The 55,899-nt window shown below is 62.8% G+C and carries 54 protein-coding genes; 19 read left to right on the forward strand and 35 right to left on the reverse strand.

The window, feature by feature from the left end; translation table 11 throughout:
- Positions 1–64: 64 nt before the first annotated feature.
- The 4 genes from AC3WLM_RS03075 to AC3WLM_RS03090 all read left to right on the forward strand — a co-directional run bounded on the left by AC3WLM_RS03075 (position 65) and on the right by AC3WLM_RS03090 (position 5,399).
- The gene (locus AC3WLM_RS03075) at positions 65–1,582 is read left to right on the forward strand and encodes an acyl-CoA carboxylase subunit beta (protein WP_492476564.1); all 1,518 of its coding nucleotides are present in this window, start codon (positions 65–67) and stop codon (positions 1,580–1,582) included.
- A gap of 114 nt (positions 1,583–1,696) precedes the next feature.
- Positions 1,697–3,040, forward strand: a complete 1,344-nt coding sequence (locus AC3WLM_RS03080; RefSeq protein WP_492476565.1) for an aldehyde dehydrogenase family protein — start codon at positions 1,697–1,699, stop codon at positions 3,038–3,040.
- A gap of 67 nt (positions 3,041–3,107) precedes the next feature.
- Positions 3,108–4,094, forward strand: a complete 987-nt coding sequence (locus AC3WLM_RS03085; RefSeq protein WP_492476566.1) for an MBL fold metallo-hydrolase — start codon at positions 3,108–3,110, stop codon at positions 4,092–4,094.
- A gap of 90 nt (positions 4,095–4,184) precedes the next feature.
- A complete protein-coding gene (locus AC3WLM_RS03090; RefSeq protein ID WP_492476567.1) occupies positions 4,185–5,399 on the forward strand; it encodes an argininosuccinate synthase in 1,215 nt (404 codons plus the stop codon).
- 956 nt (positions 5,400–6,355) lie between these two features.
- Here AC3WLM_RS03090 and AC3WLM_RS03095 read toward each other — a convergent pair.
- From AC3WLM_RS03095 to AC3WLM_RS03125, 7 genes are all read right to left on the reverse strand, one after another.
- Entirely contained in the window at positions 6,356–6,889 is a 534-nt protein-coding gene (locus AC3WLM_RS03095; protein WP_492476568.1) for a hypothetical protein, read from the reverse strand.
- 295 nt (positions 6,890–7,184) lie between these two features.
- Positions 7,185–7,616, reverse strand: coding sequence for a CHRD domain-containing protein (locus AC3WLM_RS03100; protein WP_492476569.1), 432 nt, complete (start codon positions 7,614–7,616; stop codon positions 7,185–7,187).
- Between the two features lie 125 nt (positions 7,617–7,741).
- On the reverse strand, positions 7,742–8,410 hold the full coding sequence (locus tag AC3WLM_RS03105) for a TadE/TadG family type IV pilus assembly protein (protein ID WP_492476570.1): 669 nt from the start codon (positions 8,408–8,410) through the stop codon (positions 7,742–7,744).
- Positions 8,404–8,988 (reverse strand): TadE/TadG family type IV pilus assembly protein, encoded by a 585-nt coding sequence (locus AC3WLM_RS03110; protein WP_062343608.1) that lies wholly within the window; start codon positions 8,986–8,988, stop codon positions 8,404–8,406. The genes AC3WLM_RS03105 and AC3WLM_RS03110 overlap by 7 nt, the downstream gene beginning before the upstream one ends.
- Complete coding sequence (locus tag AC3WLM_RS03115; RefSeq protein ID WP_492476571.1) at positions 8,985–10,934, reverse strand: TadE/TadG family type IV pilus assembly protein; 1,950 nt, start codon at positions 10,932–10,934, stop codon at positions 8,985–8,987. The genes AC3WLM_RS03110 and AC3WLM_RS03115 overlap by 4 nt, the downstream gene beginning before the upstream one ends.
- A gap of 141 nt (positions 10,935–11,075) precedes the next feature.
- Positions 11,076–12,266: a CaiB/BaiF CoA transferase family protein gene (locus AC3WLM_RS03120; RefSeq protein ID WP_492476572.1), complete on the reverse strand. Its 1,191-nt coding sequence runs from the start codon at positions 12,264–12,266 to the stop codon at positions 11,076–11,078.
- 13 nt (positions 12,267–12,279) lie between these two features.
- The gene (locus tag AC3WLM_RS03125; protein WP_492476573.1) at positions 12,280–13,827 is read right to left on the reverse strand and encodes an acetyl-CoA acetyltransferase; all 1,548 of its coding nucleotides are present in this window, start codon (positions 13,825–13,827) and stop codon (positions 12,280–12,282) included.
- Between the two features lie 100 nt (positions 13,828–13,927).
- Between AC3WLM_RS03125 and AC3WLM_RS03130 the strand changes: the two genes are divergently transcribed.
- Positions 13,928–14,896, forward strand: a complete 969-nt coding sequence (locus tag AC3WLM_RS03130; protein ID WP_062343604.1) for a LysR family transcriptional regulator — start codon at positions 13,928–13,930, stop codon at positions 14,894–14,896.
- Here the strand turns inward: AC3WLM_RS03130 and AC3WLM_RS03135 are convergent.
- Together AC3WLM_RS03135 and AC3WLM_RS03140 are read right to left on the reverse strand one after the other, a co-directional pair.
- The gene (locus AC3WLM_RS03135; protein ID WP_052242470.1) at positions 14,878–15,927 is read right to left on the reverse strand and encodes an AraC family transcriptional regulator ligand-binding domain-containing protein; all 1,050 of its coding nucleotides are present in this window, start codon (positions 15,925–15,927) and stop codon (positions 14,878–14,880) included. The genes AC3WLM_RS03130 and AC3WLM_RS03135 overlap by 19 nt on opposite strands.
- Before the next feature lie 113 nt (positions 15,928–16,040).
- Positions 16,041–16,436, reverse strand: a complete 396-nt coding sequence (locus AC3WLM_RS03140) for a hypothetical protein (RefSeq protein ID WP_492476574.1) — start codon at positions 16,434–16,436, stop codon at positions 16,041–16,043.
- Between AC3WLM_RS03140 and AC3WLM_RS03145 the strand changes: the two genes are divergently transcribed.
- The 4 genes from AC3WLM_RS03145 to AC3WLM_RS03160 all read left to right on the forward strand — a co-directional run bounded on the left by AC3WLM_RS03145 (position 16,327) and on the right by AC3WLM_RS03160 (position 21,650).
- Complete coding sequence (locus AC3WLM_RS03145) at positions 16,327–18,501, forward strand: TonB-dependent receptor (RefSeq protein WP_492478082.1); 2,175 nt, start codon at positions 16,327–16,329, stop codon at positions 18,499–18,501. The genes AC3WLM_RS03140 and AC3WLM_RS03145 overlap by 110 nt on opposite strands.
- A 119-nt stretch (positions 18,502–18,620) precedes the next feature.
- On the forward strand, positions 18,621–19,358 hold the full coding sequence (locus AC3WLM_RS03150; protein WP_039335182.1) for an SDR family NAD(P)-dependent oxidoreductase: 738 nt from the start codon (positions 18,621–18,623) through the stop codon (positions 19,356–19,358).
- Positions 19,359–19,369: 11 nt separating this feature from the next.
- Complete coding sequence (locus AC3WLM_RS03155) at positions 19,370–20,596, forward strand: acyl-CoA dehydrogenase family protein (protein ID WP_492476575.1); 1,227 nt, start codon at positions 19,370–19,372, stop codon at positions 20,594–20,596.
- A gap of 13 nt (positions 20,597–20,609) precedes the next feature.
- Positions 20,610–21,650 carry an alcohol dehydrogenase family protein gene (locus tag AC3WLM_RS03160; protein WP_492476576.1) on the forward strand — a complete coding sequence of 347 codons (1,041 nt, stop codon included), beginning with the start codon at positions 20,610–20,612 and terminating at the stop codon, positions 21,648–21,650.
- Here the strand turns inward: AC3WLM_RS03160 and AC3WLM_RS03165 are convergent.
- Complete coding sequence (locus AC3WLM_RS03165) at positions 21,647–22,783, reverse strand: aminotransferase class I/II-fold pyridoxal phosphate-dependent enzyme (protein ID WP_492476577.1); 1,137 nt, start codon at positions 22,781–22,783, stop codon at positions 21,647–21,649. The two genes, AC3WLM_RS03160 and AC3WLM_RS03165, sit on opposite strands and share 4 nt — an antisense overlap.
- 66 nt (positions 22,784–22,849) lie before the next feature.
- On the opposite strand from AC3WLM_RS03165, the gene AC3WLM_RS03170 reads away from it, so the two are divergent.
- A complete protein-coding gene (locus AC3WLM_RS03170) occupies positions 22,850–23,230 on the forward strand; it encodes a winged helix-turn-helix domain-containing protein (RefSeq protein WP_492478083.1) in 381 nt (126 codons plus the stop codon).
- Positions 23,227–23,700, forward strand: a complete 474-nt coding sequence (locus AC3WLM_RS03175) for a hypothetical protein (protein ID WP_492476578.1) — start codon at positions 23,227–23,229, stop codon at positions 23,698–23,700. Before AC3WLM_RS03170 ends, AC3WLM_RS03175 begins: the two co-directional genes overlap by 4 nt.
- 7 nt (positions 23,701–23,707) lie before the next feature.
- On the opposite strand, the gene AC3WLM_RS03180 is transcribed toward AC3WLM_RS03175, so the two are convergent.
- From AC3WLM_RS03180 to rpsM, 15 genes are all read right to left on the reverse strand, one after another.
- Entirely contained in the window at positions 23,708–24,994 is a 1,287-nt protein-coding gene (locus tag AC3WLM_RS03180) for a metal-dependent hydrolase family protein (protein WP_492476579.1), read from the reverse strand.
- Positions 24,995–25,078: 84 nt separating this feature from the next.
- Positions 25,079–25,552 carry a hypothetical protein gene (locus AC3WLM_RS03185; RefSeq protein WP_492476580.1) on the reverse strand — a complete coding sequence of 158 codons (474 nt, stop codon included), beginning with the start codon at positions 25,550–25,552 and terminating at the stop codon, positions 25,079–25,081.
- A 23-nt stretch (positions 25,553–25,575) separates the two neighbouring features.
- On the reverse strand, positions 25,576–25,869 hold the full coding sequence (locus tag AC3WLM_RS03190; RefSeq protein ID WP_492476581.1) for a hypothetical protein: 294 nt from the start codon (positions 25,867–25,869) through the stop codon (positions 25,576–25,578).
- A 70-nt stretch (positions 25,870–25,939) separates the two neighbouring features.
- Positions 25,940–26,737, reverse strand: coding sequence for an NUDIX hydrolase (locus tag AC3WLM_RS03195; RefSeq protein WP_052242485.1), 798 nt, complete (start codon positions 26,735–26,737; stop codon positions 25,940–25,942).
- Positions 26,738–27,049: 312 nt separating this feature from the next.
- Positions 27,050–27,373: a Grx4 family monothiol glutaredoxin gene (gene grxD, locus AC3WLM_RS03200; protein WP_039335195.1), complete on the reverse strand. Its 324-nt coding sequence runs from the start codon at positions 27,371–27,373 to the stop codon at positions 27,050–27,052.
- 24 nt (positions 27,374–27,397) lie between these two features.
- Positions 27,398–27,631, reverse strand: a complete 234-nt coding sequence (locus tag AC3WLM_RS03205; protein ID WP_039335197.1) for a BolA family protein — start codon at positions 27,629–27,631, stop codon at positions 27,398–27,400.
- Positions 27,631–27,954 (reverse strand): DUF1476 domain-containing protein, encoded by a 324-nt coding sequence (locus AC3WLM_RS03210; protein ID WP_039335200.1) that lies wholly within the window; start codon positions 27,952–27,954, stop codon positions 27,631–27,633. Before AC3WLM_RS03210 ends, AC3WLM_RS03205 begins: the two co-directional genes overlap by 1 nt.
- A 104-nt stretch (positions 27,955–28,058) precedes the next feature.
- Entirely contained in the window at positions 28,059–28,613 is a 555-nt protein-coding gene (locus AC3WLM_RS03215; protein WP_492476582.1) for a hypothetical protein, read from the reverse strand.
- Between the two features lie 115 nt (positions 28,614–28,728).
- Complete coding sequence (locus tag AC3WLM_RS03220; protein ID WP_039335203.1) at positions 28,729–29,322, reverse strand: hypothetical protein; 594 nt, start codon at positions 29,320–29,322, stop codon at positions 28,729–28,731.
- Between the two features lie 130 nt (positions 29,323–29,452).
- Positions 29,453–31,684, reverse strand: coding sequence for a prolyl oligopeptidase family serine peptidase (locus AC3WLM_RS03225; protein WP_492476583.1), 2,232 nt, complete (start codon positions 31,682–31,684; stop codon positions 29,453–29,455).
- Positions 31,685–31,749: 65 nt separating this feature from the next.
- Entirely contained in the window at positions 31,750–33,879 is a 2,130-nt protein-coding gene (locus tag AC3WLM_RS03230) for a prolyl oligopeptidase family serine peptidase (RefSeq protein ID WP_492476584.1), read from the reverse strand.
- 133 nt (positions 33,880–34,012) lie between these two features.
- The gene (gene rplQ, locus AC3WLM_RS03235) at positions 34,013–34,438 is read right to left on the reverse strand and encodes a 50S ribosomal protein L17 (RefSeq protein WP_039335208.1); all 426 of its coding nucleotides are present in this window, start codon (positions 34,436–34,438) and stop codon (positions 34,013–34,015) included.
- Between the two features lie 118 nt (positions 34,439–34,556).
- Positions 34,557–35,621, reverse strand: a complete 1,065-nt coding sequence (locus tag AC3WLM_RS03240) for a DNA-directed RNA polymerase subunit alpha (RefSeq protein WP_039335210.1) — start codon at positions 35,619–35,621, stop codon at positions 34,557–34,559.
- A gap of 121 nt (positions 35,622–35,742) precedes the next feature.
- A complete protein-coding gene (gene rpsK / locus AC3WLM_RS03245) occupies positions 35,743–36,132 on the reverse strand; it encodes a 30S ribosomal protein S11 (protein ID WP_008065643.1) in 390 nt (129 codons plus the stop codon).
- Positions 36,133–36,181: 49 nt separating this feature from the next.
- Complete coding sequence (rpsM, locus tag AC3WLM_RS03250; RefSeq protein WP_039335281.1) at positions 36,182–36,550, reverse strand: 30S ribosomal protein S13; 369 nt, start codon at positions 36,548–36,550, stop codon at positions 36,182–36,184.
- A gap of 380 nt (positions 36,551–36,930) precedes the next feature.
- Between rpsM and AC3WLM_RS03255 the strand changes: the two genes are divergently transcribed.
- Positions 36,931–37,338: a DoxX family protein gene (locus tag AC3WLM_RS03255; protein ID WP_082734488.1), complete on the forward strand. Its 408-nt coding sequence runs from the start codon at positions 36,931–36,933 to the stop codon at positions 37,336–37,338.
- 95 nt (positions 37,339–37,433) lie between these two features.
- Complete coding sequence (locus AC3WLM_RS03260; protein WP_062343594.1) at positions 37,434–38,174, forward strand: transglutaminase-like domain-containing protein; 741 nt, start codon at positions 37,434–37,436, stop codon at positions 38,172–38,174.
- A 12-nt stretch (positions 38,175–38,186) separates the two neighbouring features.
- Here the strand turns inward: AC3WLM_RS03260 and AC3WLM_RS03265 are convergent, their stop codons facing one another.
- From AC3WLM_RS03265 to hemF, 5 genes are all read right to left on the reverse strand, one after another.
- On the reverse strand, positions 38,187–38,660 hold the full coding sequence (locus AC3WLM_RS03265; RefSeq protein ID WP_492476585.1) for a transposase: 474 nt from the start codon (positions 38,658–38,660) through the stop codon (positions 38,187–38,189).
- A 90-nt stretch (positions 38,661–38,750) separates the two neighbouring features.
- Positions 38,751–39,308, reverse strand: coding sequence for an RNA 2'-phosphotransferase (locus AC3WLM_RS03270; RefSeq protein WP_062343664.1), 558 nt, complete (start codon positions 39,306–39,308; stop codon positions 38,751–38,753).
- Positions 39,309–39,487: 179 nt separating this feature from the next.
- Positions 39,488–41,575 carry a RelA/SpoT family protein gene (locus tag AC3WLM_RS03275; RefSeq protein ID WP_039335221.1) on the reverse strand — a complete coding sequence of 696 codons (2,088 nt, stop codon included), beginning with the start codon at positions 41,573–41,575 and terminating at the stop codon, positions 39,488–39,490.
- A 74-nt stretch (positions 41,576–41,649) separates the two neighbouring features.
- Positions 41,650–42,186: a GNAT family N-acetyltransferase gene (locus tag AC3WLM_RS03280; RefSeq protein ID WP_492478084.1), complete on the reverse strand. Its 537-nt coding sequence runs from the start codon at positions 42,184–42,186 to the stop codon at positions 41,650–41,652.
- An 88-nt stretch (positions 42,187–42,274) separates the two neighbouring features.
- The gene (gene hemF, locus AC3WLM_RS03285) at positions 42,275–43,138 is read right to left on the reverse strand and encodes an oxygen-dependent coproporphyrinogen oxidase (protein WP_039335223.1); all 864 of its coding nucleotides are present in this window, start codon (positions 43,136–43,138) and stop codon (positions 42,275–42,277) included.
- A 64-nt stretch (positions 43,139–43,202) separates the two neighbouring features.
- Between hemF and pdeM the strand changes: the two genes are divergently transcribed.
- From pdeM to AC3WLM_RS03305, 4 genes are all read left to right on the forward strand, one after another.
- A complete protein-coding gene (gene pdeM / locus AC3WLM_RS03290) occupies positions 43,203–43,892 on the forward strand; it encodes a ligase-associated DNA damage response endonuclease PdeM (protein WP_492476586.1) in 690 nt (229 codons plus the stop codon).
- Between the two features lie 146 nt (positions 43,893–44,038).
- Positions 44,039–44,560 carry a translation initiation factor IF-3 gene (gene infC, locus AC3WLM_RS03295; RefSeq protein ID WP_039335224.1) on the forward strand — a complete coding sequence of 174 codons (522 nt, stop codon included), beginning with the start codon at positions 44,039–44,041 and terminating at the stop codon, positions 44,558–44,560.
- A 319-nt stretch (positions 44,561–44,879) separates the two neighbouring features.
- Positions 44,880–45,179: a hypothetical protein gene (locus AC3WLM_RS03300; RefSeq protein ID WP_039335290.1), complete on the forward strand. Its 300-nt coding sequence runs from the start codon at positions 44,880–44,882 to the stop codon at positions 45,177–45,179.
- Positions 45,180–45,333: 154 nt separating this feature from the next.
- The gene (locus tag AC3WLM_RS03305; protein ID WP_492478085.1) at positions 45,334–46,020 is read left to right on the forward strand and encodes a hypothetical protein; all 687 of its coding nucleotides are present in this window, start codon (positions 45,334–45,336) and stop codon (positions 46,018–46,020) included.
- 75 nt (positions 46,021–46,095) lie between these two features.
- Here the strand turns inward: AC3WLM_RS03305 and AC3WLM_RS03310 are convergent, their stop codons facing one another.
- On the reverse strand, positions 46,096–48,786 hold the full coding sequence (locus tag AC3WLM_RS03310) for a TonB-dependent receptor (RefSeq protein ID WP_492476587.1): 2,691 nt from the start codon (positions 48,784–48,786) through the stop codon (positions 46,096–46,098).
- A 410-nt stretch (positions 48,787–49,196) separates the two neighbouring features.
- On the opposite strand from AC3WLM_RS03310, the gene typA reads away from it, so the two are divergent.
- Positions 49,197–51,023, forward strand: a complete 1,827-nt coding sequence (gene typA / locus AC3WLM_RS03315) for a translational GTPase TypA (RefSeq protein WP_193827964.1) — start codon at positions 49,197–49,199, stop codon at positions 51,021–51,023.
- 635 nt (positions 51,024–51,658) lie between these two features.
- Here the strand turns inward: typA and AC3WLM_RS03320 are convergent.
- Together AC3WLM_RS03320 and AC3WLM_RS03325 are read right to left on the reverse strand one after the other, a co-directional pair.
- Positions 51,659–52,552, reverse strand: a complete 894-nt coding sequence (locus AC3WLM_RS03320) for an outer membrane protein (RefSeq protein ID WP_492476588.1) — start codon at positions 52,550–52,552, stop codon at positions 51,659–51,661.
- A gap of 112 nt (positions 52,553–52,664) precedes the next feature.
- Positions 52,665–53,291: a hemerythrin domain-containing protein gene (locus tag AC3WLM_RS03325; protein WP_039335232.1), complete on the reverse strand. Its 627-nt coding sequence runs from the start codon at positions 53,289–53,291 to the stop codon at positions 52,665–52,667.
- Positions 53,292–53,463: 172 nt separating this feature from the next.
- Here AC3WLM_RS03325 and AC3WLM_RS03330 point away from each other — a divergent pair, with 172 nt between their 5' ends.
- Positions 53,464–54,654 carry a glycosyltransferase family 4 protein gene (locus AC3WLM_RS03330; RefSeq protein WP_039335294.1) on the forward strand — a complete coding sequence of 397 codons (1,191 nt, stop codon included), beginning with the start codon at positions 53,464–53,466 and terminating at the stop codon, positions 54,652–54,654.
- A gap of 9 nt (positions 54,655–54,663) precedes the next feature.
- Here AC3WLM_RS03330 and AC3WLM_RS03335 read toward each other — a convergent pair whose 3' ends face one another.
- Positions 54,664–55,116 carry a hypothetical protein gene (locus tag AC3WLM_RS03335; protein ID WP_193827961.1) on the reverse strand — a complete coding sequence of 151 codons (453 nt, stop codon included), beginning with the start codon at positions 55,114–55,116 and terminating at the stop codon, positions 54,664–54,666.
- Positions 55,117–55,202: 86 nt separating this feature from the next.
- A complete protein-coding gene (locus AC3WLM_RS03340; protein ID WP_062343660.1) occupies positions 55,203–55,853 on the reverse strand; it encodes a PadR family transcriptional regulator in 651 nt (216 codons plus the stop codon).
- Between the last annotated feature and the right edge of the window lie 46 nt (positions 55,854–55,899).

The raw sequence follows: 55,899 nt of genomic DNA on the forward strand, positions 1-55,899 counted from the left end.
AATGCCGATTGCGCTGTTGGGGCAAATCGAGTGAACTGCCTCTTATAGACAGAGAGGACATCGCTTGAGCTGGGAACCCGAGGTCGAAGAATTGCGCCGCCGCGCGGCGCTGGCCGAGCAGATGGGCGGCGCCGAAAAGGTCGCCCGCCAGCATGGCCGCGGCAAGCTCGATGCCCGTGCCCGCATCGCCGGTCTTGTCGATGCCGGATCGTTCCGCGAAATCGGCAAGATCGCCGGCAAGGGCGCTTACGGATCGGACGGAGAACTGCTTGACCTTGCTCCGTCCAACCTGATCTTCGGCCGCGCGAACATCGAAGGGCGCCCGGTCGTTGCCTCCGCAGATGACTTCACCGTGCGCGGCGGGGCGGCGGACGCCGCCATCGCGCGCAAGTTCATCCAGTGCGAGCAGATGGCGCACACGCTCAAGATTCCGCTGATCCGCATGATCGACGGCACCGGCGGCGGTGGATCGGTGCGGACGCTGGAAGATATCGGCGCAACCTACGTTCCGGCGACGCCGGGCTGGGGTCATGTCGTCAAGAACCTCGACTCCGTTCCGGTCGTCGCGCTTTCGCTCGGCCCAACTGCAGGCCTCGGTGCGGCGCGCGTTGTTGCCAGCCATTACTCGATCATGGTCAAGGGCCTGTCGCAGCTATTCGCCGCCGGTCCAGCGGTTGTATCGGCCATCGGCGAGGATCGCAGCAAGGAAGAGCTCGGCGGCAGTGCCATTCATACCCGCAACGGCGTGGTTGATGAGGAAGTCGCGAGCGAAGCCGAAGCCTTTGCCCGGGCGCGCCGGTTCCTCTCCTACCTGCCAAGCCATACCGGTGCTCCGGCCCCTCGGCTTGCCTCGAACGATCCCGTCGAACGAAGAGCGGATTTCCTGATCGATCTTGTCCCGCGCGAGGCGAAGCAGGTCTATTCGATGCGCCGTCTGCTCGATGCCGTAGTCGACAAGGGCTCACTGTTCGAGATGGGCCGCCTTTGGGGCCGCGCGGTCATCACCGCTTTTGCCCGGCTTGACGGCTGGCCAATCGCGGTGCTGGCCAGCGACCCCAGCTATCTCGGCGGGTCGTGGGATGCGCGCAGCAGCGAGAAGGCCGAACGCTTCATCAAGCTGGCGGACCAATTCCGTCTGCCAGTCGTCCACCTTGTCGACAACCCCGGCTTCATGATCGGCCACACCGCCGAAAGCACCGGAACGATCCGCTATGGCGTCCAGGCGATGAACGCCATCTACAAGGCCACCGTGCCGCTTTGTTCGGTTATCGTCCGTCGCGCCTACGGAATCGCCGGCAGCGCGATGAGCAACGCCGAAAGCTTCCAGTACCGTTTTGCCTGGCCTTCGGGGGACTGGGGCAGCCTGCCGATCGAAGGCGGCATCGAAGTTGCTTACAAGTCCGAGATCGAGGCGGCCGAGGACCCGGCAGCGCACCTTGAAAGCATCCGTGACCGGTTGAACCGGGTACGTTCGCCCTTCCGCACTGCCGAGCGTTTCGGCGTGGAGGACATCATCGATCCGCGCGACACCCGCCCCCTGCTGTGCGAGTTTGCCGATCTGGCGTGGCGAACCCTGCCCTGAGCCATCAGGTGAAATGCGCGGTGGGCTGGGGCGGTCAACATCGCTGAGACGTTGCCATTCGCGGGGCGGTTCGTTAGCTAGGCTAACGATCAAATCTCATCAGGGTGCCTTTCGATGACCGCTCCTACCGCCGCCGACCTTTCCGCCGACATCCAGCGCGTGTTCGCGCTCCAGCAAGCGCATATGTGGGAAGCCAAGGCCTCGAGCGCCGATGTGCGCAAGGAAAAGCTCGCGCGCCTCAAGGCTGCGGTCGAAGCCCATGCCGACGACATCGTGGCAGCCGTGCTGGAGGACACCCGCAAGCCGGTGGGTGAAATCCGCGTTACCGAAGTGCTCAACGTCACCGCCAACATCCAGCGCAACATCGACAATCTCGATGAGTGGATGAAGCCGACGGAAGTCCAGACCTCACTCAACCCGGCAGACCGCGCCCAGATCGCCTATGAAGCGCGGGGCGTCTGCCTCATCCTCGGGCCGTGGAACTTCCCGCTCGGTCTTGCGCTCGGGCCGGTCGCCGCTGCGATTGCGGCGGGCAACACCTGCATCGTCAAGCTTACCGACCTGTGCCCTGCCACCGCGAAGATCGCTGCGGTGATCATCAAGGAGGCCTTCGACGAGAAGGACGTCGCCCTGTTCGAAGGCGATGTTTCCGTGGCAACTGCGCTGCTGGACCTGCCCTTCCACCACATCTTCTTCACCGGAAGCCCGCGCGTCGGCAAGATCGTGATGGCGGCAGCGGCCAAGCACCTTACCAGCGTGACGCTGGAGCTTGGCGGCAAGTCTCCGGTGATCGTCGACGACAGCGCCGATATCGACCAGATTGCGGCACAACTTGCCGCTGCCAAGCAGTTCAACGGCGGACAGGCCTGCATCAGCCCTGACTACGTGTTCGTGAAGGAAGACAAGAAGGCCGCGCTGGTCGAAGGCTTCCGCGCCAACGTCGAGAAGAACCTCTATGACGAAAGCGGCGCGCTGAAGAAGGACAGTATCGCTCAGGTCGTCAACAAGGCAAACTTCGACCGGGTGAAGGCGATGTTCGACGACGCCGTTGCCAAGGGCGCAACCGTCGCCGTGGGCGGCACCTTCGACGCGGATGACCTCACCGTTCACCCGACGATGCTGACCGACGTCACCCCGCAGATGACGATCCTGCAGGACGAGATCTTCGCGCCGGTCATTCCAGTGATGACCTACGACACTCTCGACCAGGCCATCGGCTACATCGAGGCACGCGACAAGCCACTGGCGCTCTACGTCTACAGCAAGGACGAGGACAACATCGAGAAAGTCCTCGCCCGCACCTCTTCAGGCGGCGTCACCGTGAACGGGGTGTTCTCGCACTACCTTGAGAACAACCTGCCGTTCGGCGGCGTCAACACCAGCGGCATGGGCAGCTATCACGGCTATTTCGGCTTCAAGTGCTTCAGCCACGAACGGGCGATCTACCGGCACATGTAAGGCGCACTCTGCGTCGTTCGGCCTATTCCTGATCGCCCGGTGGCTTCCTAGCCTGTCTGAAACAGGCATGAGGGACGACATGGCGATCAGGAGAGCACTTGCGGCAATCGGGCTCTTGCTCGAGACGGTGACGACTGTTCACGCGGGCGAAGTCCGCGTCCTGCCAATCAACGATCACCTCATCGCCTTCTATGACGGTCGTCCGGAAGAGAAAGGCGTCGATCTGTCGAAGGCCACCTGGGCGGACCATGGCGCGAATTTTGTCGGCGTCGCTACCTATGCCGTGGTCGATGGCGCCGAGGCCCTGGTCTACGACACCTACCCGAGCATCGAGCAGGCGCAGCAGGTGCGCGCCTGGCTTGAAAAGCGCGGCGTGAAGCACTTCATCGTCGTCAACAGCCACTGGCATCTCGATCACGTCGGCGGCAATGCGCTTTATGCGGACAGCACGGTGATCGCGACGGAGAAGGCCCGGGCACAGCTGATCCGGCACAAGGCGCAGATCGAGGATGGCACCTTGCAAGGCCCGCCAGCCATATCGCCGTTGAAGGTGCCCGAAGTTGGCATCACTGAACCGACAATGGTCAGTGTCGGGCGCTATATGGTCGAACTGCGCCCGGTGAACATCCACTCCGCCGACGGCCTCGTCGCGTGGCTCCCGCAGGACAGGCTCCTGTTGGCGGGGGATACGCTTGAAGATACCCTGACCTTCATTGCCGAACCGGAAAGCCTTGCGGAACAGTACCGCAACCTCGGCGCGATGAAAGAATGGGCGCCGGTGGGCATCCTGCCCAACCATGGCGATCCGGCGATCATCGCCAAAGGCGGCTATGACACCGACCTGATCGACATGACCCGCAATTACATTCGGAGCATGGCCGAGCACGCGCACGACAAGGATTTTGCCAACCAGCCGATCGAGCGATTCATCCCGGCCGAACTGAAGGCAGGCACTGTCAGCCTGTGGTGGGCCTATCGCGAGGCGCACCGCGAGAACCTGCAGAAACTGGCAAGCTACTACAAGGACAAGCCCCTGCCCGCCTTTGCGCCCTGATCGTCAGGCAGCCACATCCCGGCAAACCTTGCACCCCCGCCCCCTCCCTGTTAGGCGCGCGGCGCGTATTTCACGGGAGTCGTAGCGCTCATGTCCGATATCAAGAAGGTCGTCCTCGCCTATTCCGGTGGCCTCGACACCTCCGTCATCCTCAAGTGGCTGCAGGTCACCTACAACTGCGAAGTGGTGACCTTCACCGCCGACCTCGGCCAAGGCGAGGAGCTTGAGCCTGCGCGCGCCAAGGCCAAGCTGATGGGCGTGCCCGACCATCACATCTACATCGACGATCTGCGCGAGGAATTCGTGCGCGATTTCGTCTTCCCGATGATGCGCGCCAATGCCCGTTACGAGGGCGACTATCTTCTCGGCACTTCGATCGCCCGCCCGCTCATTTCCAAGCGCCTGATCGAGATCGCGCGGGAAACCGGCGCCGACGCCGTCGCCCACGGCGCGACCGGCAAGGGCAACGACCAGGTTCGCTTCGAACTCTCGGCCTATGCGCTCGAACCCGGCATCAAGGTCATCGCCCCGTGGCGCGAATGGGACCTCACCAGCCGCACCGCGTTGATTGCCTGGGCCGAAGCGCACCAGATCCCGGTGCCCAAGGACAAGCGCGGGGAAAGCCCGTTCTCGACCGACGCCAACCTGCTCCACACCTCCTCCGAGGGCAAGGTTCTGGAGGATCCGTGGGAGGAGACACCAGACTACGTCTACTCGCGCACGGTCAACCCGGAAGACGCGCCCGACCAGCCGGAATACATCACCATCGACTTCGAGAAGGGCGATGGCGTTGCCCTCAATGGTCAAGCCATGTCGCCCGCCACCCTTCTGACTGCGCTCAACGACCTTGGCCGCAAGCATGGTATCGGCCGTCTTGACCTCGTCGAGAACCGCTTCGTCGGCATGAAGAGCCGCGGCATGTATGAAACGCCGGGCGGCGAGATCTACGCTCGTGCCCATCGCGGGATCGAAAGCATAACGCTCGATCGCGGTGCGGCGCACCTCAAGGACGAGCTCATGCCCAAGTACGCTGAGCTCATCTACAACGGCTTCTGGTTCGCGCCTGAGCGCGAGATGCTGCAGGCAGCGATCGACCACAGCCAGGCCCGGGTCAACGGCACGGTCCGGCTCAAGCTCTACAAGGGCAATGCCTCGGTCGTCGGCCGCAAGTCGCCCGACAGCCTCTACTCCGAACGCCACGTGACGTTCGAGGACGATGCAGGCGCCTATGACCAGAAGGATGCGGCCGGCTTCATCAAGCTGAACGCGCTCCGGTTGCGCCTTCTGGCTCAGCAAGGCCGCTAAGGCGCCGCCCACTGCCATCCCGCTCATCCTGAGCCTGTCGAAGGATGCTGGTCCAGCGCGACATCCTTCGACAGGCTCAGGATGAGCGGGCGTGGTGCAGATAGGGTTGGAACGCAGCACCAAGTGCTGCGCTTCGGCGCTGCACAATAACTATCCACCGAAAGGTGCGGGGGTTGTGGATAACTCCCGCACTTTTTGCTTGCGCGACTCGAGCAACAGGCGCAGCTTTTGATTGTCGAGAGCGCACGAACCCCAAAGTTCAGGGCCCAAACCTCTGAATTTTCAGGATTAAGTGCGCAACGATACGAACACGGATAGTTTGCAGCGTAACCAACCGGCAGGCACCTTCGGGCTGATCTGCGGATGCGCGAAACTGCGGCCTTCGTGATCGGAAACGGAATGCGGAACGGCATCGTTTTCCACGGTACAGCGCGCGGGCAGGCTTCGGCCTCCATCCAGCGCGATGCGGCGAAGACAAGGATGGCGAGCAGCATTTCACCCCGGCGATCGGCGGCGTTCGTCCGGCCAGGTGAAAGCCAGGTCGGGAGCGAGCAACCAGACAAAGGGGAAACGCCCACGGACGGCTTTTTCCGGACCGCTTGAAAGAGCACCCGGAACAGTCGCGGTAAACCGGAGCGACGGAGGAGTGCCTGGCACTCGACCGGCGCGGATAGGCGGAAGGATGGATAGCGGCGCGACCTTGTGCGAAAGCAGGGGCTACGCGCCCCGGACGGCATCCAACCACACGCCCACCACGCGCAAAGCGCGCTCCGACGAGCAAAGCCACAAGGCGCATGGACGTCAGCAATGACGGACCAGCGCGGAAGGGCCGAAGCCAAACGCGACGAGACAAGCCCGAGCGGACGTAGAGTGGGGGCCGGCAGCAATGCTGGCCCCCATTTGCTGTTTGGGAGCCAGGCGGGTTTCCACTCGCCGTGCACCTTGGACGCTAGCTGTTACGGTTTCGCTTTTTGATACGTGACATAGGGCTTAACTTTCATCCAACCGGTTACCCAAGGGCCATCGCCGTGTGGATGTTTCAGTGGAGGGGCATTCTCTGGTTCTGGGATCCTTTTGCGGTAGCGAAGTTCAATCCAAGAACCTTTGCAGGCTATCATGGTCACTTCATCAGACACGTGAATGACATTCAGGGCACCGAATTCATCAACTACCTGAGCACCAAAATCTGGGGCAGAATACGCATAATCAGTACGACCCGAACGTTCTGGACCACTTACCGCGTAGCCCACCATTGACCGGGGTATCCAACCACGCCCAGTGAAGTTCTCTTTTGACAAACCCGAGCCTTCGCCCACCGGATCCGAACCTTCAATCTGCACCCAATCGCCAATCAAATCGGTGATGCGAAAACTGGGTGGCACATAACTTATAGCGTAAGGATCGCTCCCATCTTCTTCGGGCTGGGCAGACAATGTGTAGAGACGACCAAGAATACGCGCTTGGGGGCTTGGAGCGTCGCGGACAGGCAAGCCAGCGTCACTGACATCACGGGAGTAACCAGTGCCTGCGCAAGTTGTACTAAAAAGCGGCTCAGGCTCGGGTATGAGCAATTGTCCGCTTGCGTCGCCCGAATCAGTTGGCAGCTCTAATGGTTTGCAAGCGCAAACAGCTAGCAGTGGCAAGACGGCCAATCGATGTAGTATTTTCACCGGCTCCACAAATAGCGCTCGCGTCTAACAGGGAACATCGCCGTACGACATTTTATCTACGGCACGATTGCCCTTCGGAAAATCAGGCAAGATCACGGGCGCAGCCTCCGGACTCTCACTTCTTCTCAAGCTGCCCCCGCACCGCGCCCTTCGGGAAATCGGCGGTATGGACATTGACGTAATAGGCGCCCGGCGCGGCGATGATCTTCTTCAGCAGTTCGGGTTCCATCGCGATGCAATTGTCGCTGTCTTTGCCGGTGACCTCGATCGTGGCAACCGGCTTGCCGTCGCTTCCGGCGTTGCCTTCATGGACGTGGGCCATGGTCGGTTTTTCGGTTTTCTCCACCCACAGGGTGAAGCAGAAATCACCGGTCTCGTCGTCGCCATCGGCCTTGAAGCCGCCAATGCCATCAGGGTCGCCGCCCGCCGTCTCGGCTGCGCCGCCGAGCGTGGCGACAAGCGTTACTGGCTTGGCCATGGCTGGTCCGGTCGCGCCAGTGACAAGAGCAACCATTCCGGCAATCGCTGCAATATCCGCATGCTTCATCGAGGTCTCTCCTGTTCAGCCCGCTCGCCATCGACTCAGCATGGCTTCACGGCACCTGCAGGAGACTACACCCTCCCACCGCTTGCGGAAATTCATTGCGCGCAAGCCGTCAGTCCACGCTCCGGTCAGCCACAAGGATACGCCCCGCCTGTGCCGGTAACCCCCGGCGTGAGGTTGCGGTTGTCGCGGATGAGGAATGCCCCCTCCTTGCGCATAACGGGATTGTCGACAAACAGATCACCCATAAGCCCCTGGTGCTGATAGTAGACTTCGACAAACATCACCGCGCTGTTGGCCGACGCGGTGATCTTGGTCGGTCCACTTCCCATTCCGGCCAGCGCCGTACCGTTCAGACCGTTTCGCGTGCTGTCATTGCCATAAGCGGATTGCCGCGAGAGCTGTCCGTAGCAGCGCTGCCAGCGAATGTACTGCTTGCCCGTCGCTGCGTCGCGTTCAAGGCTCGAGAGAATGATCCTGCCTCGGGTTGCGAAATCAAGCCCTGCTGCCTGCTCCTGCGCGCCACGCATGACCTCGTTGATGTCGGCCTCGCTCACTGTCGGCGTGACCACGCTGTTGTCAGTCTGCCCGATGCGCGAAGCGTTGTCCGCAAGCGAGAGCGCTATCTCGCTGATCTTCATGTCGACAGAGTTCATGTAGGCCACTTCAAGCCCGTAGAGCGCAATCGACAGGATGAACGGCGTGATGATCGCAAATTCGACAACCGAAACGCCCGAGCGATCCCGGGCGAGGCCCTTGGCGCAATGGCCAAATCTGGCGGCAAATGTCTTCAGCATACGCGCGGTGTCGATCCGTAACTGCCGTCCTGCAGAGCGAAAGGCTGGTTGCGTTTCACTGCCGTTGCGGAGATCTCGCGGCGGCTCCAGTCAAGCGGCAGGAGGGGAATGGCGAAAACGGGATCGTATTGCACCCGCACCGTGTAGACGATCACATCGTTCGCGCCGCCATTGCCCGACCGCCCCAGATCTTCGTCCCACGATCCGTTGCCGTTCTCGTCCGTATACCCCTCGCCCGGTGAGCACGCCCCATCGCCGTTCTTGTCGTCGAGCGGCTCGCCCTTGTTGGTGCGGGCAAAGTCGTAATAGCTCTTGCGGGTGGAAGTCACCTGCGCACCGGGCACGATCGGGCGCATGGCGCTGACAACCTTGGCGTCGGCGACGGAAGTGTCGCCGGTCTCCAACGTGGAATCGCGTGCGGCCTTCTCGACCGCTCCATCGAGAACGCCCTTGGCGTAAACCATCTGGCCCAGATCCAGGCAACCCACCAGCGCCAGTAGAAACGTCGGCATCACGATCGCAAACTCGATGGTGGTGACGCCGGCGTCCTCGCCGTACAGGCTACGAAGTTTCCTCATTGGTACACCCGCAATTCGCCCACGTTCTTCGCAATTTCCTGAAAGGCGCTGTTCAACTGTGTCGCATTGGTCGCGAGAAACGAGCTGTTGCTCGATGCGCAGTACGTCAGATCCGAAGTGAGGCTCGAGGCGAAGGCGATCACCCAAACGCGAAACCCCTTGTCCTTGGCGTTGTCGCAAAGGGCGCGGAAGCGCAGCGTGTGGCGGGCAGCCTGGTTGCTCGAGCCATCGTCGGTTATCCGGCGATCATGCCATTCTATGCCATAGCTTGACTGGATCGTGGTGCTTGGCTCCATCTGCCCGTCGGTCATGAAGATGATGTGGCGCGAAACCTTGCCACCGTTGGTCGGCGCGATGTTCACGGTGTCGGCCCATGGTCCCTGCGGCGAACTCAACCGCAGCCCCCACAGCATGCCCAGATCGTGGTAGGTCGAACCGGCAGCAGCAAGGGCATCGGCATAGCTGTAGAACGCCGACTGGTTCATGGTGGACAGCAGTTGCGCCTGATGGGGGCAATAGGACGAGGCCTTGCTCCCTTGCGAGGTCTGCACGGCATCGGTGAGATATGTTGTGCCCCATACCGTCGTCGTTCGATAGTAGGCCAGTTCAGGCCACATGGGCCCCCACTTTGTTTCAGGATTGCCATCCGGAACAAGATCGACGTCAAGGTCCAGCGCCGTCGAAGGCGACATACCCGTGACGCTGGAGTAGCTGATGCTGCTCGTGGCATCGCTTTCGCGCTCCTCGATGCAGCCTCCCCAGGTGTAGCTGGCTGCCGTCCCGTTGCTGCCGTTGGGTTTGCTGACCGCCGTGAATGTTTTGTAAACGCTGGTATCGACGTTGCTGACTTGCCGGTAAGCCCAGCTCGAGAATTCCTGCCGGGTGCGTGTCTCGTAGATCGGATCCGAAGTGGCATAATTGCGCGTAATGAAGTTGCGGGTCGTATAATAGTAGAACACGCGCCAGCGGTTGCTGCTCTGTAGCTGGCAGACATATGTGGTCTTGCGCTGAGGTTGGGTGGTTGTGGTGGTGACGACCTGCTGCCCCGCCCCATTCGTCGTCGTGCTGGACGAACTTGTCGCGCTGCCGTTGTTGGCCCAGGCAACATCGGCAGGGCGCGCGTTGTTGCAGGTGGCCTGCGAATTGTAATTGGTCGAACTGTGCTGCGATGTGCTGCCGATGGTCTCGGTGGAGTAGGTCTGCTCGCTGGTATTGACCGCTGCAGACCAGCCGGTGAAGACCTGCTCGGTAATCGTGTTGAAGACCGGCTCGCGCGTCTGGATCGGCCACGTGTCGGCCAGATATGCCGGGTTGAGATTGTAGATCAGGCGCCCGACGTTTACCGACGAGCTGTAGGGAACAAACGAATAGCGAATTCGCGCGTTCGAACCTTGCGTGGCCGTGGCAACCGTATTGTAGAAGTTCTTCATTGCCACGCGCAGCGCCTGAATGCGGGTCTGGCTGGTGCCGGAAAGCGTGTTGCCCATGGAGCCGGTGGTATCGAGCACCATGGTAATGTCGCTGTTGCCCACACCCATCGTGGCGCTGCAGGCCACGCTGACAGGGATCGTGTCCACGCCGAGCAGATTCATTACTGCCGTCTGGACCGTCGTCGCAGCCGTTCCCGAGATCAGATTGCCGCCATTGGTCGACGCCGTGGTAAACGTCGTCCCGGTCGCGCCAAGCTCACCTTCCACGAAGTTGGTATTGAAGTAGGCATTCGCCTGGTTCCGGGCGGCAGCGTCATAGCCATTGGTCGTAACGGCGCGGCGGCCAGCGAGCGTGCCGGCATCACAGGCTGACTGCAACCGGTTGCGCGCCTTGTAGACGCGGTTGATATCAAGCCCGCCGCCGATCAACGCGACGATGACCGGCACGCTGGCAGCGGCGATCGGCAGCACGCTGCCGACATTGCTCGCAAAAAGCCTTTTGATGAACCTTGCCATGCCGTCCCGCTTGCCCCTGCCATTTCTGACATTGGCTAAAACGGCGCTCGACGGTTTCCAGAACCTTACCTTTATCGGGAATTCATAGGAGCTTTAGTCGGATTTAATCCGTAGTTTTATCAATAGAAACAAACAGATATCTTAACCATCTTTTGTGCCTGAAAAGGCCTGCCATCCGTAAGCTCTGATCTCTTCACTATCGGCGCCAGCCAAGGGAGGGAAAGAGACAGATTTACCATTTTCGGAAACCTCGAAGCGTACAGGCGGGGCCTGCTCGAAATAGGCGCCCTCAACCGGGTGCTCGCGTCGGCGGAAGAAGCCTGTCTCCTGAAGATGGGGATCATTCATCACGTCTGCCAGATCGCGTACGGCTTGCGCAGGGATCTGGGCAGCATGACACCGCGCCAGTATGTCCGCAGTCGGCAAGGCCGGCGTGAAACGCGCTATCGCCTGGTACAATTCCGGCTGCGCCTTGAGCCGAAGCTGCGGCGTCGAGAGATGCTCCTGATCGAGGAAGTCCGACTGCCCCAGCAGCGTGAAGATGCGTATCCACGCATCGTCGGTATAGGCAACGATGCTGATCCAGCCATCGGCTGTCGGGAAAGGCTGGCGATCGGGATCGACCTGCCGTGGGTATCCTGCGGGTCCATTGGGCGGATCGAATGTCAGGCCACCAAGGTGTTCAAGCAGCATGAAGCTTGAAAACACCTCGAACATCGGCACTTCAACCCGTTGCCCTTCGCCCGTCCGCTGCTTGTGCACGATGGCAGCGATTGCGGCATAGGCGGCATGCAGTCCTGCCACCTTGTCAGCGATCAGCGACGGAAGATAGCGCGGGCGCGGGTTGCCGTCGACGCGAGGCAACAGCGTGGCGGTGCCGGTGGCCGCCTGGATCACGTCATCGTAGGCCTGTAGGTCTGCATAAGGACCATCCTGGCCAAAGCCGACGCAGTGGACATAGATCAAACCGGGATTGATCGCCTTGAGCGCCTCGTAATCCAGCCCGATCCGCTCGAGCGCCTTGCCCCGCACGTTCACCACGAACACGTCTGCATCGCGCAGCAGGTCGAGCATCACGGCCCGGTCGCCCTCGTCCTTCAGGTCGAGCGCAACGGACTTCTTGCCACGGTTGAGCGCCATCCACGCCGGTGCCATGCCCGGCGTGACAGCCGCTCTTGCCGACCAGCGAAACGCATCGCCAATGCCTGGCGCTTCGACCTTGATCACGTCCGCACCCAGATCCGCCATGATCTGCGTGGCGTATGGGCCGAAGACCACGGTTGTCAGGTCGACAACGCGGATGCCCTCGAGGAGAACCGGATTTTCCGCCACCTGCCCTGTCCTTTCAGTCGAACGCAAAGCTGTTTGCCTTTTCACCCGTCGTAATGACCACGGGTCTGCCAAGCGGATCGCGCTCCAGCATCGCTGCAACGGTGGTGGCATCGCGTGTGGTGGCAACGAAGCGTCCGCCAGTGTCGAGTTCACCGATCACGATGGCCTGCTCCGGCACGCCTTTGGCGAAGGTCATCGTATATGTGCCGATGCGGCCGTTCCCTTGCGGCGCGAGCGCCATGGCGGCCTTGGGGACTGCATCGAGTTCAGCTTGCAGTTCCGCACTCAGGCACCCCGGCCATTCACGCGGGTCGCTGGACAGCACCGCTGCGCCGTACTTGGACTGGAAGCCGCCGTTCATGCCTACCAGGCCCTTGGCTCCAGGCTTGCCTCGCAAGATTTCGACCATGCTTGCCAACGCATGCGTGGAGTAGTTGTTGCCGGCTCCGCCGAAGTAGGGAAGACCGCCAGTAACCGTCAAACTACGCGGGTCATCTGCAGCAAGGCCAAGGCCGTCGATCGCGGCATTGAACACCGGGACGGGGAAGCAGGAATAAAAATCGAAAGCGGCGATTGCATCGGCCGTCACGTTCGCCTGCGACAAGGCGGCGGCAATGGCGGCATTTGCAGCGGGATAGGCCCCGATATCCGGCCGTTCCAGCAGTTCCCGCTCGTTGGCCAGGGCGGCCCCGTGAAGATATATCCACCTGGTCTCAGGCACCCCCGCCGCGCGGGCGGCCTTGATTGACATCAGCACGAGCGCTGCCGCCTGATTGACCTGGTCGCGCGAGACCAGCTTGAGAGGATAGGGATCGCAGATCATCCGATTGCGCTCGCCGGGAGTGGCGATTTCCTGCGCGCTCATCGGCTTGACCGCGGCTGCGCTGTAACGGTTTCCTGCCGCAACTTTCGTGAACGGCGCGAACAGTTTCCCCATCGCCTCGGCATAGGCCTCGCGCGATAGGCCAAGACGGGCTCTCCGGGAATTCTCGCACAATGCGTAAGCCGTTACCGGCGCGCGAATGCCATGGGCAATGCTGGCTGCCGAAAGGGTGCCCTCAAAGCCCCTGCCCTTGTCGATCCACTCGACGCCGGTGGCATCGGGATCATCGCTCTCGGCCCAATCCCGCGTCTCGCCCTTGGCCACGAGATGGCGCACGGTCGAGATCGCCTCGCTGCCGAACATCAAGGCTGCCGACACGGCACCTGTCGCGATGCGGTTCCCAAGATCGGCCAGCAAGGCCAGCGGAGACTGTCCCCCCACCTTCTCGAGGATGGCGACTTCCGGCTTGATGCCCAGCCTTCGCGCAACTGCCAGTGGCAGCTTGTCCGCCCGCCCGAACGGGACTTGCATCGCTCCGGATTCCTCGAACGTCCGGATTGAACCGACCGCCTGCACCTGCGCTGCAACTGCCGCACCTGCCTGCGTGTCGGCAAGAGCCTCCCGGGCGGCCGCAGCGGCCAGATCGGCAAACGACAGGCCGACATATCCAGGATTGTCGACCCGTTCGACGAACTGGCCGACACCGACAATGACCGGGGTATTCTCCGACAGGGGCATGGCATCCTTTCGCTTTTTCCCGCCAAGCTAAAAGCGCCGGACCGCACCGTCCAATCGATTTAATCTTTCGATTTATAGGGTATTCGAATATATCGAGCTCATGCAGCCCGATGTCGATCTGAAAGCTATCCGGTGCTTCCTCGCTCTTGCGCAGGAATTGAGCTTCGGCCGTGCGGCGAAGCGCATGAACCTGACGCAGCCCAGCCTTTCGGCACAGATCCGCAAGCTCGAGGAACAGATCGGCCAGCGCCTGTTCGACCGGACTACGCGCGCGGTCCAGCTATCGCCCGTTGGCACGGCACTGCTCGACCAGGCCGGTACCTTCGTCGCCCAAGCCGATGCCTTCGCCGCCCAACTTGCCGCTTGGCGGGATCGCCCTGATCGCCGGATCGTCCTCGGCGCGCCAATCTATACGTTCGAACTGCCTCAGCACGGAGCGCTGCTATCGGCGATCGCGCGCGAGCTTCCGGACATATCGCTGCGGGTGGACAACGATTTTGCCTATTCGCTTTGCGAGGGGCTGATCAAGGGCACCGTCGATCTTGCCATGGTGGTTGCCGCCGTCGTGCCTCACGACAAGTATTTGGCCGACATGGCCCGCCAGCAATGCGGCGAACTTGAAATTCCGGATGGTTTGCCTCGCCTGACTCTCAGCCGCGAACCGATCGGCCTGGCCATTCCGCAAGAGCACCCTCTCGCCCGGTTCGACGTCGTGCCGCAGGCAGCTTTGTCCGGATCGGTCATCGCGATGCTCGCCCCGCTGCACGGCAAGAGCCTGTATCAACCGATATCGACGTGGCTTGCGGCTGCCGGGGCAACGGGCTTCCTCCCGCCCGAAGCACACGCCTTTGCGCTGGAACGATATTGCCGCGAATATCGCATTCCGGCGATCTCCATCGCGCAATTTCGCCCGAAGGATCACGGAAACGTCGTTTATCGACCCGTCGCGGGCCTTTCCATCCTCACCGAGCTGGCGGTGCTGCGAAGCAACCGTCAAATGCGCGCGGCAAGCGAGATGCAGCTCTGGAAAATTGCAGAATCCCTTGTGCCTCAGGCATTTGCCGACTGACCATCGGGTGCCTTGCGCGGGCGCGTTTGCGCCATAAGGGCTCGCGCGCCGGTGGACATATGCTGACGCAGGAAGCGGCTTGCCGCGCTGGCGTCGGTATAGCCGAGGCGATGCGAAAGTTCGGTCAGGTTGGGTCGTCGGGCGGTGCGAAAGTATTCGTCGGCAGTATGCTTTCGCACCTGTTCGAGAATCACTGCGAAGCTCGTGCCCCTTTCGGCAAGGCGGCGCTGGAGGCTCTGCGGAGAAAGGCCGGCAAGCCCGGCAACATGCGGCAGGTTTGCCCGCCGCTCCGTCAGGTTGGTGGCGATGAAGTAGCGCACCTGCTGCATGAGATCGCCCGGCCATTGGCTATCGGCCTGGGCCAACTGCTTTTCAAGGTAGCGAACCATGTTGGGATTGGCCCGCTGCGAAGGCCGATGCAGATCCGACTTGCGGAAGACCAGCGCACAGCGATCCGACCCGAACTCGATCGGACAACGAAACACCGCCTGATGATACCGCCAACTCTGCGGCGCGGGATGATCCAGCTCCAGCCTGATCGGCGTCCATTCCTCACCAAGGAGCATCCGCGTGATGCGTAATTGGAGTGTCAGCGTGGCCTGCAGGAATTGCGAGCCGCCAAACCGCGCAGGCACCATGAGAACATGGCGCAAGGCCGCCTCATGCCCGGTAATATCCGTGCTCGAACGCATCGCCGCACTTTCGAGGTGCATGTAGCGTCGCGTTATCCGTGTCGCCTCGTCAAGCGTGGTGCAATGATCCCAAAGCAGGCTGATCGGGCCGAAGCCGCGCACATTGCACCACATGGAGAAGGCCACGCCAAGATCATCGCGGCCGGATGCGATCGCGGCAGCCTGCAGAACGTCTACGTGCGCACTTGCCGGCAGCCATTCCGCCTCGTTCGCCTGTTCCACGTGGGCAAAGACGTCGGGAGGGCAAAGGCTCCTCAGATCGAGCCCCGACACTTCCGCGAAGTGGGCGAACTGGCGCATGGCGCTGGCATGAGCGAGACCGCTTTCCGATTCCATCATGATGCAATCTGACAATACTGTGCCGCGATCCGTCAAGATCAATTAAACGATTAAACGCACAATGCCGCTGCAGTCAGCTTCTGTCCAGTCCGGGACAGCGTCTGGAACACCAATTACAGCCGCCACAAGGCGGCGCATGGGAGGCAGCCTTGAAAGCATTGTACTTGCGTAACGCAGCACTGGCCGCAATCGCGGCTTCGGTCACTTTGCCGAACCTGGCGCACGCCCAGCAGGCCGAAGAGCAATCTGCCCCCGGCCTTGCCGAGATCATCGTAACGGCACAGCGCAGGACCGAGAATCTTCAGGACGTGCCGATCGCGATAACTGCGGCCAACGCCGAAAACACTCGCCCAGGCGCGCGTCGAGAACGTCGCGAACATCCAGGCCATCAGCCCCTCTATCAGCTTCCGCGTCACCAACATCGCAACCTCGAGCGCGAACCTCATCATCCGTGGTCTGGGCACGACCGGAAACAGCCGCTCGTTCGAAGGCTCGGTCGGCGTCTTCATCGATGGGGTCTATCGCACCCGCGCGGCAGCGGCGCTGCAGAACTTCCTCGACATCGACAACCTTCAGGTGCTGCGCGGCCCGCAGGGGACCCTGTTCGGCAAGAACACCACCGCCGGCGCCCTGTTGCTCGCCTCGGCATCACCCTCGCTCAACGACGTCAATGGCGCCGTTGAAGTGACCTACGGAAATTACGACACCCTGATTGCCCGCGGCGCCGTCAATGCTCCACTCTCGGACAAGGTTGCATTCCGCATCGCCGGGCTCGCCTCGTCGGCCGATGGCTTCTTCACCGACAGCACCACCGGCCAGAGCCTCAACGACAACAAGACCCGAGCGGTCAAGGCGCAGCTGCTGTTCGAGCCGAGCGAGAACCTCACCGTCCGCCTGATTGGCGACTACTCGCACAGCCAGGGCAACTGCTGCTACGCCACCTCGGCCTTCATCGACGGTCCCACCCAGCCGATCATCGATCTGCTGACGCTCTACCAGCCAGCCAGCAGCCAGCAGTTCCTTGGCGTGCTTGCCGGCCTGATCCCGGCCTCGTCGATGACGCCGACCGGTCGCAAGCTTCCTGCCCGCGATCCCTCGAAGTTCGAGCAGACCCTGAATGGCAATGGCCAGCAGGAGATCGAGGATTACGGCGGAACCATGCTGATCGACGCACAGGTCGGCGAAGGCACGCTGAAGTCGGTCACGGCAGTGCGCCAGTTCACCGTCGACCAGCGCGATCTCGACCCCGATTTCTCGGGCGCCGACATCTTCCGGTACAATGAAAGCTTCTCCAGCCGCTTCATCTCGCAGGAACTGACCTACAACACGAAGATTCCGGCGCTCAACGCCGAGGCAGTCTTCGGACTGTTCTTCTCGGACGAGAAGCTCAAGATGGGCCGCAGCCTGCCATGGGCGAACCAGGCGCAGTTCTACTGGGATGCGATCTTCGCCAGCCTCGGCGTCGCCCCGGGCACTGCATACGCTGCCCCCGGTACATGGACCACCGAGCGCATGGGCGGCACGGCCAAGTCCTACGCAGGCTTCGCCCACCTCGATTTCGCGGTGAACGACAAGTTCAACGTCATTGCTGGTGTGCGCTACTCGATCGAGAAGAAGCGCGGCTTCTTCAACAACGCCTTCTATCGCCCGATCCCGACGGATGTATTCACCCTGCTCGGTATCGCCCCATCGCCGGCATACGACGCCACGACGACCAACAAGGCGCTCTCGGGCACCCTCGGCGTCCAGTACCGTCCGACTGACGACATCATGCTCTATGCGACGTACAACCGCGGCTTCAAGGCGGGCGGCGTCAACATGGACGTCAATGCGGCAGGCACGCTGATCAACAACGCCGCTGTCTACAATGCCCTGCCTGCCGCAATCCGCATCGGCTTCTTCGGCAATGCACCAGCACAGGCACCGCTGAACCCGCGCTACAAGCCGGAGAAGGTCAACGCCTTCGAAGTCGGCGGCAAGTTCCAGTACCTTGATGGACGGGCCCGCACCAACATCGCGTTCTTCTACTATGACCTGTCCGACCTCCAGATCGCGCAGTTCATCGGGCTGCGCTTCACAGTGCTCAATGCCAAGTCGGCGAAGGACTACGGTCTCGAGATCGAGAACCTGTTCCAGATCACCGACAGCCTGACGCTCGGCCTCGATGGTACGTGGATCCCGCATGCCCAGTACGGGAAGGATAGCAACATCGACCCGGTCCTGTCGGACTCGCGTTTCCGCTTCAGCCCGAAGTTCTCTGGCAACGCCACGCTGAACCTCGATCAGCCGATCAACGACAACCTCAGTGTGCTGGCTCGCGTGCAGGCACAGTATCAGAGCCGCCAGCTGATCAGCACCGCGACTACGGCTGAACAGGGACCGGTCACCCTGGTCAACGCCAACCTCGGGTTCAAGCTGCCGAAGACCGGCCTGCTGATCGAAGGCTGGGTGCAGAACCTGTTCGACAAGACCTGGTTCACCCAGTCATTCCCCACCCCGCTCCAGACCGGCGATCAGAACGCCTATCCCGGAGCGCCTCGCACCTACGGCATCCGCGTCCGCGCCTCGTTCTGACGTTGCAGGAATGGATGCAAAGACCCTCGCTTTCGGAAGACAGCGAGGGTCTTTTGCGTGGCGACCGGACCGTTAAGCTGATTGCACAGAGTCGCATGCAGCGGCCGAAAGGGAGAGCGATGATCGACGATACAGACTTCACCGGCAGGCATGTCCTTGTCGTTGGCGGCTCCAGCGGCATTGGCAACGGCATCGCACAAGCCTTTCGTGCACGCGGCGCCGCAGTCCACGTCTGGGGAACCCGGCCTGGCGCAGAAGACTATGATCCTGCCGATGGGTCTGATCTCTCCGGTCTCGGTTACACCTGCGTCGATGTCGGCAATCCCGATGCCATCGCGGCAGCCCCTTTTCCTTACTCCAGCCTCGACGTGCTCGTCCTCTGCCAGGGCACGGTGGTCTACAAGCGCGGCGAGTTTGCGCGGGAGGGCTGGGACAAGGTCATGGCCGTCAATCTCGACAGCGTAATGCACTGTTCGATGAAGTTCCGCGCGCGGCTTGGCGAAAGCAACGGCTCGATCATCGTCGTCAGCTCGATCTCCGGTCTCAAGGCCAATATCGGCAACCCGGCCTATGCCGCGTCCAAGGCCGGCGCGATCAGCCTGACCAAGACACTGGGGCAGGCGCTCGCTGCCGAGGGCATCCGCGTCAATGGCCTCGCCCCCGGTCTGGTCGATACAAAGCTGACCAAGGTCACCACCGCCCACCCGCAGCGCCTCGAAGGGGCCCTTGCCAGCATTCCGCAGCGCCGGATGGGCACTCCTGCCGACATGGCAGGTGCCGCAATCTTCCTCGCCTCCCCGCTTGCCTCTTACGTCACCGGCCACACCCTCGTGGTCGACGGCGGCCTCTCGCTCTGAAAGATTGCCGGATGCACTTCGAACATACCGACAAGGTCAAGGACCTCTTAGCCCGCCTCGAAGCCTTCATGGACGAACACGTCTATCCGGCCGAGCAGGACTATTACGACTTCGTCCATGACCAGCAGAATCTCTGGGCCGAATGGCCGGGGATGGAACCGCTCAAGGAAAAGGCCCGCGCGGCCGGCCTGTGGAACCTGTTCCTCCCTCACGAATATGGTGCGTGGTCGCCCGGCCTCACCAACCTTGAATATGCGCCTCTGGCCGAAGTCATGGGCCGCGTGCCGTGGTCCAGCCAGGTGTTCAACTGCTCTGCGCCCGATACCGGCAACATGGAAGTCCTCGCCAAGTTCGGCAGTCCCGAACAGCAGGAGCGCTGGCTGCGCCCGCTCCTCGAAGGCACGATCCGTTCCGCCTATGTGATGACCGAACCGCAGGTGGCCTCGTCCGACGCCACCAACCTTGAACTCTCGATCATTCCCGATGGCGATGACTACGTGATCAACGGGCGCAAGTGGTGGATTTCCAATGCCATGCACCCCCGCTGCGAACTCATGATCGTCATGGGCAAGACCTTCTTCGACGGACCGCGCCACAGCCAGCACTCGCAGATCCTCGTTCCGCGCAATACGCCGGGAGTCACCGTGGTCCGCCACCTCAAGGTCTTCGGCTCGCACAATTCACCGGGCGGCGAGGTCGAGCTGCGCTTTGACAACGTCCGCGTGCCCCGCGCAAATATGATTCTGGGCGAAGGACGCGGCTTCGAGATCGCCCAGGGCCGCCTCGGGCCGGGCCGCATCCATCACTGCATGCGCTCGATCGGCCAGGCTCAGCGCGCGCTCGAATGGATGGCCCGCCGCGCCGACAGCCGTGTCGCCTTCGGCAAGAAACTGGCCGACCAGTCGAGCGTGCGGCAGGACGTCGCCCGCTCGTTCTGCCAAGTGGAGATGGCGCGGCTGCTCACGCTCAAGGCTGCCGACGCGATGGATCGCAAGGGCAACAAGGAAGCGCGAGACCTGATCGCCGCGATCAAGGTCGTCGCTCCCTCGATGGCGCAGCAGGTCGCTGACCGCGCGATCCAGGTCCACGGCGGCATGGGCGTCAGCGAGGACGGCCCGATGGCCTATTTCTTCACGCTCAACCGCTACGTCCGCCTCACCGACGGGCCGGAGGAAGTCCACATGAGCCAGCTGGGCAAGCTCAAGATCGCCGAATACGTCGCCTCGAACGCCCGTTGAAGGAGCCGCAGCCATGAAAGCCCTGCGTTATTACGGCGCACGCGACATCCGCCACGAAAGCATGGACGACCCCGCGTTGCACTCGGATCGCGATGCCATCGTCAAGGTCGATGCCTGCTCGATCTGTGGCTCCGACCTGCATATCTACCATGGCCACGGCTTCTCTGAAGACGTCGGCTTCTGTGTCGGCCACGAAGCCGTGGGTGAAGTGGTCGAGGTGGGCCGCGGCGTCCATCGCCTGAAGGTCGGCCAGAAGGTGATGATCCCGGCGGCAGTCGGTTGCGGCGCCTGCCGCTCATGCCTCGCAGGCGTCGTCAACACTTGCGAGAACAACGGATCGGGCTGCTACGGCCTTTCGGCAAAACTCCAGGGCTCCCAGGCCGAAGCGGTGCGCGTGCCTGCCGCCGATGGCAATGCCGTTGCGATCCCGGACGGGATCAGCACCGATCAGGCTCTGATGATGACCGATGCCCTCGCCACCGCATGGTTCGGCGCGCGGCAGGCTGACATCCGCCCTGGCTCGTCAGTCGGCGTGATCGGCCTCGGCCCGATTGGCCTGATGGTGGTGGAAAGCGCCTTCGTCATGGGTGCGCATGTCGTCTACGCGATCGATCCGGTGCCCGAGCGCCGCGCAATTGCCGAAAGCCTCGGCGCAATTGCCCTGCACCCGGACGAGGCCGCTGCGCGGATAAAGGAAGACACGCACGGCAAGCGGCTGGACTGCGTTGTCGAAGTCGTGGGCGCCGATGCCACGGTGGACATGGCGCTGCGTCTGGTGCGCGTGCGCGGCACTGTCTCGGTGATCGGCGTCCAGCAGTCGCGACGCTTCCCCTTCCCGCTTGAACGCGCCTTTGCTGGCGGTCTTACCTTCCGCGTCGGCACCTGCTCCGTGCCCGAGGAACTGCCGGCGCTGTTCCCGCTGGTCGCCTCGGGCCGCCTCAAGCCAGAACGCTACATCAGCCACCGCTTGCCGCTGTCACAGGGCGCCGAAGCCTACCGCCTGTTCGAAGCGCGCGAGGCAGGTGCGCTCAAGATGGTGCTGACCCCGGATTAGCCTTTGCGCCGTGCCGCGAACCAGGGCCCGATCCGGCGCATCGCCTCTTCCACCAGAGGCGTCGAAACCGCGAAGCTGAAGCGGATGAAGCGTTTGCCGTTGACCGGATCGAAGTCGATCCCCGGCGCGGTCGCAACGCCCGTATCGCGCAACAGCTCCTCGCACAGCGCCAGGCTGTTGTCGGTGAAGTCGCTGGCATCGGCATAGATGTAGAACGCGCCATCGGGCGGGGCGATGCGCCCAAGCCCCATGAGAGGCAGTGCCTCCAGCAGGATCGCGCGGTTCCGCGCATATGTCTCGACATGCCCGTCCAGCTCGTCACGACACTCGAACGCCATGAGACCAGCCTTCTGCGCCAGGACCGGCGGCGTCAGGAAAAGGCTGCCCATCCGCGCCCGCGCCGCGTCGATGAGCGAGGCCGGCACGACCAGCCAGCCGAGCCGCCACCCGGCCATGCTGAAGTATTTCGAGAACGAATTGACGATCACTGCGTCGGGCAGATGCTCGAGCATGGACGCCGCCTTCGCGCCGTAGCTCAGCCCGTGGTATATTTCGTCGGAGATGACCTTGATACCCTTCCGGCGACAGACCTCTGCGATCGCGGCCAGTTCTGCCGGCTCTATGATCGTCCCCGTCGGATTGGCCGGGCTCGCCACGATCAGCCCATCGGGCACCGGATCAAGCGCTTCGACAGCGGCAGCGGTGACCTGAAACCGCTCTGCCGGGCCGCAATCCATCTCGACCGGCTCGAGGTACATGGCTTTCAGCGAATTGCGGTAGGCAACATAGCCCGGCCGGGCCAGAGCAATGCGCGCACCCGGCCGGAACAGGCAGGACAACGCCATGACGAACGCTGGCGAAGCACCGCACGTCAGGATCACCTGCTCACGCTCCACCGTCACGCCATAGTTCTCGGCATAGCTCAGGGCGATGCGGTCCTTCAGGGCCACGCTTTCCCAATAGCCCATCGCCTCGCTGTCCAGCACCGCGTGCGCCAGCGCAATCGCCTTGGCCGGAGCGCCAGTCGAAGGCTGGCCGAACTCCATGTGGATGACACTGGCGCCCGCTGCCTCCATATCGTGCGCGATGCGGGAAACGGCGATGGCGTGAAACGGTTCGACTTCGGCGATCATGGCAGCGTGCTAGTTACCGCCGAAACAAGTTGCAACCCTGCCGGCCGCGCCGATAACCTGCCTCCGATGCAGCGCCTCAAACTGAAGATCCAGCTCTACTGCGGCAACGAGATCGCGATGGGTCCCGGCAAGGCCGACCTGCTTGATGCGATTGACCGCGAAGGTTCCATTTCCGGCGCCGCGCGCGCCATGGACATGAGCTACCGCCGCGCGTGGCTGCTGGTCGACGCCATGAACCGCTGCTGGCGCGAACCCCTGGTCGAGACCGCTCCCGGCAAAGCCAAAGGCGGTGGAGCCAAACTGACAGCACTGGGCATTGCCGTTCTGCACCACTACCGGGCGCTGCAAAAACGCCTGCAAGGAAGCTCCGAATGCGCAGCTTATCTGGCCCTCGCCGAGGCGCTCCTGGCGGAACCGAAGGCAAGCCGTAAAGGTGACAGGACTTGAAATCGCACACGAATTGCCGCTGCGCAGAACTCGGCAACCTGGCAGTCATTGGCATAGGCTCTGAGCGAGACGAGGAAGTGCTCGGTTCGCTCGATCTTGTTGTCGAACACGGGGGCCTGCAATGGTGGCTCTACATGTCCCGGTGCAACCAATGCCAACAGTTCTGGATGATCGCGCAAGAAGAAAGAGTTCATGACAATTTCTGCCTGAAGCGCATTGATGCCGAGGATGCGGCACGGATCGTCACGGATGCTATCTGGCCTGAAGACTTTCTTGAGTTTGGCGCGGTGCTACGACTGGAACGTGAATGCGGACAGGTTGCACACTTCCTGGATCCGAACTGCCACGCATTGGTGGCCACCGCTCACGAGCTGAAACGTGAACGACCGGACATCACATCGGACGAAATTGGCTACTTGCTCGCCATAAGGCCATCGCATGCCGCCAGATTGCTGGCCCAGAAGCCTTGATAACTACCTAGCGCCCCACGGGCCCCTTCCACAGCACGCCGTCCTTCATCACCAGCGATACCTTGCGGATCGCGGTAATGTCGGTGAGCGGATTACCCTCGACCGCCACCAGATCGGCCAGCATTCCCGTCTTCACGCTGCCCAGCCGGTCACCGATGCCAAACATCTTCGCGTTGCCCGATGTCGCTGCGATTGCCACTTCGGCGGGCGTCATGCCCCCCTTCACCATCAGTTCGGCTTCCCGCGCGTTGTCGCCATGGGCGTAAACGCCGACGTCTCCGCCCATGCAGATGGCGACCCCGGCCTTGCGCGCCTTGGCGAGGGCCTCGAACCCCTCCTGCACGCCCTTGGGCACCGGCGCCTCACCATTCCATCCGCGATAGCGTGCAATCGCATCGCCTGCGGCAAGCGTCGGACAGAAGCCCACGCCCTTGGCCTTCATCGCCGCGAACACGTCAGGCGTCCCTTCGTCGCCATGCTCGATCGTGTCGACACCGGCTGCGACGGCACGACGCATCCCCTCTGCCGTGCTGGCGTGGGCGACAACCTGCCGTCCGGCACCGTGCGCAGCCTCCACCACAGTTTTAAGCTCCGCTTCCGTAAAGGTTGGCCTGCTCGGTTCGCCAGGTCCCCAGCGATAATCGGCATAGACCTTCACCAGGTCCGCCCCGGCGCCGATCTGCCGCCGCACGGCATTGATCAGGTCTGGCCCGCCAGCCTCCTCCGCACCAAGCGGCACCGTCACCCCCGGCTCGAACCCTCTGGGACCATAGCCCCCCGGCGCAACGATGGCGCGCGTCGCCACCAGCATGCGTGGCCCGGGCACGATTCCCTGCTCGATCGCCTGCTTTAATCCGACATCGGCATAGCCAGCGCCTTCGGTGCCGAGATCGCGCACCGTGGTGAAGCCCGCCATCAAGGTCACCCGCGCGTGAACCGTGGCGCGCGCCGTACGCAGCGCCAGAGACTCATGCAGGACCTGATCGTCCCACGGCCTTTCGTTGTAGGGGTGCAGGAACAGGTGCGAGTGCCCCTCGATCATGCCCGGCATCAAGGTGGTGCCTGGCAGCGCAATGACCGAAGCCTCGACTGGCGCGACAATGTCAGGACCGACCGCTTCTATGCGGTTGCCCCTTACCAGAACCGCCCAGCCCTTGCGCAGCACTGCGGTCTCACCGTCGAATACGGCGTCAGGCCGCAACAGGGTCAGCGCGTCGGAACGCTCGCCGGCAAACGAAGGAGCCGCAACGGTCAGCGTCAGGGCAGCAGCAAGAACCTGTAGGACAATCCGCATTCGCCATCCTTTCGAATGGCGCCATCATACCTGCGCAACAAGGAGCGGCAACAATCTGCGCCGTCCTTTTTCCTCAATCCGGGTTCAGGCCGCTTCCTCGTGCCGCAGTTCTGCAAGCTGCGCGTCGGTCCGAGGCAAAATACCCATGCCATTTATGGTCCGACGATCGAGATGCTGGAGCTGTATGTCAGGACTTTGGCGGGTAAGATCGCGCAAGTGTTGCACACGGATCACGGCCATCACGCAACCCAGCGTCGCGATCGATACGCCAAGACGCCACATGGCGAATTGCCCGCTCTGCACGGTCGACAGGAATTCGGCAAAGCACTGCCATACGGTCGCAGCGCCAAGCAGCTCGGTCGCGCGTTGGCGTGGCGCCGCCAATAGCAGGGAGCACGCGAGGAAGAACGAGCCGACACCGGCTGTCGTCACGCTGAGCTGGTCCGTCACATAACCGAAGCCGAGCGCAACCGCGCTGGCTACTGCCGCAACACGGGCGGTGCGGGAAATCTGACCAGGGGTCAGCATGTCGAGTGGGCTACGCATGCGCAGGATCATTGCCCAAGCCTCTCAACAATTCGTTACGGCACGAAAGGTCCAAAAATGATCTGAATAAATCCAAAAATTACAGTCCATAGCAGGACCGACAACGCCAGCGGCAGCCCGAGGCGAACCCAGCCCGAGGCACTTTCCGTTGGCGAATCACCCTCCGTCTGCCCGAATCGCCCGGCTATCAGCTCTTCCTGCAACTGATGGACAGGTGAACGAACCGGCGCGTCTTCTTGGCGCGCCGGTCGCGGCACCGCCAAGGTCGGCGCGATGTTCTCCGCAACACCTGAAGGCAGTTTGGCAGACAGTACCGGCGATCCCGACATGGTGGCTCCTCGGCAACACTCTGCCATGAGGCCACCAACGACAGCTCACCACAAACCTAGGGATTTACGCTTAGCCCCGTTGCGCCATTTCGAGCGGTTCGCCACGGACCGGGTAACCCAACCCGTCCGGGATCATTAGCCAGCGACGCCCCTCCCGCTCTTCCACAAACGGACTGATCGTGCCGATCGGTGTCGTCTCGGCATGATTGCGCGCTTCGTCGAAGTTGCCGAACAAAGCCAGGCGTTCAAGATTCCGTCGCGTCGGAAAGATGACCTTGATCTTGCCTTCTTCGGCAAGATCGAGCGCTTCGCGCGCACTTGCCCAGAAGAGGTGCCGGTTCTCGGTGGCATCAACCTCGATATCGACCGCCCCGGTGCCCAGATCAGCGAGATAGAAGCGGGTGTCGAAAATTCTTTCAGTCCTGTGTTTCGGCCACCAGCGAGCGAAGGGCACCAGCCGATCAATCTCAAGCTCCCAGCCAAACTCTGCCAGTACCGGCGCAAGATCACCGCCTGAGATCAGCATGCGTCGCGCTTCGGCCGCAAGCCTGCCATCGACCTCGCCCGAAATTCCAACCACCAGGCCGGTCTCTTCCAGGGTTTCGCGGACAGCAGCCACTCGCGCCGCCAGATCGCCTAGGTCTCCCCCAGCGCTCTGCCCCAGGCTTTCCGCCAGTGAAAAGTCCGATGGATCGATCTTGCCGCCTGGAAAGACGGTGGCGCCCCCTGCAAACTTCAGGCTGGCATTGCGCTCCACCATGAGAATCTGTGGCGCGCCACCGGCAGGAGCATGCCGAAAGATGATGACGGTTGCCGCCGGAGTGGTCTTGCTCAGCCAGTTTTCGGGCTCGATATCATGCGTTTCCATCCTGGCGATCATGTCCCGCCCGAGCGCGCTTGCCAAGTCTCGAGAAAGTGTCGGATCACTTTACATTCGCCGCTTCAGCCTGATGGTATCAGGCACAGAGAATCCCGAAAAACAGGCCCTTTCCGCAAACTGGCACGAAGAATGCTTAGGTCATCATGTCCCGAAGAGTAGCTTCTTCTCGAGGCGGAGCCAGTCCCCCCGGTCTCTATGGCTCCGCCTCTCCCGGGACCTCCCAGAAACCGGTAGAGCACAAAAAAAAGACGCGACCGGCATTGCCGACCGCGCCTCATGAAATGCCGAAGTCTCAGGGGATCAGGCGGCCTTGACGCCCGAATCTTCCATCAGCTGCTGCAATTCGCCAGCCTGGAACATCTCCATCATGATGTCCGATCCGCCCACGAACTCGCCCTTGACGTAGAGCTGCGGGATCGTCGGCCAGTCGGAGTAGGATTTGATGCCGCTGCGGATTTCCATGTCCTGCAGTACGTCAACCGAGGCGTATTCGACGCCCAGATGCTCGAGGATGGCAATGGCCTTGCTGGAGAAGCCGCACTGCGGAAACAGCGGCGTGCCCTTCATGAACAGGACGACGTCGTTGCCGTTGACGATTTCGGAGATGCGCTGCTCGGTCGACATGGTGGATGAGTTTCCTTTCCGCCCTCAGTTGGGAACGGCAGTGGTCAGTTGCAAGGCATGGAGCTCGCCGCCCATGCGCCCGCCAAGCGCATCATAGACCAGCTTGTGCTGCTTGACACGGCTCAGGCCGGCAAAGGCGGCAGACGTGACACGCGCGGCATAGTGATCGCCGTCGCCCGCAAGGTCCGTGATCTCGACCTCGGCGTCCGGCAAGGCCGCACGGATCATCGCCTCGATCTCGGCCGCAGGCATTGCCATCAGGCTTCGCCCATCAGCTGGCGGCGGGCGTCGACCTGCTTGGCTTCCATCGCCGCGCGGATTTCCGCTTCGTCGGTTTCGATGCCGGCCGAAACCAGATCGCCCAGCAGCTTGCGGATCACGTCCTCGTCACCGGCTTCCTCGAAATCGGCCTGCACGACCGACTTGGCATAAGCCTCGGTTTCGGCCGCATCGAGGCCCATGCGCTCAGCCGCCCAGGTGCCCAGCAGACGGTTGCGGCGGGCGTGGACGCGGAACATCATTTCCTCGTCACGGGCGAACTTGGCCTCAAAAGCCTTCTCGCGATCGTCGAACGTGGTCATCGGCCGGATATCCTTCGTAAAAGGGTTTCTCCAGCCGATAATCAGCGAGCGCGTTCCCTGCAAGGCATCACGAAAAGAAACACTGGGGCTCAGGCAGCGCGGAGTCAGATCCGCCCGCGGCGAATGTCGAGCAGCACGCCGCCTTCGCGGCTCACGTCGCAGGAGAAGCTGTCACCATTGCGAAGCGTGCCCGACACCCGATAGCCATCGCCATTGCGCGTGGCGTCGTAGACCTCGTCCACCTCGCCCTTCCGCTCGGCTTCGGTGACGCAGGTATCGACCGCGTCGTTCAACCCGCGCGAACCGACGCCTGCCCGGCTGTCGTCCCGCCAGTCATCGGGCTGCCCATCTCGCTGAACGTCTCGCGGGTCGTTGCGCCGATCCTCTTCGGGGCGATAGCGATAGCCATCATCCTCCCCGGAATTGCGCTTCTTCTCGGCCTTGCTCGCAGCGGTCGCGATTGCCGCAATGCCGCCGATGATCAGCAGCCCGGCCAGCACATCGCCGCCGTCGACGCCGCCGCGATCGCGGTGCCATCCGCGCCCGCCCCAGCCGCCGCGATCCCAGCGTCCATGCGCCTCGGCAGCAACCGGCAGTGCGGTCGTCGCCAGCGCAGCCAGCGCCATCGCAATCCTGGAAAAACGTCCCACCATGATCATCCCTTCACAACCGACCGCCTGCCCCGATCCATGGGCCAGCAGTCGGTGCCCGTCATTCTTGCAAGGCTAGGCGGCCCAGGCTTTCCGATGCCTGAACCGCCTGCCTTATTATGCTTCAGAGGCCGCGAATGCCGCTGTAGTCGAGGTCGACGACCCGGCCCCGTTCGAACTTGCACTTGAACGAACCGCTGTCATAGCCGCGCAGGGAATTGTTCCAGCCCCGATAGTCGCCACCCCAGCCGTTGCCGTAGTAGCGGTCGCCATCGCGCCAATCGCGACCGCGCGTGTTCACGGCGATGCGGCCGCGAACCTCATAGCCCCACCGCGTGTTCCGCACCTCGCGGACGTCGGTCACGTCGGCCCGGCCATAGCTGTAGCGGGCGGCGTTGCGCTCTGCAGTGCGCACGCACTGTTCGATCGCCTGGCGCGGGTTGCCACGGCCGTAGTAGCCATCGCGATAGCGCCCGTCGTTCCAGCCATCACGGCCCCGCCAGTCGTCGCCATAACCGTAGCGGTCATAGTCGCGGTTATTGTTGTTGCTTGCTGCAGCGGCGATCGCGGCAATGCCGCCGATCACCAGCGCACCTGCAATGATGTCGCCCCCGTCGATGCCGCCGCGATGGTCTCGGGCAACTGCGGGAGAGGCCGAAGACACCGCGACCGCAGCGGCGGCAGCAGTTCCGACCAGGGCCTTGGGCAAAGTCTTCATGGCTCAGATCCTTCAAAACGGCGGGCCTTTCCCGCCACGCATGAAGGATTGCCTGATTCGCCGTGATGGGACGCTGAACCACGCCGACAGCGATTGTTCATCAAAACAGCCCCTAAGATGAACGGGCCTGCTACCGTACTGCTTCGCTGTCCAGCCCCGTCCAGTAGGCCAGGAACGCCAGCACATCGGCGCCCGCACCAATCACCTTCTCCACCGGCTTGCCCGTCCCGTGCCCCGCGCGCGCCTCCACGCGCAACAGGCGCGGCCGCTCGCCGATCTCCGCGGCCTGCAGCGCAGCCACGTACTTGAAGCTGTGCGCTGGCACCACGCGGTCGTCATTGTCCGCAGTGGTCACGAGGATTGCGGGATAGGCCCTGCCCCCGTCTATATTGTGATAGGGTGAATAGCTGCGCAGCGTGTGCCAGTCTTCCTCCCGGTCAGGACGGCCATAATCATCCACCCAGAACCGGCCGGAGGTGAAGCGGTCAAACCGCAGCATGTCCATGACGCCCACGTCGGGATTGGCCGCAGCGAACAGATCGGGCCGCTGGTTCACGACCGCTCCCACCAGCAGCCCGCCATTGGATGCGCCCTGGATCGCAAGACCGCCCTTGGCCGCGATCCCCTCCTTCACGAGGTATTCGCCCGCAGCGATAAAATCGTCGAAGCTGTTCTGCTTCTTCTCGCGCCGTCCGGCCTCGTACCAGGAGCGCCCAAGCTCGCCGCCACCCCGGACGCTGGCCAGCGCGAACGCCCCGCCCGCCTCTAGCCAAGCCATGCGCACCGGCGAATAGCCCGGCGTCAGCGCAATGTCGAAACCGCCATAGCCATAAAGAAGGGTCGGCAAAGGCTTGCCTGCCGCCGCCAGCGCCTTCTTGCGAACGACATAGAGCGGCACCATCGTCCCGTCCTTCGAAGGGTACTGACGCTGCTCGACCAGATAATCAGCGGGATCGAACGCCATTCTCGGCACCGCAAACGGTGTTACCGTTCCCCTCTGCAGGTCCATGCGATAGATCGCAGGCGGCATGTTGAAGCTGGTAAACTGGTAGAATGTCTCCGGGTCGCCGGGTCGTCCGCCAAACCCGCTGGCCGTGCCGATCCCGTTCAGCGTTATCGCCTTGCCCGGCTTGCCCTTGCGATCGGTCATCACCGCCACCGTCTGGCCGTCCTTGAGATACGACAACAGGAAGCGGTCGCCGATCATCCGCGCCCCTTCCAGCGTATTGCCGCGCTCGGGCACGACCACGGTCCAGCCCTTCTTCGGGTGGGCCAGATCGATGCTGACCAGATGGTAATTGGCAGCGCTCCGGTCGGTCAGGAACCACAAGCGATCGCCGATGCCCGCCACCAGCTTCCAGTGATCTGCAATCTCGGGCACCAGCGGCTGCGCTTTCCATTCGCCCGACCTGCGCCCATCGAGCTGGATCAGATGCACCGCATTGCGCTTGTCGGTGCTGACTTCGCTCACCACCACGGCCCAGCGCCCGTCGCTCGTCACCAGTGCCTTGTGGCTCCATGCGGGGTTCTCTGGCGTTGCGTGGACCAGTTCATCGTGATCCTGCGCGGTGCCGACGCGGTGAAACCACACCGCCTTGTTGAAGCGCGGCGCCCGGGGATCATCGCCCGCCCGGGGTGCCGGAAAGCGCGAATAGAGGAAGCCCTCGTCGCCAACCCAGGCGATCTCCGTATCATTGGCCCACGCGATACGCTCGTCAAAGATGCGGCCGCTCGCGACATCCACCACGCGCAAGGTGCGCCAGTCGCTGCCGGCCTCCTGCTCGGCAAAGGCGACATACTTGCCGGATGGTGATGGCTCCCATTGGGCCAGCGCCAAGGACCCGTCCGCACTCCAGCCATTGGGATCGATCAGCAGGCGCTGCTTGCCCTCGACCCCCTTGCGCACCCACAATGCCGACTGGTTCTGCAAGCCTGCATTGCGCGTGTAGAAATAGCTTCGTCCAGCCTTGCGCGGCAGGCCATAGCGCTCGAAATCGAACAAGGCTCGGATACGACCGGCAAAGCGCTCACGGGCGGGTAGCCTCGCCAGATAATCCCCGCTCAAGGCATTCTGCTCTGCCACCCAGGAAGCGACCGCGCCATCCGTTCGCGGATCGGCTTCAAGCCAACGGAAAGGATCGGCAACGCGCTGCCCGAAAACCTGCTCGACCAGCGGATCGGCCCGGGTCGATGGATAAGCCGTCTTCGGAAGGACAAGCCTGGCATTACTGCTGCTGGGATTGGAACCTCCAGAGGCCTCCGGAAAGGCCACCTCGGAACTGTCCGCAACTGCAGGGCCTGCAGGCAGCACCGCCGCCAACAGAAGTGCGCCGCCCAACAGGCCGCGCGCAGACCTTGCCATCTCCCGCATCATCGTTAGCCAAGGCATAGCACAGCGCAACGATATGCGGGAGATGCCCTTCTTCCTCAGTCCGTGGCTTTTAACCCCGTCCAGTGCGCCAGAAACGCGTAGACGTCAGCCGTTTCCTCGATCAACTTCGAGATCGGCTTGCCCGACCCGTGTCCGGCGCGAGTCTCGATGCGGATCAGTTGCGGCTTCGGTCCAAGTCCGGCGGCCTGGAGCGCTGCTGCATACTTGAAGCTGTGCCCCGGCACCACGCGGTCGTCAGTGTCAGCCGTCGTCACCAGCACTGCCGGGTAGGGCGTGCCAGCCTTCACGTTGTGGTAGGGCGAATAGGCCCGCAGCACGCGCCAGTCTGCCTCGACATCAGGTCGGCCGTAATCGTCGGTCCAGTAACGCCCGGCGGTAAAGCGGTCGAAGCGCAACATGTCCATGACGCCCACCGCCGGATGCGCCGCCGCGAACAGGTCGGGCCGCTGGTTCACCACTGCGCCCACCAGCAGCCCGCCGTTCGAACCGCCTTCCACCGCAAGCCCCGTCTTGGGGGTCACGTTATTGGCAATCAGCCATTCGCCTGCCGAAATGAAATCGTCGAACACATTCTGCTTGCGTGCCCGCCGCCCGGCATCGTGCCAGGCATCGCCATATTCGCCGCCGCCACGCAGGTTCGCCACGGCATAGGCCCCGCCGCTCGACAACCACGCCATGCGTGCTGCCGAGTAGGCTGGCGGCAAGGAAATGTTGAAGCCGCCGTAGCCATAGAGGATCGTCGGCACCGGCCCCTTTGCGTCCTTGCGCCGGACCACGAAAATCGGGATCCTTGCGCCGTCCTTCGAGGGATAGAACACTTGCTCGACCTTGTAGTACTCGGGCGCGAAGTTCAGCGGCACCTTCTGCCATGGCGCCACTTTCCCGCTGACCGTATCGAAGCTGTAGACGGTTCCGGGGGTGGTGAAGCTGGTAAAGCCAAAGAATCCGGCCCGGTCCCCCGGCTTGCCGCTGAACCCGGTGATCGATCCGATCCCCGGCAGCGCCATCTCTCCGGCAGGAGTCCCGTCAAGGGCGTAGACCTTGATCAGCGATTTCACATCCTTCAGGTAATTGAGGTAGAGTTTGCCCCCGACGATCGCGGCCCCGTCGAGGTTCGCATCGCTTTGCTCGACCACCGTGGTCCAGACCGGCTCTGCCCCCGAAAGGTCGACCTTCATTACCTTCTTGAGCGGCGCGTCCTTGCTGGTCACGAACCACAGCGTGTCGCCTGTCGCGTCAAAGCAGTCCCACTGGGCGGTCATGTCGGGAACCAACGGGCGCAACTTCCAGTCAGCCTTGCCAATTGGCGCCACGAACACGGCCGAAAGGGGGTCGGTGCCTTCATGGCTGGTCACCACCAGCCAGCGCCCCTCGCCCTTGACCTGCGCCACATGTCCCCACTTCGGCTTGTCAGGGGTCGCAAAGACGGGCCGGTCCTCAGCCTGCGGCGTACCCAGCTTGTGATACCAAACGGTCTGGTTGTAATTCAGCGCCTGGAACGCCTCGCCCTCTTTGGGTGCCTCAAAGCGTGAATAGAGCACGCCGTCATTGCCGACCCATGCGATATCGCTGAACTTCACCCATTTGATCTCGTCCGCAAGGGCCTTCCCGTCGCCCGCGCCAACGAACTTCATCGTCCGCCAGTCCGATCCACCATCCTGCACGGTGTAGGCGAGCGTTGCCCCGTCCGGCGAAGGCTCCCAGGCGTCGAGCGCAGTCGCCCCATCCTTCGCCCAGCCATTGGGATCCAGCAGAACGCGCCCCTCAGGCGAGGCGGCATCCCGCACGACCAATTGCGCCTGGTTCATCAGACCCGAATTGTAGGTGTGAAACAGTCGGCCTCCTTCCTCGCGGGGAACGCCCCAGCGCGGATAGTCGAACAGCCCCTTGAGCTTCTTCTCGAACCCGGCCCGCTCCGGCAGGGCCTTGAGATAGCTATCGGTAAACCTGCTCTGGTCGTCGACCCACGCCGCAACCTTGCTGTCAACACGAACGTCCGCTTCCAGCCAGCGATAGGGATCGGCAACCTGTTCGCCGAAAAGGGTCTCGACCACCGACCCCCGGTCAGTCTCAGGGTAGTTCAAGGCTGTATCTCCGGCAAAGGCAGGTGCAGACAGGCTGACAGCCGCCACCGCAGTGGCGAACAGAATTTGGCGCATGGGCATGGGGGAGCTTTCCGGTGAATCATTCGGTTGCAGCCGAAACTAGCCAGCTTCCCGTCACGCACAAGCCCCGCGCACGAAAAACGGGCGGAGCCAGCGGCCCCGCCCGTCAATCTCGTCCGAAACGAAGCGCGAATTATGCGGCTTCGTATTCGTCTTCATCAGCCGTCATCACCGGGCCCGAGTCCTGGCCCTTGGCCGAGGTGTCACGGTCGACCAGTTCGATCACGGCGATCGGCGCGGCGTCCGAAGCGCGGAAACCGGCCTTGATGATGCGGGTGTAGCCACCGTTGCGATCGGCATAACGCTCGGCCAGAACGGTGAACAGCTTCTGCAGCTGGGCATCGTCAAGCAGACGGGCGTGGGCGAGACGGCGGTTCGAAAGGCCACCCTTCTTGCCGAGCGTGATCAGCTTTTCGATGTAGGGGCGCAGTTCGCGCGCCTTCGGCGTCGTCGTGGTGATCTGCTCGTGCTTGATCAGAGCCGCTGCCATGTTGCGCAGCATCGCGATGCGGTGGGCAGAGGTACGACCCAGCTTACGCTGGCCAAGTTTATGACGCATGGTATTTCCCTTCCGTTCGTAGGGGGGCCGTACGAGGTACCCCGATCCAGGCGGCAATTAGGGCTGCCGCCAAGTCACCCTTGAAAACAGGGCGCCCCGAAGGACGCCCCGAATTTCCTTAGCCGAGAAGCTCTTGCTCGAGCTTCTTGGCCATCTCTTCGATGTTCTCAGGCGGCCAGCCCGGGATGTCCATGCCGAGGCGCAGGCCCATCGACGAAAGGACTTCCTTGATCTCGTTGAGCGACTTGCGGCCGAAGTTCGGCGTGCGCAGCATCTCGGCTTCGGTCTTCTGGACCAGGTCGCCGATGTAGATGATGTTGTCGTTCTTGAGGCAGTTGGCCGAACGCACCGACAGCTCGAGCTCGTCGACCTTCTTGAGAAGGTAGCGGTTGAGCTGGTTGGCATCGCTCTCTTCCGGTGCATGGGCAGCGACGCCACCGGCAACCGAAGGAACGTGGCCGACCGGCACCTGGTCGTCGAAGTGGACGAACAGCGCGAGCTGGTCCTGAAGGATGCGCGCAGCATAGGCCACGGCGTCTTCCGGGGTGATCGTCCCATCGGTTTCGACCGTCAGGTTGAGCTTGTCGTAGTCAAGCTCCTGACCGATACGGGCGTTGTCGACCTTGTACGAAACCTGGCGGACCGGCGAGTACAGCGAGTCGACCGGGATCAGGCCGATCGGCGCGTCAACCGGACGGTTCGACACGGCGGGGACATAGCCCTTGCCGGTATCGACGGTCAGTTCCATGTTGAACGTCGCGCCTTCGTCGAGATTGCAGATCACGAGGTCCTTGTTCATGACCTCGATGTCGCCGGTGACGGCGATGTCGCCTGCCTTCACTTCGCCCGGACCAGTGGCCGAGAGCTGCAGACGCTTGGGGCCTTCGCCCTGCATCTTGAGGGCGATCTGCTTCACGTTGAGCACGATGTCGGTCACGTCTTCGCGGACGCCGGCGAGCGACGAGAATTCGTGAAGAACGTTCTCGATCTTGATCGAGGTGACCGCCGCGCCCTGAAGCGAGGAGAGCAGCACGCGACGCAGCGCGTTGCCGAGGGTGAGACCAAAGCCACGCTCAAGCGGTTCGGCGACGAATGTCGCGCGGCGCTTGGCGTCGTTGCCCGGCTTGATCTCGAGATTGTTGGGCTTCTTCAGTTCCTGCCAGTTCTTGATGTTGACAGTCATGGAATTCCCCTGGGGTTTGTGCGGGCTTTTGCCGGTTGCCGGGATGCTTAATTCCCGGCTCCGGTCGAGATATTGGGTGAAAGGGGCGCCGGTACCTGCGCCCCATCCACCATAGGCAGGATCAGACGCGACGACGCTTCGACGGACGAACGCCGTTGTGCGGGATCGGGGTCACGTCACGGATCGCCGTGATGGTGAAGCCGACCGCCTGAAGGGCGCGAAGGGCGCTCTCGCGGCCCGAACCGGGACCCTTGACTTCAACTTCGAGGGTGCGGACGCCGTGTTCCGCAGCCTTCTTGCCGGCATCGTCAGCAGCGACCTGCGCTGCGTACGGGGTCGACTTGCGGCTACCCTTGAAGCCCATCATGCCGGCCGACGACCACGAAATGGCGTTGCCCTGAGCATCGGTGATGGTGATCATGGTGTTGTTGAAGCTGGCGTTTACGTGCGCAACACCACTGGTGATGTTCTTGCGCTCGCGGCGCTTAATGCGCTGAGGTTCGCGTGCCATGGTAAATATCCTCGAGAAACTTTGGACGGAAGAAGGATCTGTTCAGATCTTACTTCTTCTTGCCGGCGATCGGCTTGGCCTTGCCCTTGCGGGTGCGGGCGTTGGTGTGAGTGCGCTGACCGCGGACCGGCAGGCCCTTGCGGTGACGCAGACCACGATAGCACGCGAGGTCCATGAGGCGCTTGATGTTCATCGCCACTTCGCGGCGAAGATCGCCTTCCACGGTGTGCTCGGCGTCGATCGTTTCGCGGATCTGAAGGATCTCTGCGTCCGAAAGGTCGGCCACGCGGCGGGTGTGTTCAATACCCAGCTTGTCGGCGATCTGCTTGGCCTTGTGTGCGCCAATGCCATGGATGTAGGTCAGCGCGATGATCACGCGCTTGTTGGTGGGGATGTTGACCCCGGCAATACGAGCCACTTGCTTCTCCGTTTGCTCCACAGGCCGCGCGAATCGCTCGCGCCGCCTATCTCATCGCGAAAACTCACTCGGGAAATCCCGGATTTCTGCATGGTTTCAGGATCTTGATCCTGATTGTGCAGACGTTGCCCGGAAATGAGTGAAAGGCGCGATTAGGCGGTTTCGACTGCAACGTCAACCGTTACGCAAGCACAAAAGGCGGACTGCGCGCCGTTCGTGGCACGGTCCTGCTCCGATATGGTGAAACATACTGCAAATCTGCGCTGGCGTCAAAACTACACGACCGTGCCTGGGTCCGCCTCGCCTCCTGACAGCGCGATTGCACGGCGAGCGAACTCATATTAGATGTTTCATTCTAAATATATAATGGAGAAGATTGGATGCCTGCAACCCCCATGCCCGCACTGGCTCGGCTCGCATTGCTCGTGCCGCTGACCCTGCTGCTTTCGGCATTCCACGGCTTCGTCGGCTGGCACAAGGTCTTCTCCTCCCGCGAGGAACTGATGCGCCATACGGCTTGGACCGTGCATCTGCCGGAATGGCTCGGACGCCTTGTCGGGATCACCGAGCTTGCGCTTACGCTCCTGCTGCTGCTGGCACTGTTCCGGCCGGGGTACAGCCGGATCGGCATGATGGCAGCATATGGTTTCATCGCGCTCGAACTGGTCTCGACCGTAACCCATCAACTCGCGCAGGACGGCGCGTCGCTCGTCCAGAACCTGCTGTCGATCTTTATAACGGCCGTCGTCGCATGGCTGTTTGCGCAAAGGGCTGCGGCCGCTAGATAGCGAAGCGTTACGGCGCCGACTGGGCGGCCGTCCCTCCAGCGTCGGATATCGCCATCACCACTCGCCTGCGCATCGCCGCATCGCTCGACTATGCCATGGCTGGCCCCGCTCCGGTGCTGATGCAGATCGGCGTTGCGGACTTGGCGGGACAGCGCCTGCTCGAAACCCGTTGCATCACCACGCCCGGCATCGCCCACACCGTCCCCGGGCATGACGGCCTGGGCGAGCGCCTCTGGCTCGAGCCGCAAACGCGGTTCGAGGTATCCTACAACGTCACCGTCGAGATCGACCGCCAGCCCCTGCCGCTGGCCAATCTTGCCGCCGACAGCCTCACTGCCCTGCCCGGCGAAGTGCTCGAATACCTGTTTCCCTCGCGCTACTGCCCGGTCGACACGATGCACGCCGCCGCGGTCGACATGTTTGGCCACTTGACTGGCGGTGCGGCGGTAGAGGCCGTGCGCGACTGGATCACCACCCACCTCGCCTATGTCCCCGGCGCGAGCCACGGCGGCACCACCGCGCTCGACACCTTCCACGCCCGCGAAGGCGTCTGCCGCGACTACGCCCACCTCCTGATCGCGCTGGTGCGCAGCCTTGGCATCCCGGCCCGAATGGTCAGCGCCTACAGCCCCGACGTCACCCCGCAAGACTTCCACGCCCTCGCCCAGGTCTGGCTGGCGGGAGACTGGCACCTCGTCGATGCCACGGGCATGGCCGACCCTGCGACGACCGCGATCATCGGTGTAGGCCGCGACGCAGCGGACATCGCGTTTCTGACGATCTTCGGGGCAGCGACGCTGAATGCGCAGGTTGTTGAGGTGACATTGCAGGACTGACGGACGCGACGCTCAACTCTGCCCGATGCTAAAATCTACCGTCACCCCGGGCCCCGACCCGGGGTCCCGCTTCTTCGGCCCTCGCTTCTGCGGTGCGAGTGACCGGCCGAGCCGCTCTTCCATCTGTGCGAGCCATTCGGGTGAGCCGATCGGGCGGCCGATGCTCTCCGCCCTGCGCAGGGCGGCATAGGTAAGCTCCTCGTCGAACGCTTCACCCAGGAATGCGGCGAAGTTGCCCACCCGCTCCAGCGCCGGGGCAACGGTGACGACGTGGTCGTCCTGCCCTGAAAGCAGGGCACGGGTGCTCGACCAGCGCCAGTCATAAGCCTTGGCCACAAGCCTTGCCCGGACCGGGTTCAGCGCGATGTAGCGCAGGGCGGTGACAAAGTGCGCCTCGTCCATGGCCACCGATCCGAAGCGGCCCTGCCAGAGATGGCCGGTCGACCGGCGCCTTGCATTGACGAAGCCGGTATAGCGCCGGTGCACATCTCCCAGCGTCCGTCAAAGGCCATCGGCGTCGGATGGCACCAGCACGAGATGGACAAAGGGGGAGTCGTTCCTTTTATCTTGCTTTCGCTAAATCGCGCCATTTATCGCCCCTTCGTCAATGAACTCGGGACCGATCATGTCAGCGAGCCAGACCTGATCATTGCCAAGATAGAAGGGCACGCCGGCTCGATACGCGTCGCCCGCCCTCACGCTGAGGATCACTGGCTTTCCGGCTTTGCGCTTGCCAACTTGCTCGGCGGTCGCCGTGTCCGCAGACAGGTGGACGTACTGTCGCCCCATGGGCCGTAGCCCACTTTCCTTGATCAAAGCGACCGTCGCCGGGGCCGTGCCGTGATACAGAACGGCAGGGGGCTGAGCCGCTTCTTTCGAGAGCTTATGAGGCACAGAGTGCCCATAAAGCGCGCGGATTTTACCGTCGCGCAGTTCGTGGCGCTTCTTTTCCGACTGCTCGATCATCTGCGCCAGATCGGCTTCGCTCAGGCTAGCCCATGTCGGCTTTTCGACCCGCACCGCCGCGAGCAGCCCATCCACGGAGACCCAGCCCGCGTCGTCCAGCTCCAACTCGTAGAGCCAAGGTTCGTGGCGCAGCGCATGCGAGACGACGCGGCTAAGGTCACTCAACATCAACGCCCTAGCCTTCGAACTCTGGCTCTCGGATTGTGCTGCGCGCAGCCATGCCGCGAAGGATGGATATCCTGCCCGTTCTTCCCAGCCAGGGGCAGCGAAGTCATGGACGATCCGAACCTCGAGAGGAGCATCCTCAATTACGGTGACACTTTACTAAATACACCGATCCCGCCCCCTCAAATCCGCTCCGCCTGCGCCACCGCCTCGCTCGCCCGCAACGCGCTGATAATCCGCGTCAGATGCGCCAGATCGCGCACCTCAAGGTCCACCTCATAAGTATGAAACGGGTTCTCCCGCTGCGTCATCTCGAGGTTGACCACGTTGGCGTGGTTCTTCGCGAAAATCCCCGCCATCTCTGCCAGCGTCCCCGGTCGGTTATACAACTCAGCACGCAGCCGCCCGATTGCACCGTCGGTGCGGGCGTCCCATGACAGGTCGATCCAGTCGGCATCGACGCCGTCTGCCAGCTTCATGCAGTCGATCGCGTGGACTTCCACGCCCTTGCCGGGGCGGCGCAGGCCGACGATGCGGTCTCCCGGCACGGGGTGGCAGCAGTCGGCCAGCTTGAAGGCCATGCCCGGCGTGAGGCCCCGCACCGCAATCGCGCGCTTCTGGCTCGGCCAGTTCTCTTCGGGAATGTTGGCGGCGCTTCCGGGCACCAGCGCTTCCATCACCTGCCGGTCATCCAGCTTGGCCGAGCCGATGGCGAACATGAAGTCTTCCTCGCCCGCCAGCTTCAGCCGCTTGAGCGCATCGTTCAGCGCCTTCTTGCCGATCTTGGTCGGCAGCCGCTCGACGATCTCCTCATAGAGCTTGCGCCCGATCGCGGCGACTTCGGCGCGCTCCTTCTGGCGCACGAAACGGCGGATCGCGGCCCGCGCCTTGCCGGTGACGACAAAGCCCAGCCACGATAGCTGCGGCTCGGACGTGCGGCTCTTGATGATCTCCACCACGTCGCCATTGCCGAGCGGCGTGCGCAGCGGCACGTGCCGACCATTGATCTTCGCACCCACCGCCTGCGCGCCTAGCTTGGTGTGGACGGCAAAGGCAAAGTCGATCGGCGTCGCCCCCTTGGGCAACTGGAACAGCGCCCCCTTCGGCGTGAAGGCGAAGATGCGATCCTGGTAGATCGCCATCTTGGTGTTCTCGAGCAGTTCCTCGGCGTCGTGGCTGGATTCGAGGATTTCGATCAGGTCGCGCAGCCAGCCCACCTGCCCATCGGGCGTGCCGCCCTGCTTGTAGGCCCAATGCGCGGCAAGGCCGAACTCGTTGCGCTCGTGCATCTCGTGCGTCTTGATCTGCACTTCCACGCGCATAGCGTTGGAATAGATCAGCGCCGTGTGCAGCGAACGATAGCCGTTCATCTTCGGCGTCGAGATGTAGTCCTTGAACCGCCCCGGGATCATCTGCCATTCGCGGTGCAGGATGCCCAGCGCCTTGTAGCAGTCGTCCTCGTTGTCGGTCAGGACGCGGAAGGCCATGATGTCGGTGATCTGCTCGAACGACACGTGCCGCTCGGCCATCTTGCGCCAGATCGAATAGGGGTGCTTCTCGCGCCCCGAAACCTCGACGCGCAGGCCGGCCTCGGCCAGTGCCTGCTTGATCTCCAGCGCGATGGCATCGACCTGGGCGCCTTCCTCGCTGCGGATCGCCGCCAGCCTGCCGGTGATCGTGGCATAGGCTTCGGGCTCAAGCTGCTCGAAAGCCAGCAGCTGCATCTCGCGCATGTATTCGTACATGCCCACCCGCTCGGCCAGCGGGGCATAGATATCCATGGTCTCGCGCGCGATGCGCCGCCGCTTTTCCTCGCTCTTGATGTAGTGGAGCGTGCGCATGTTGTGCATGCGGTCGGCCAGCTTCACCAGCAGGACGCGCAAGTCCTCGCTCATCGCCAGCAGGAACTTGCGCAGGTTCTCTGCAGCGCGCTCGCTCTCGCTCATCGTCTCGATCTTCGAGAGCTTGGTTACGCCATCGACCAGCCGCGCCACGTCCGGCCCGAACAGGCGCTCGATCTCGTCCACGGTGGCAAGCGTATCCTCCACCGTATCGTGGAGCAGCGCAGTGATGATCGTGTCCTGATCGAGCTTGAGCTCGGTCATCAGGCCGGCCACCTCCACGGGATGCGAGAAGTACGGGTCCCCGCTCGCCCGCTTCTGGGTGCCGTGCTTCTGCACGGTATAGACATAGGCACGGTTGAGCATCGCCTCGTCCGCATCGGGATCATAGGCAAGCACACGTTCGACAAGTTCGTACTGGCGGAGCATCTGTGCCCTAAATGGCGGCATCGGAGCGGTTCCCGCAAGGGGGAAAGCCGCATGAATGCAATCGTATTGGTCGATCAGCCGATGATCGGCTCGGTTCCGGCACTTTCCGGCAACAGTCCTGCGACGCGGGGGTCAGGAAAGATTTCAACGTGCCGTGCATAGGGCGCAAAGCCCTGTCCCATGTAGAACCCCAGGGCGCGTGGATCGTCGAGCGTGCAGGTGTGTACCCACACCCGCTCAACGCCGGGCACCCAGGCCATCTGCAGCGCCCGCCGCATCAACCACTTGCCAAGGCCCTTGCCGGTCGCTCCGGGGATCAGTCCGAAGAACGCTATCTCGCACGTCCTGGCCGCACGGAAGTCCAGCTCCAGCATGCCGACCTCGACCCGCGCCCTGTCCACCACGGCATGGACCTGCACCTGCGGATCGTGAATGATCGCCGCCAGTTCCGCGTCCGACATGGCCAGCCGCGACCACCACAGCCAGGGCTCACCCACGCGACGATAGAGCAGCCGGTATTTCTCGGGCGCGCAGTCCTTCCAGCGCACCAGTTGCACCGGAACGTCGCCTTCGGGCACCAGCCGACGCAAGCCCGCCGGCGGCTGGCGCATTTCGAGCGAGGTCACGACGCAGGCCAGATCGCCTGGCGCAACGTTGTGGAACCCAAGGGCCAGCGCCGGGCCTTCCGCCTCGATCACGTCAGCTCCAGACGGCTTCCGGTGGCAGGCTCATCAGGATGGCATCGATGTTCCCGCCGGTCTTGAGACCGAACAGCGTACCCCTGTCCCACACCAGATTGAACTCGGCATAGCGACCGCGATATTCGAGCTGGGTCAGCTTCTCTGCCGGCGAGTAGTCCATTCCCATCCGCTTCCTCACCAGACGCGGGAAGACGTTGATGAACGCCTCGCCCACATCGCGCGTGAAGGCGAAGTTGGCTTCGAATGCGGCATCGTCAGCACATTCGAGGTGGTCGTAGAAAATGCCCCCAACGCCGCGATGGACCTTGCGGTGCGGGATCCAGAAGTAGTCATCCGCCCACCTCTTGAACTTCGGGTAGTATTCCGGATCGTGCTTGTCGCAGGCCGCCTTGTACTCGGCGTGGAACTCGGCCGTGTCTTCCTCATAGGGGATCGGCGGGTTGAGATCGCCGCCACCGCCGAACCACGCCTTGCTGGTCGTCAGGAAGCGCGTGTTCATGTGGACCGCCGGCACGTGCGGATTGCGCATGTGCGCCACCAGGCTGATCCCCGTCGCAGTGAAGCCAGGCGCCTCTGCGCTCGCCCCGTTGACCGATCCGGCGAAGTCCTTCGAGAACTCGCCCTGCACCGTCGAGACGTTGACGCCGACCTTCTCGAACACCTTGCCCTTCATCAGGCCCTGCACACCGCCGCCGCCGTTTTCGACAGCTTCGCCGTCATGCTCCCGGTTCCACGGCGTATAGGCAAACGACGCATCCGACCCCGCTTCGCGCTCGATCGCCTCGAACTCCGCGCAGATCCGGTCACGCAAGCTCTCGAACCAGGCGCGGGCGCGGGTGGTGTGGGTCGTCCAGTCGGTCATGCATTCCCCCAAAGGTCTGTCATGGCGACTTGCCAAGGGAATCGCGATCCGGCAAGGGAAAGCCATGGTTCCCTTTTCGTTCGCTCCTTTTCAGTTCATGGGACAGGAATTCCGCCTCGGCGCATCCCGTGCGCTTTATTGGGTGGAAGAAAATGCGCTGCTGGTGGCTGACCTCCACCTCGAAAAGGCCAGCTTCTTCGCCCGCCACGGCCAGATGCTCCCTCCGTATGACAGCCGCGCCACTCTCGAACGGATTGCCCAGGCCCTGCGCGAGACCGGCGCTCGCCGCGTCTTCTGCTTGGGCGACTCGTTCCACGATGCCGCCGCCGTCGCTCGAATGGAGCGTTACGCCGCTGGCATGCTTGATGCCCTCACCCGCGCGACAGACTGGGTCTGGATCACCGGAAACCACGACGAAGACGCATCTGCCCCCGGCGGCACATTGGTTGACGAGCTGGCCGTTCGCGGTCTCACCATGCGCCACATCGCCCGCAAAGGCACCGACGAAGCCGAAGTCTCAGGGCACTTCCACCCCAAGCTGCGCGTCTCGATCCGCGGTCGCACCATCGCCCGCCCCTGTGCCGTCGCGAGCGAGAACCGCCTGATTCTTCCCGCTTTCGGCGCTTTGACCGGAGGCATGGACGCAGGCGACCCGGCAATTCTGGCGGCATTGCAGCCCGCCCGCTCGATCGATGCGATCGTTCCTGCCGGGGCAAAGCTGGCCCGCTTCAATCTCTGGCGCGCTGCAGCCTGAAAGCAACATGCTTTCGCGAAACCCGTCAGCTTCGGAACCAAGGGCAAAACCGCCCTTTATCTGTGCGCGCATTGTGATATGAGCGCGCGGAACCATATTGGGCAAAAACTGCAGGAGAAAGCACTATAGCTCCCCCACCGCGGCGCATGATGGCGCCCCCCGTCAAGAGCGGGCCTCGCTACAACCAGATGATCAACGTGCCCAAGGTGCGCGTGATCGACGAGAACGGCGAGAACCTGGGTGTGATGTACACCCGTGAAGCGATCGAACAGGCCGCCGAAGTCGGCCTCGACCTCGTTGAAGTTTCCCCGAATGCGGATCCGCCGGTCTGCAAGTTCCTCGACGTGGGCAAGTTCCGCTACGAGGCGCAGAAGAAGGCCAACCTCGCCCGCAAGAGCCAGAAGACGCAGGAGATCAAGGAGATTAAGATGCGTCCGAACATCGATGACCACGATTACGACACGAAGATGCGTAATGTCGTGAAGTTCATCGGTGAAGGCGACAAGGTGAAGATCACGCTGCGCTTCCGCGGACGTGAGCTTTCGCACCAGCAGCTCGGCATGAACCTCCTGCGCAAGGTGCAGGACGATGTGGCTGAAATCGCCAAGATCGAAGCCTTCCCCCGCATGGAAGGCCGCCAGATGCTGATGGTCCTCGCGCCGAAATAGGCACGAGACCGCGCTTATGCAAACCGCAAGGGGCGTGCCGCAAGGCGCGCCCTTTTCGTTTCCGAACAGGCGACAGTTATCTACCCTTCCCGCAGCCGGAAGGGGTCGGGGGGTGGGCATTCGCCACCTGCAATCCGCACGCTGTCGGATCGCCTTGCCTGCACACCGGTCATCGACGCCCCGAAACGCCCTGGCGCGCGTTCCGCAACTCGCCCCCACCAACCAACGCTCCACCGATTCAACCATGTCTGTTTGGCGCATCTGCGCGTTGCCGCTGCGGTTCGCCAAAAAACCAACAGGTTTCATCAAGGAGCATTACATGACGCCGTCTCTCAAGATCATCCCCGCCGTTGCGATTCTCGCTGGCTCGCTGGGCCTCGGCGGTTGCGCCACCAAGGGCTACGTCAACGAGCAGATCGCCACGGTCAACCAGCGCATCGATGGCGTGGAAAGCCGCCTCCAGGCAACTGACGGCGTTGCCCAGGCTGCCCGCAGCGAAGCGCAGGCCGCCAACGCGCAGGCCCAGACCAACACCCAGCGTCTCGACCAGCTCACTGGCCGCGTCGACAGCATGGACCAGCGCATGATGCAGGCCCAGCAGAAGCGTCCGCGCAACTAATCGGCCACTGTCGCGTTAAAGTGCCGGACAGGTCTTCTGTGGTCAGACAACCAGGGAAGGCCTGTCCGGTTTTTCGTCTTTGGTGCGAGTGAAGTTCGAAATGATGAAGGCTCTTGCGGCGCTTGCCGGCCTGGCGCTGGCTCTCCCCTCTGTGATGACCGACCCCGCCGAAGCGGCAACGGCGACAGCTTCGAAGGCCAAGGCGCAAAAGCGCAAGAGCACGAAATCCGTCCAGAAGCCCGTCCAACTGCCCGACCTGACGATCCCGACACAACGCGTGACGTCATGGGTGACGGAGACCGCAGACAACAACGGGCTGCCCTTCCTCGTGATCGACAAGCCAAGCGCCACGATTTTCGCCTTCGATGCGAGCGGCAAGCCGGTGGGCTTCGGTCCGGTGCTGATCGGCCGCGCCTTGGGTGACGACGCCACGCCTGGCGTCGGAAACAAGAGCCTTGCCGAAATCGGCCCCGCCGAGAAGACCACCCCGGCCGGTCGCTTCCTTGCCCGCTTCGGCAAGGCTGCGGGAAACACCCGCGTTCTCTGGGTCGATTACGCCACCTCGGTCGCCATCCACACCATCCCGCCGGGAAATCCCAAGGAGAACCGGGCCAAACGCATGCTTTCGCCCGACGTGGACGACAACCGCATAACCTTCGGCTGCATCAACGTCCCCAAGGCGCTCTACAACGGCAAGATCGCCCCCATGTTCGGCAAGAAAGGCGGCTACGTCTACATCCTGCCCGATAGCAAGCCGCTGGAAGACGCCTTCCCCCCACTCCATGCCAGGCCCTTCACCCCCGCACAGGTCGCAACAGCCGAGAGCACGCCCAGCCGCTGACCTGGCCGCTCGGCGGCAGCCCTGATGCGAAAAAGGGGAGCCGAAGCTCCCCTTCCCCCTTCCGAAGCCCGCGCCTCAGAACCGGTAGCGTGCCGCCACGCCATAAGTGCGCGGCTGGCTGGTATAGCCAGAGATCGATCCGGGCTGGGCCGGGGTATCGAAGATCTGCAGGAGATAGCGGTTGTCCGTCAGGTTGCGTCCCCACAGCGTCAGTTCGAACCCGCTCGGCATGGCCCAGGTGATCGAGGCATTGGCCTCGTTCACTTCACGGCGGAACGGCCGCGCCGCTTCGATCGCCACGCGCGTGCCGCCATCGAGGAAGCCGGGCAGCCCCTCGGCAATCTGCACCGGCGATTCATAATGGAAGTCGCCGCGCAGGATCAGGTGGTGTCCGCTGTCGAACTCATGGTCATAGCTCGCCGCGAAAGTCGACGAGATCGCCGGAATGCCTGCCGGTCGCGTCTTCGAAAGGTCGCCCACCGCCGAAAGCACGAAGCTGTCGTACTTCGGATCAAGGTAGGTCATCGCCACGTTGAACTGCCAGCCCTTGGCCGGCTTCACCGTGCCTTCGAACTCGATACCGCGAACAGACTGCTTGCCGGCGTTGGCCAGCACGAAGCCTGAACCGGTGAAGGTGTTGGACTGGAAGCCATTGATCCGCTGGTCGAACGCGGCAAGGTTTGCCGTGACCAGCCCCCAGTCAGCCTTCAGCCCGATTTCATAGACGGTGGAGCTTTCAGGGCCGGCAAACCGGCTGCCATAGGTCTGGTTGACGACTGTCAGTCCCCGCGCAATCAGCGCGTCGCGATCGCTCAGCAGCGGGCGGCTGTCGCGCGAGAGGTTGATCGAGCTCGCCTTGAAACCCGTCGCATAGCTTGCATAGACGTTGATGTCGTCGGTCAGGTCATAGGCAACGCGGACGATGTATGTGAACTTGTCGTCACGGGTCCGGCCCGGCTCCACCGCGTTGGGCACGGCCAGGAAGGGCGGCAGATATTGCAGATCCTGCAGCGCCAGCAGCGGATTGCCGACCGTAAGAGGATTGCTGTCCGCAGCCGCTTGCTGGGTCGAAAGGTTCGCGTTCAGCGCCGCAAAGCCTGAAGCCTGGGCCTGCAGGTTGGCAAACACCGTCGGATTGGCCTGTGCGAAGGCGGCAATGGCCAGCGGGTCCGTTGTGCCCAGCGCGGTCGAGATGAAGCCGCGGCTCAAGGCCGTGCCGCCGATCTGCACCAGATCGAGGTTCGCAAACACGTCAGACGACGTTGCCGAGGCGGCAAAGTCCTTCTTGTCCTTGGTGTAGTTGATGCCACCCGTCACGGTCAGCCGGTCACCGATCTTGAAGTCTGCCTGGCCGAAGACCGAGAAAGCCTCATTCTTGAGGCGATAGCGCTCGTCCAGCTTCTGCCCGGCCACGAAGAACCGGCCCGTGTAGTTGGTGCCGGTCAGCCCGCTGATCGTCGTCTCGATGCTCGAAAGCGACTGGGTGTTCTGCGTCAGCCCCCGGATCAGCGCGTCGGCATAACCGCGCGCGTCCTCGCCCCAGCCAAGCTGGTTGGACTGACGGATGCTTTCGTTGAAGTAATATCCGCCTACGAGGAAGTTGAGCGGGCCATCCATGTTGGTGGCCGCACGCAGTTCCTGCGTGAAGGTCTTGATGCCCTGATCCTGTGCATTGAACCCGATCAGATCCGCACTGGTGAAGTCGGAATCCTGATTGGTGAAGGCGTCCAACCGCCGGTAGGCAGTGATCGAGGTGAAGGTCAGCGGACCGAAGTCGTAGTCGACCTGGCCCGAAGCCCCCCAGTTTTCGATGTCGTTGACCGAATCGATATTCGAATAGACCCGGTTGGCGTAGATCTCGTCAGGTCCGTTGACGCGCCCGCCCAGAGCACGGATCGCCTGCGTCGCAGAGCTGGGCCGGAGGTTGACCACCCCGCAGCAGTTCTCGTCGATCTTCGAATAGTCGCCGATCAGGCGCACCCGCGCCTGGGCATTGGGTTCCCACAACGCCTGGCCACGCACGAACCAGCGATTTCGCTCGTTGGTTTCGTTGCCGGTGCCGAGGTCCTTGTTGTACCCGTCGCGCTTGTTGACGCCACCGGCAAGGCTCAGCGCCAGCTGCTCCGTCACCGGTCCGGTGACCACGCCCTTGAGTACGACAGCATCGTAATTGCCATAGCTCGCCTCGACATTGCCGCCGAAGTCGAACTTCGGCGCTGCCGTCACGATCGAGATCACGCCGACGCTGGCATTCTTGCCGAACAAGGTCGATTGCGGCCCGCGCAGCACTTCGATGCGCTGCACGTCGGGGAAGTCGCCGATCTGCGCGGCAGAGCGCGAGCGGTAGACGCCGTCGATGAACACGCCGACCGATGGTTCGATACCGGCGTTGTTGGCGCCGTTGCCGAAGCCGCGGATGATGAAGTTGGTGTTCGCGCTCGATTGCAGCTGAGTCACCCGCAGCGAGGGCACCACGCTCGTCAGGTCCTTCAGATCGCGGATCTGCGCCTGCTCCAGCGTCTTCGCGCTTGTTACAGACACGGCAATCGGCACGTCCTGCAGGGTCTGTTCGCGCTTCGTGGCGGTGACGATGATCTCGTTGCCCTCTGCCGCCTGATCGGGCGCGGGCGGTGCCGGCTGAGCTTCCTCCTCGGCCGCGACGGCAGCGTCCTGCGCGTGGGCGGTGGCGGAAAACGCAAGAGCAAGTCCGCAAGCTCCAGCAAGAAGCGCGGCCTGGCCGGCACGGCTGGCATACAAGGATTTCATCTGCAAAACTGTTCCTCTATTCACCCGCCGGGCCTTCGCCGGACGGTGGCCGTCATCCGGCCGGAAGGTCATCCTGTTTCCCACCCGACCTTCTAGGGCGCGGAAAACATGCGAACAATTCCAGTTCGATGAAATCCTTCGCGACCCCCATGCATTTTCATGCGCTGTTGCATGATAGTCACACCTGCAACCGCTTGGCTCCTATTCCACGCCAAGCTTGCCGCAAAGGGCCTTCCCGCATTCAGCGTGCTTGTAGCAATGCAGGCCTTTACAGAAACGTGCTTGCCGCAACGCATGCCTTTATAGAAGCGTGCTTGCCGCAACGCACAATTGCGAGTAAGCGCGCGCCGAAACCGGAGCGAGCCTTGCTTGTGCCGACTCCAGCCGATTCCAACTGAAAGCCTGTTTTCATGTCCGCCCAGCAGCGCAATATCGCGATCATCGCCCACGTTGACCACGGCAAGACCACCCTGGTCGACCAGCTCTTCCGCCAGTCCGGCACTTTCCGCGACAATCAGCGCGTGGAAGAGCGCGCGATGGATTCCAACGATCTCGAAAAGGAACGCGGGATCACCATTCTCGCCAAGCCGACCTCGATCGAATGGAACGGCGTGCGCATCAACATCGTCGACACGCCCGGCCACGCCGACTTCGGTGGCGAGGTGGAGCGTATCCTCTCGATGGTCGACGGCGTGATCCTGCTGGTCGACAGCTCGGAAGGCGCGATGCCGCAGACGAAGTTCGTCACCGGCAAGGCGCTCGCCCTCGGCCTGCGCCCGATCGTCGTGGTAAACAAGGTCGACCGTCCGGACGAGCGCATCCAGGAAGTGCTCGACGAAGTGTTCGACCTCTTCGTCACGCTCGATGCCAACGACGAACAGCTCGAATTCCCCGTGCTCTACGCCTCGGGCCGCAATGGCTATGCCAGCACCGATCCCGATCGCCGCGAAGGCACGCTGGAGCCGATGTTCCAGCTCATCGTCGATCACGTGCCGCCGCCGAACCTCGATGAAGACGCACCGTTCACCTTCCTCGCCACGCTGCTGGATCGTGACAACTTCCTTGGCCGCGTGCTCACCGGCCGCGTCCAGTCGGGCGTGATCCGCGTCAACGATCCGATCCGTGCGCTCGACATGGACGGCAAGGTCATCGAAACCGGCCGCGCTTCCAAGATCATGACCTTCCGTGGCCTCGATCGCGTGCCGGTCGATGAAGCCCGCGCGGGCGACATCATCTCCCTCGCCGGCCTCACCGTCGCCACCGTGTCGAACACCATCGCCGCGCCGGAAGTCACCGTGCCGATCAAGGCCCAGCCGATCGACCCGCCGACCCTGTCTATGCGCTTTGCCGTGAACGACAGCCCGATGGCAGGCCGCGAAGGCAGCAAGGTCACCAGCCGCATGATCCGCGACCGTCTGGAGCGCGAGGCGGAATCCAACGTCGCCATCCGCATCACGGAATCGGCCGACAAGGACAGCTTCGAAGTCGCCGGCCGTGGCGAACTCCAGCTGGGCGTCCTGATCGAGACGATGCGCCGCGAAGGCTTCGAACTCGGCATCAGCCGCCCGCGCGTGCTGTTCCAGAAGGACGAGGACGGCAACCTGCTCGAACCGTACGAAACCGTCATGATCGACGTGGACGACGAGCACTCGGGCACCGTGGTTGACAAGATGGCCATCCGCAAGGCCGAGCTGACCGACATGCGCCCCTCGGGCGGCGGCAAGACCCGCATCACGTTCTCGGCCCCTTCGCGCGGGCTGATCGGCTACCACGGCGAATTCCTCTCGGACACCCGCGGCACCGGCATCATGAACCGCCTGTTCGAGAAGTACGGTCCGCACAAGGGCAAGATCGAAGGCCGCAAGAACGGCGTGCTGATCTCCAACGGCACCGGCGAAGCCGTTGCCTATGCGCTTGGTCCGCTTGAAGAGCGCGGCATCCTCTTCGTCGGCGTCGGCACCCCGCTCTACGAAGGCATGATCATCGGCGAGAACGCCAAGCCGGAAGACCTCGAGGTCAACCCGATGAAGTCCAAGCAGCTGACGAACTTCCGTTCGAGCGGCAAGGACGACGCCATCCGCCTGACCCCGCCCAAGATCATGACGCTGGAGCAGGCCATCGCCTACATCGACGACGATGAAATGGTCGAAGTCACGCCAAAGTCGATCCGCATCCGCAAGGCCATTCTCGACCCGAACGAGCGCAAGAAGGCGTCGCGGAAGAAGGAAGCGGCATAAGGAATAACAAAGGGCGGCTCCCTCGGGCCGCCCTTTTTGCTTGTCCGTCAAGCGACGTGCGTAGAGCCGCTCCAACCTTCTCCGCACCGGCAGGCGGAAGGGTTCGGGGTGGGCATTCACCACCACGGGATGCTGACGCCCACGTCAGCATAAATGGCGAACAATCGCCAGCTTTCCTGAACAAAACAGGCACAAAAACCGCTGTCCTACAAGGCATCAGCTGACATAGCATCCCCGCCATGTCGCACCCTGCCCCCATCACGCTGCCCGCCAACACCACCACCGCTCAAACACCGGAAAACCGCCGATTTTCCTCGCTCCTGCAGGCAGGATGGGCCGGGGGTGGCCAGGTTCCGGGAATGCTGATTCGCCTGAAGGACGCCCTCTTGGAAGGCGCAGGCCGCGCATTCCCACAGCCAATCGATCTGCCCCGATCGCTTGCCCGCGATTGCGCTCCTGAACTGTGTAAACAGCGTCAACCCTCTGGCGCCCGCCGGGCGGTCGACGAGGTCCGGCGCGATGCCCATGCGGGCCGCGCGGGACACGAAAAAGCTGCGGCGATGCATGTCGCCGCAGCTTCTCCGGGTTCGCTTTCCCGCGCGTTTCTGGCGCGCAGCAGGTATTTCGTCTCGTTCTTAGAAACGCAGGCCAACAGTAGCGCGCAGAGCGTGCGTGTCGAACACCCGGTCGGCAACTCGCAGGTTGGTCCCGCCGCCGTTCAGCAGGAACGGGTTGGTCGCAGGCGCGGTCCCCTGGCCCACTTCGACTTCATACTTGTCGTCCTGATACCGGCTGTAGAGGTACTCCAAACCCAGCGACAGGTTGTTCGACAGCATGATCTCGGTGCCGCCACCAGCCTGCCAGCCCCAGATCATCTTGCCGTCATCGCGCTCGGTGAACGAATTGGCGGTATTGGTGGTCGAGAAATCATGATTGATCTTGGCGTAGCTGCCGCCACCGGTGACGTAGAACAGCGCGCCGCCGCCCGGGGTATAGCCAAGGCGCGCGCGCGCCGAAATGGCGTAGTCGAGCTGGCGGTCGATACGGTAGGACGCCGGCGTGGTGCTGAAAGCGGTCGAGCGATAGATCGATTCATTGCGCGAACCTTCGATCAGGCCGCCGAACACCATGTTGCCCGACCGCGCATCGAAGCCGACGCGAACGCCGTATTCCGCGCCCTGCTTGTCGGCGACGCATCCAGCCCCGCGCGTCGCGCCCTGGGCACCGCAGTTGGCAAACCCCGGCGAGAACGCATTGGCGCCCGTCGTCGTTTGGACGGTGTTGCCGTAGTTGCCATCGCGATCGGTATCGAACTCGAACTGGCCACGATTATTGCCGAGCAGACTGATGCCACCAAAGCCCTGGATGTAGACTCCGTCGAAGTGGCTGTCGCGATCAAAGCCATCGGCGGTGGTGGCCGTGGACATCGTGGTGTCGGAATTGTCCATGCTGTCCTGCGCCATGGCCGGAGCGGCGACGAGCGCCAGCGTCGCGGCCAGCGGCCACGTGAAAATGCTCTTCGAAGTCATTGATATTCCCTCTGGATTGCCTGAGACCGGTCGTGCAGCCCCAATCCCTGCGAGCGGGATTGGTTTCCGCAAAACCGCACCTTATCGGACGGGTACGGCACTTGGGGCAGGTTCAGTAGTCCGCCGCGCCCCAATTGCTGGGCGGATTCCGGTTTCCGGTATCCTTCGGAATTTCCGCCGCCATCTGCCGCGGCTGTTCGAAAGCCTGGGCACCCATGTAGCGATCGAATTCCTCAAGGAACCGCCGCGTCAGCCGCTTGTCTTCCTGCGGATCTATGGCGTGGCGCAGCTCCGGAAAGCGGCTGCCCTCTTCCTCGTAGACATGGTGGAGCACAGCACCGCGGATATGGCCAAGCTTGTCGCGCCAGTCCTGGCCCATCGGATCAAGCGTCTCCAATGCGCCCATCTGGATGCGCGTCATCGCGTGCTCCTCGAACGCCAGCCCAGCACTTGCCTTGCTGCTCTCATTGGCCATCGCTGGATAGAGAACTGCCTCTTCGGCATTGGCATGCGCGGTCAGCACCATCGAAAGGTCGCGCAGTGCGGCACGCCGCTCGGCGACGGAATTGGCGCCCAGCGCCAGTTCGAAGCATGCCTCGATGCGGCGATGATGTTCCAGCGCATGCGTCATCCAGTCGCCGGGCCGCGCCAAGGCCTGCGCCTTGTCTCGCGCCTCGCGACGATCTTCATCGCTTTCAGGTGGGGTGATGACGGCTACGATCTTGTCGAGAAAGGACATTTGCTCCACTCCTGCTGAGCCTTGCAGGGTGAGCGGACAGGCTTGGTGTCAGTTCCAAGGCTAGTTGCAGCGCTCGGCCAGTCGTGCAACGCCTGACGCGAACCGCGCAAAAGTCGCGCAAATCGGTCACCGTCACTCGCCATTCGGCTTCGGCCCGGCTATGGCGCAGCCGATGAGCGAGGCAAACTCCCCCTTCCCGACCGATCTTTCAAAGCTGCGCGTCGCGCTGTTCAGCGGCAACTACAATTACGTCCGCGATGGCGCGAACCAAGCGTTGAACCGCCTCGTCGGCTATCTTCTGCGCCAGGGCGCGGATGTCCGCATCTATGCCCCCAAGGTGGATGAACCCGCCTTCGAGGCAACCGGCACGCTGATCGGTGTACCCTCGTTCGCGATCCCGGGCCGTCCCGAGTATCGCTTCCCGCTTGCCCTGTCCCCACGCATCCGCCGCGATCTGGCCACGTTTGCCCCCCACGTCGTGCACGTCTCCTCACCCGACGTCGTCGCGCACCGCGCGGTTTCGTGGGCGCGACACCGCAGGCTTCCCATCCTCGCCTCAGTCCACACCCGGTTCGAGACCTACTTCCGCTACTACAACATGGCCTGGGCCGAACCCGTGGTCGAAGCCCTGATGCGTCGCTTCTACCGCCGCTGCGATGCGCTGGTCGCGCCGTCGGAATCGATGGCGCAGGTGCTGCGCGACCAGCGGATGAATTACGACATCGACATCTGGTCGCGCGGGGTCGATCGCGAGATCTTCCACCCCGGAGCGCGCAGTCTCGAATGGCGCCGCTCGCTCGGCATTGGTGATGACGAAGTGGTGATCGGCTTCCTTGGCCGCCTGGTCATGGAGAAAGGCCTCGATGTCTTTTCCGACTCGGTCGACCAGCTGGTGCGCAAGGGCGTCAAACATCGCGTGCTCGTGGTTGGTGAAGGCCCGGCACACGACTGGTTTGCCGCCCGGTTGCCCGATGCGGTCTTCGCCGGGTTCCAGGGCGGGCACGATCTCGGCCGCGCGGTCGCGAGCATGGACGTGCTTTTCAATCCGTCGGTCACCGAGACCTTCGGCAACGTCACTCTTGAAGCAATGGCTTGCCGCGTACCGGTCGTTGCCGCAGCAGCGACCGGAAGCCAGAGCCTCGTCGACGACAACGTATCGGGCCGCCTGATCACGCCGGGTGCCGTCCGCCAGTTTGCCGAGGCGCTGCGTTGCTATGTGGAAGACGCAGGGCTTCGCGCCCGCCACGGCATGGCGGGCGAGGAACGCAGTCTCGACTTCTCCTGGGACCGGATCAATCAGGCAGTCGCCGATACCTACCTCAGGCTGGTGCGCCAGAAGTCCAAGTCGCGGGCGGGTCAATAGACGCCAGGCTCAGTGCAGCACGCCTGCAGCCTTCATCCGGATCGCATACCACAGGAAGAACACGAGCGAGCCCCAGATCAGGAGGTTCATCGCCATCATTGCGCCCGAGTTCATGGATGTGGGCATCGTGCTGTCGAGAAGATGCGCAAGCTGGCTTGCGGCAAGGCCGCCCAGCGAAACCGCAAATGCCGTAACGGCATGGCGCGAACGCACCAGCAGCAGGAGCGAGCCTGCCAGCGAACCCCAGACACCAAGCGCCCAGAACGCGCTGAGCCAGGCGGGCATGGCGAGCATGTAGGCGATCTCGGCTTCAGTCATGCCGACGGACTTCATGTAACCAAGCGGGTCGAGCTTGCTCATCGCGTAGTCGACGCAACCAAAGCTGTTCCATAACAGACTGATCACGCCGACAGCCCAGAGATGGCCCGGTGTCTTCACGGGATTGTCTTGCAGGTTATCCATGGGTCCTCTCCCCCTGTTACCCGGGGAGAGGATATCATGGCCCAATGCATCCTCAAAGCGGCGCGAAAGCGCGGATTCATGGAGCATCAGAGGCGTTCGATCCTGCGTGCGGCCTCGTCGAGGATGTCGGCAATGGCATGGGCAGTCTCGGTATCGAAACCTTCTGCCATGACGCGATTGCGCACGGCTGCGTGAAGGTTGCCCATTGCCCGGCGGACCGGCGGACTGTCCGCACGATCACGCTGTTCGCCCAGCGCCTTGAGCCGGGCGAGGACCGCGTCGATTTCCGCATCCTTGCCAACCAGTTCGGCCCGGCCACTGTCGGTAACAGCGAAAGCCTTGCGCGGGCCTTCACCTGCCTCTTCCGCGATCAGCCCTTCGTCAACCAGCAGGCTGAGCGTAGGGTAGACCACGCCCGGGCTTGGCGCATATTCGCCACTGGCAAGCTCGCCGATCGCGCGGATCAGGTCATAGCCATGGCGCGGCTGTTCTGCCACGAGATGCAGCAGAAGCAGGCGAAGCTCACCGCTACCGAACATGCGCCCGCCCCGACGACCGCCACCCCGGCCGCCCCGGCCACCGCCGAACGGGCCGCCACTGAACGGGCCGCCACCGGGGGGACCATCTTCGCCGAAGGGTCCGCTCCTTCCGAACGGGCCGCCGAACCGACCACCCATCATTGCCATCATCGCGACGGCATGCCGACCGCGTCCATGGCGGCCTTTTTCGAATCTCATGTATTCATATCCTTTCATGATGCGTCTAAGATATATCTTAAATGTA

The organism is Novosphingobium sp. FW305-C-30-35 (assembly GCF_058783135.1).

What these genes read in the sequence shown, in the direction of transcription:
- AC3WLM_RS03155 (WP_492476575.1), top strand. Translation starts at nt 19,370, where the DNA reads ATGCACTTCGAACATACCGACAAGGTCAAGGACCTCTTAGCCCGCCTC.
- AC3WLM_RS03340 (WP_062343660.1), bottom strand. Translation starts at nt 55,853, where the DNA reads ATGAGATTCGAAAAAGGCCGCCATGGACGCGGTCGGCATGCCGTCGCG.
- AC3WLM_RS03300 (WP_039335290.1), top strand. Translation starts at nt 44,880, where the DNA reads ATGACGCCGTCTCTCAAGATCATCCCCGCCGTTGCGATTCTCGCTGGC.
- AC3WLM_RS03210 (WP_039335200.1), bottom strand. Translation starts at nt 27,954, where the DNA reads ATGACCACGTTCGACGATCGCGAGAAGGCTTTTGAGGCCAAGTTCGCC.
- AC3WLM_RS03185 (WP_492476580.1), bottom strand. Translation starts at nt 25,552, where the DNA reads ATGATCCTGCGCATGCGTAGCCCACTCGACATGCTGACCCCTGGTCAG.
- AC3WLM_RS03165 (WP_492476577.1), bottom strand. Translation starts at nt 22,783, where the DNA reads ATGATCGCCGAAGTCGAACCGTTTCACGCCATCGCCGTTTCCCGCATC.
- AC3WLM_RS03115 (WP_492476571.1), bottom strand. Translation starts at nt 10,934, where the DNA reads ATGGCAAGGTTCATCAAAAGGCTTTTTGCGAGCAATGTCGGCAGCGTG.
- pdeM (WP_492476586.1), top strand. Translation starts at nt 43,203, where the DNA reads ATGGTTCCCTTTTCGTTCGCTCCTTTTCAGTTCATGGGACAGGAATTC.
- AC3WLM_RS03275 (WP_039335221.1), bottom strand. Translation starts at nt 41,575, where the DNA reads ATGCTCCGCCAGTACGAACTTGTCGAACGTGTGCTTGCCTATGATCCC.
- AC3WLM_RS03110 (WP_062343608.1), bottom strand. Translation starts at nt 8,988, where the DNA reads ATGAGGAAACTTCGTAGCCTGTACGGCGAGGACGCCGGCGTCACCACC.
- AC3WLM_RS03180 (WP_492476579.1), bottom strand. Translation starts at nt 24,994, where the DNA reads ATGCGGATTGTCCTACAGGTTCTTGCTGCTGCCCTGACGCTGACCGTT.
- infC (WP_039335224.1), top strand. Translation starts at nt 44,039, where the DNA reads ATGATGGCGCCCCCCGTCAAGAGCGGGCCTCGCTACAACCAGATGATC.
- AC3WLM_RS03230 (WP_492476584.1), bottom strand. Translation starts at nt 33,879, where the DNA reads ATGCCCATGCGCCAAATTCTGTTCGCCACTGCGGTGGCGGCTGTCAGC.
- AC3WLM_RS03150 (WP_039335182.1), top strand. Translation starts at nt 18,621, where the DNA reads ATGATCGACGATACAGACTTCACCGGCAGGCATGTCCTTGTCGTTGGC.
- AC3WLM_RS03320 (WP_492476588.1), bottom strand. Translation starts at nt 52,552, where the DNA reads ATGACTTCGAAGAGCATTTTCACGTGGCCGCTGGCCGCGACGCTGGCG.
- AC3WLM_RS03270 (WP_062343664.1), bottom strand. Translation starts at nt 39,308, where the DNA reads ATGTTGAGTGACCTTAGCCGCGTCGTCTCGCATGCGCTGCGCCACGAA.
- AC3WLM_RS03220 (WP_039335203.1), bottom strand. Translation starts at nt 29,322, where the DNA reads ATGAAGACTTTGCCCAAGGCCCTGGTCGGAACTGCTGCCGCCGCTGCG.
- grxD (WP_039335195.1), bottom strand. Translation starts at nt 27,373, where the DNA reads ATGTCGACCGAGCAGCGCATCTCCGAAATCGTCAACGGCAACGACGTC.
- AC3WLM_RS03135 (WP_052242470.1), bottom strand. Translation starts at nt 15,927, where the DNA reads ATGATGGAATCGGAAAGCGGTCTCGCTCATGCCAGCGCCATGCGCCAG.
- AC3WLM_RS03170 (WP_492478083.1), top strand. Translation starts at nt 22,850, where the DNA reads ATGCAGCGCCTCAAACTGAAGATCCAGCTCTACTGCGGCAACGAGATC.
- AC3WLM_RS03310 (WP_492476587.1), bottom strand. Translation starts at nt 48,786, where the DNA reads ATGAAATCCTTGTATGCCAGCCGTGCCGGCCAGGCCGCGCTTCTTGCT.
- AC3WLM_RS03205 (WP_039335197.1), bottom strand. Translation starts at nt 27,631, where the DNA reads ATGGCAATGCCTGCGGCCGAGATCGAGGCGATGATCCGTGCGGCCTTG.
- AC3WLM_RS03255 (WP_082734488.1), top strand. Translation starts at nt 36,931, where the DNA reads ATGCCTGCAACCCCCATGCCCGCACTGGCTCGGCTCGCATTGCTCGTG.
- AC3WLM_RS03335 (WP_193827961.1), bottom strand. Translation starts at nt 55,116, where the DNA reads ATGGATAACCTGCAAGACAATCCCGTGAAGACACCGGGCCATCTCTGG.
- AC3WLM_RS03140 (WP_492476574.1), bottom strand. Translation starts at nt 16,436, where the DNA reads ATGAAGACGCCGACCGAGCCTTCGAACGAGCGGCTGTTTCCGGTCGTG.
- AC3WLM_RS03305 (WP_492478085.1), top strand. Translation starts at nt 45,334, where the DNA reads ATGACCGACCCCGCCGAAGCGGCAACGGCGACAGCTTCGAAGGCCAAG.
- AC3WLM_RS03160 (WP_492476576.1), top strand. Translation starts at nt 20,610, where the DNA reads ATGAAAGCCCTGCGTTATTACGGCGCACGCGACATCCGCCACGAAAGC.
- AC3WLM_RS03280 (WP_492478084.1), bottom strand. Translation starts at nt 42,186, where the DNA reads ATGCGCCAGCCGCCGGCGGGCTTGCGTCGGCTGGTGCCCGAAGGCGAC.
- AC3WLM_RS03085 (WP_492476566.1), top strand. Translation starts at nt 3,108, where the DNA reads ATGAGGGACGACATGGCGATCAGGAGAGCACTTGCGGCAATCGGGCTC.
- typA (WP_193827964.1), top strand. Translation starts at nt 49,197, where the DNA reads ATGTCCGCCCAGCAGCGCAATATCGCGATCATCGCCCACGTTGACCAC.
- AC3WLM_RS03130 (WP_062343604.1), top strand. Translation starts at nt 13,928, where the DNA reads ATGCAGCCCGATGTCGATCTGAAAGCTATCCGGTGCTTCCTCGCTCTT.
- AC3WLM_RS03080 (WP_492476565.1), top strand. Translation starts at nt 1,697, where the DNA reads ATGACCGCTCCTACCGCCGCCGACCTTTCCGCCGACATCCAGCGCGTG.
- rpsK (WP_008065643.1), bottom strand. Translation starts at nt 36,132, where the DNA reads ATGGCACGCGAACCTCAGCGCATTAAGCGCCGCGAGCGCAAGAACATC.
- AC3WLM_RS03090 (WP_492476567.1), top strand. Translation starts at nt 4,185, where the DNA reads ATGTCCGATATCAAGAAGGTCGTCCTCGCCTATTCCGGTGGCCTCGAC.
- AC3WLM_RS03215 (WP_492476582.1), bottom strand. Translation starts at nt 28,613, where the DNA reads ATGATCATGGTGGGACGTTTTTCCAGGATTGCGATGGCGCTGGCTGCG.
- AC3WLM_RS03225 (WP_492476583.1), bottom strand. Translation starts at nt 31,684, where the DNA reads ATGGCAAGGTCTGCGCGCGGCCTGTTGGGCGGCGCACTTCTGTTGGCG.
- AC3WLM_RS03325 (WP_039335232.1), bottom strand. Translation starts at nt 53,291, where the DNA reads ATGTCCTTTCTCGACAAGATCGTAGCCGTCATCACCCCACCTGAAAGC.
- AC3WLM_RS03195 (WP_052242485.1), bottom strand. Translation starts at nt 26,737, where the DNA reads ATGGAAACGCATGATATCGAGCCCGAAAACTGGCTGAGCAAGACCACT.
- rplQ (WP_039335208.1), bottom strand. Translation starts at nt 34,438, where the DNA reads ATGCGTCATAAACTTGGCCAGCGTAAGCTGGGTCGTACCTCTGCCCAC.
- AC3WLM_RS03105 (WP_492476570.1), bottom strand. Translation starts at nt 8,410, where the DNA reads ATGCTGAAGACATTTGCCGCCAGATTTGGCCATTGCGCCAAGGGCCTC.
- AC3WLM_RS03260 (WP_062343594.1), top strand. Translation starts at nt 37,434, where the DNA reads ATGGCTGGCCCCGCTCCGGTGCTGATGCAGATCGGCGTTGCGGACTTG.
- AC3WLM_RS03190 (WP_492476581.1), bottom strand. Translation starts at nt 25,869, where the DNA reads ATGTCGGGATCGCCGGTACTGTCTGCCAAACTGCCTTCAGGTGTTGCG.
- AC3WLM_RS03125 (WP_492476573.1), bottom strand. Translation starts at nt 13,827, where the DNA reads ATGCCCCTGTCGGAGAATACCCCGGTCATTGTCGGTGTCGGCCAGTTC.
- hemF (WP_039335223.1), bottom strand. Translation starts at nt 43,138, where the DNA reads ATGACCGACTGGACGACCCACACCACCCGCGCCCGCGCCTGGTTCGAG.
- AC3WLM_RS03330 (WP_039335294.1), top strand. Translation starts at nt 53,464, where the DNA reads ATGAGCGAGGCAAACTCCCCCTTCCCGACCGATCTTTCAAAGCTGCGC.
- AC3WLM_RS03240 (WP_039335210.1), bottom strand. Translation starts at nt 35,621, where the DNA reads ATGACTGTCAACATCAAGAACTGGCAGGAACTGAAGAAGCCCAACAAT.
- AC3WLM_RS03100 (WP_492476569.1), bottom strand. Translation starts at nt 7,616, where the DNA reads ATGAAGCATGCGGATATTGCAGCGATTGCCGGAATGGTTGCTCTTGTC.